Source organism: Lentzea albidocapillata subsp. violacea (assembly GCF_900100275.1).
GTDB classification, from domain to species: Bacteria; Actinomycetota; Actinomycetes; order Mycobacteriales; family Pseudonocardiaceae; genus Lentzea; species Lentzea violacea.
In genome coordinates, this window is the sequence record NZ_FNET01000012.1 from 1 (window position 1) to 55,364 (window position 55,364).

The 55,364-nt window shown below is 69.7% G+C and carries 62 protein-coding genes (1 of these 62 running past the window's edge); 15 read left to right on the forward strand and 47 right to left on the reverse strand.

The window, feature by feature from the left end; all coding sequences use genetic code 11:
- Positions 1–284: transposase (locus tag BLR21_RS25000; RefSeq protein ID WP_143027867.1), on the forward strand; the 284-nt coding region annotated here is incomplete at its 5' end.
- A gap of 149 nt (positions 285–433) precedes the next feature.
- On the opposite strand, the gene BLR21_RS25005 is transcribed toward BLR21_RS25000, so the two are convergent.
- From BLR21_RS25005 to BLR21_RS25085, 17 genes are all read right to left on the reverse strand, one after another.
- Positions 434–991, reverse strand: coding sequence for a TlpA family protein disulfide reductase (locus tag BLR21_RS25005; protein ID WP_090008872.1), 558 nt, complete (start codon positions 989–991; stop codon positions 434–436).
- On the reverse strand, positions 988–1,617 hold the full coding sequence (locus tag BLR21_RS25010) for a histidine phosphatase family protein (RefSeq protein ID WP_090008874.1): 630 nt from the start codon (positions 1,615–1,617) through the stop codon (positions 988–990). Before BLR21_RS25010 ends, BLR21_RS25005 begins: the two co-directional genes overlap by 4 nt.
- Positions 1,614–2,909, reverse strand: a complete 1,296-nt coding sequence (gene hemL, locus BLR21_RS25015) for a glutamate-1-semialdehyde 2,1-aminomutase (RefSeq protein ID WP_090008875.1) — start codon at positions 2,907–2,909, stop codon at positions 1,614–1,616. The genes BLR21_RS25010 and hemL overlap by 4 nt, the downstream gene beginning before the upstream one ends.
- A gap of 11 nt (positions 2,910–2,920) precedes the next feature.
- Positions 2,921–3,277 carry a hypothetical protein gene (locus BLR21_RS25020; RefSeq protein ID WP_143027868.1) on the reverse strand — a complete coding sequence of 119 codons (357 nt, stop codon included), beginning with the start codon at positions 3,275–3,277 and terminating at the stop codon, positions 2,921–2,923.
- Between the two features lie 5 nt (positions 3,278–3,282).
- Positions 3,283–3,702, reverse strand: a complete 420-nt coding sequence (locus BLR21_RS25025) for a DUF3093 family protein (RefSeq protein WP_090008878.1) — start codon at positions 3,700–3,702, stop codon at positions 3,283–3,285.
- Positions 3,702–4,424, reverse strand: a complete 723-nt coding sequence (locus BLR21_RS25030) for a hypothetical protein (protein ID WP_090008880.1) — start codon at positions 4,422–4,424, stop codon at positions 3,702–3,704. The genes BLR21_RS25025 and BLR21_RS25030 overlap by 1 nt, the downstream gene beginning before the upstream one ends.
- Positions 4,421–4,825 carry a hypothetical protein gene (locus tag BLR21_RS25035; RefSeq protein ID WP_090008882.1) on the reverse strand — a complete coding sequence of 135 codons (405 nt, stop codon included), beginning with the start codon at positions 4,823–4,825 and terminating at the stop codon, positions 4,421–4,423. Before BLR21_RS25035 ends, BLR21_RS25030 begins: the two co-directional genes overlap by 4 nt.
- On the reverse strand, positions 4,822–5,265 hold the full coding sequence (locus BLR21_RS25040) for a hypothetical protein (RefSeq protein ID WP_090008884.1): 444 nt from the start codon (positions 5,263–5,265) through the stop codon (positions 4,822–4,824). The genes BLR21_RS25035 and BLR21_RS25040 overlap by 4 nt, the downstream gene beginning before the upstream one ends.
- A gap of 10 nt (positions 5,266–5,275) precedes the next feature.
- The gene (locus BLR21_RS25045) at positions 5,276–5,785 is read right to left on the reverse strand and encodes a hypothetical protein (RefSeq protein WP_090008886.1); all 510 of its coding nucleotides are present in this window, start codon (positions 5,783–5,785) and stop codon (positions 5,276–5,278) included.
- Positions 5,770–6,744, reverse strand: a complete 975-nt coding sequence (gene hemB / locus BLR21_RS25050) for a porphobilinogen synthase (protein ID WP_090008888.1) — start codon at positions 6,742–6,744, stop codon at positions 5,770–5,772. The genes BLR21_RS25045 and hemB overlap by 16 nt, the downstream gene beginning before the upstream one ends.
- Before the next feature lie 75 nt (positions 6,745–6,819).
- The gene (locus BLR21_RS25055; RefSeq protein ID WP_030478178.1) at positions 6,820–8,352 is read right to left on the reverse strand and encodes a bifunctional uroporphyrinogen-III C-methyltransferase/uroporphyrinogen-III synthase; all 1,533 of its coding nucleotides are present in this window, start codon (positions 8,350–8,352) and stop codon (positions 6,820–6,822) included.
- Positions 8,353–8,370: 18 nt separating this feature from the next.
- Complete coding sequence (hemC, locus tag BLR21_RS25060; RefSeq protein WP_090008890.1) at positions 8,371–9,306, reverse strand: hydroxymethylbilane synthase; 936 nt, start codon at positions 9,304–9,306, stop codon at positions 8,371–8,373.
- Positions 9,303–10,619: a glutamyl-tRNA reductase gene (locus BLR21_RS25065; RefSeq protein WP_090008892.1), complete on the reverse strand. Its 1,317-nt coding sequence runs from the start codon at positions 10,617–10,619 to the stop codon at positions 9,303–9,305. The genes hemC and BLR21_RS25065 overlap by 4 nt, the downstream gene beginning before the upstream one ends.
- A gap of 37 nt (positions 10,620–10,656) precedes the next feature.
- Positions 10,657–11,427: a redox-sensing transcriptional repressor Rex gene (locus tag BLR21_RS25070; protein WP_176929779.1), complete on the reverse strand. Its 771-nt coding sequence runs from the start codon at positions 11,425–11,427 to the stop codon at positions 10,657–10,659.
- 166 nt (positions 11,428–11,593) lie between these two features.
- Complete coding sequence (locus BLR21_RS25075; RefSeq protein WP_090008896.1) at positions 11,594–13,063, reverse strand: molybdopterin-dependent oxidoreductase; 1,470 nt, start codon at positions 13,061–13,063, stop codon at positions 11,594–11,596.
- Between the two features lie 61 nt (positions 13,064–13,124).
- Positions 13,125–13,364: a glutaredoxin family protein gene (locus BLR21_RS25080; RefSeq protein ID WP_090008898.1), complete on the reverse strand. Its 240-nt coding sequence runs from the start codon at positions 13,362–13,364 to the stop codon at positions 13,125–13,127.
- A 4-nt stretch (positions 13,365–13,368) separates the two neighbouring features.
- Complete coding sequence (locus BLR21_RS25085) at positions 13,369–14,844, reverse strand: AMP-binding protein (protein ID WP_090008900.1); 1,476 nt, start codon at positions 14,842–14,844, stop codon at positions 13,369–13,371.
- A 208-nt stretch (positions 14,845–15,052) separates the two neighbouring features.
- Between BLR21_RS25085 and BLR21_RS25090 the strand changes: the two genes are divergently transcribed.
- The 3 genes from BLR21_RS25090 (at position 15,053) to BLR21_RS25100 (ending at position 17,791) form a co-directional block, all read left to right on the forward strand.
- Positions 15,053–15,628: a sigma-70 family RNA polymerase sigma factor gene (locus BLR21_RS25090; protein ID WP_245816289.1), complete on the forward strand. Its 576-nt coding sequence runs from the start codon at positions 15,053–15,055 to the stop codon at positions 15,626–15,628.
- Between the two features lie 54 nt (positions 15,629–15,682).
- Positions 15,683–16,759 (forward strand): DUF5667 domain-containing protein, encoded by a 1,077-nt coding sequence (locus BLR21_RS25095; RefSeq protein ID WP_090008902.1) that lies wholly within the window; start codon positions 15,683–15,685, stop codon positions 16,757–16,759.
- A 135-nt stretch (positions 16,760–16,894) separates the two neighbouring features.
- The gene (locus BLR21_RS25100; protein WP_090008904.1) at positions 16,895–17,791 is read left to right on the forward strand and encodes an HAD family hydrolase; all 897 of its coding nucleotides are present in this window, start codon (positions 16,895–16,897) and stop codon (positions 17,789–17,791) included.
- Here the strand turns inward: BLR21_RS25100 and BLR21_RS25105 are convergent.
- Positions 17,720–18,436, reverse strand: coding sequence for an ArsR/SmtB family transcription factor (locus BLR21_RS25105; protein ID WP_090009366.1), 717 nt, complete (start codon positions 18,434–18,436; stop codon positions 17,720–17,722). The genes BLR21_RS25100 and BLR21_RS25105 overlap by 72 nt on opposite strands.
- Before the next feature lie 65 nt (positions 18,437–18,501).
- On the opposite strand from BLR21_RS25105, the gene BLR21_RS25110 reads away from it, so the two are divergent.
- Complete coding sequence (locus BLR21_RS25110) at positions 18,502–19,776, forward strand: isocitrate lyase/PEP mutase family protein (protein ID WP_090008906.1); 1,275 nt, start codon at positions 18,502–18,504, stop codon at positions 19,774–19,776.
- Here BLR21_RS25110 and BLR21_RS25115 read toward each other — a convergent pair.
- The 13 genes from BLR21_RS25115 to BLR21_RS25175 all read right to left on the reverse strand — a co-directional run bounded on the left by BLR21_RS25115 (position 19,745) and on the right by BLR21_RS25175 (position 31,344).
- Positions 19,745–20,704: a lysophospholipid acyltransferase family protein gene (locus BLR21_RS25115; protein WP_090008908.1), complete on the reverse strand. Its 960-nt coding sequence runs from the start codon at positions 20,702–20,704 to the stop codon at positions 19,745–19,747. The genes BLR21_RS25110 and BLR21_RS25115 overlap by 32 nt on opposite strands.
- Before the next feature lie 15 nt (positions 20,705–20,719).
- Positions 20,720–21,757 carry an NAD-dependent epimerase/dehydratase family protein gene (locus BLR21_RS25120; protein ID WP_090008910.1) on the reverse strand — a complete coding sequence of 346 codons (1,038 nt, stop codon included), beginning with the start codon at positions 21,755–21,757 and terminating at the stop codon, positions 20,720–20,722.
- Between the two features lie 285 nt (positions 21,758–22,042).
- A complete protein-coding gene (locus BLR21_RS25125) occupies positions 22,043–22,144 on the reverse strand; it encodes a 30S ribosomal protein bS22 (protein WP_015105422.1) in 102 nt (33 codons plus the stop codon).
- A gap of 120 nt (positions 22,145–22,264) precedes the next feature.
- Positions 22,265–22,477: a helix-turn-helix domain-containing protein gene (locus BLR21_RS25130; protein WP_030477960.1), complete on the reverse strand. Its 213-nt coding sequence runs from the start codon at positions 22,475–22,477 to the stop codon at positions 22,265–22,267.
- Between the two features lie 137 nt (positions 22,478–22,614).
- A complete protein-coding gene (gene proC / locus BLR21_RS25135; RefSeq protein ID WP_090008912.1) occupies positions 22,615–23,424 on the reverse strand; it encodes a pyrroline-5-carboxylate reductase in 810 nt (269 codons plus the stop codon).
- A 10-nt stretch (positions 23,425–23,434) separates the two neighbouring features.
- Positions 23,435–24,217, reverse strand: coding sequence for a thioesterase family protein (locus BLR21_RS25140; protein WP_030477958.1), 783 nt, complete (start codon positions 24,215–24,217; stop codon positions 23,435–23,437).
- Positions 24,214–25,110, reverse strand: coding sequence for a proline dehydrogenase family protein (locus BLR21_RS25145; protein ID WP_090008914.1), 897 nt, complete (start codon positions 25,108–25,110; stop codon positions 24,214–24,216). The genes BLR21_RS25140 and BLR21_RS25145 overlap by 4 nt, the downstream gene beginning before the upstream one ends.
- 391 nt (positions 25,111–25,501) lie before the next feature.
- A complete protein-coding gene (locus BLR21_RS25150) occupies positions 25,502–26,347 on the reverse strand; it encodes a sugar phosphate isomerase/epimerase family protein (protein WP_090008916.1) in 846 nt (281 codons plus the stop codon).
- On the reverse strand, positions 26,344–27,564 hold the full coding sequence (locus BLR21_RS43965; RefSeq protein WP_090008918.1) for a hypothetical protein: 1,221 nt from the start codon (positions 27,562–27,564) through the stop codon (positions 26,344–26,346). The genes BLR21_RS25150 and BLR21_RS43965 overlap by 4 nt, the downstream gene beginning before the upstream one ends.
- Entirely contained in the window at positions 27,564–28,544 is a 981-nt protein-coding gene (locus tag BLR21_RS25160; RefSeq protein ID WP_090008920.1) for a Ppx/GppA family phosphatase, read from the reverse strand. Before BLR21_RS25160 ends, BLR21_RS43965 begins: the two co-directional genes overlap by 1 nt.
- A gap of 27 nt (positions 28,545–28,571) precedes the next feature.
- Positions 28,572–29,252: a response regulator transcription factor gene (locus BLR21_RS25165; RefSeq protein WP_030477953.1), complete on the reverse strand. Its 681-nt coding sequence runs from the start codon at positions 29,250–29,252 to the stop codon at positions 28,572–28,574.
- Complete coding sequence (locus tag BLR21_RS25170; RefSeq protein ID WP_090008921.1) at positions 29,249–30,421, reverse strand: sensor histidine kinase; 1,173 nt, start codon at positions 30,419–30,421, stop codon at positions 29,249–29,251. The genes BLR21_RS25165 and BLR21_RS25170 overlap by 4 nt, the downstream gene beginning before the upstream one ends.
- Positions 30,422–30,597: 176 nt before the next feature.
- Complete coding sequence (locus BLR21_RS25175) at positions 30,598–31,344, reverse strand: phosphoglyceromutase (RefSeq protein WP_090008923.1); 747 nt, start codon at positions 31,342–31,344, stop codon at positions 30,598–30,600.
- A 115-nt stretch (positions 31,345–31,459) separates the two neighbouring features.
- On the opposite strand from BLR21_RS25175, the gene BLR21_RS25180 reads away from it, so the two are divergent.
- Positions 31,460–32,017: a dihydrofolate reductase family protein gene (locus BLR21_RS25180; protein WP_090008925.1), complete on the forward strand. Its 558-nt coding sequence runs from the start codon at positions 31,460–31,462 to the stop codon at positions 32,015–32,017.
- Positions 32,018–32,063: 46 nt separating this feature from the next.
- On the opposite strand, the gene BLR21_RS25185 is transcribed toward BLR21_RS25180, so the two are convergent.
- From BLR21_RS25185 to BLR21_RS25210, 6 genes are all read right to left on the reverse strand, one after another.
- Positions 32,064–33,629: a 4-coumarate--CoA ligase family protein gene (locus BLR21_RS25185; RefSeq protein ID WP_090008927.1), complete on the reverse strand. Its 1,566-nt coding sequence runs from the start codon at positions 33,627–33,629 to the stop codon at positions 32,064–32,066.
- Between the two features lie 410 nt (positions 33,630–34,039).
- On the reverse strand, positions 34,040–34,894 hold the full coding sequence (locus BLR21_RS25190) for a DUF4349 domain-containing protein (RefSeq protein WP_090008928.1): 855 nt from the start codon (positions 34,892–34,894) through the stop codon (positions 34,040–34,042).
- A 54-nt stretch (positions 34,895–34,948) separates the two neighbouring features.
- Positions 34,949–35,428, reverse strand: coding sequence for a type III secretion system chaperone family protein (locus tag BLR21_RS25195; RefSeq protein WP_030477947.1), 480 nt, complete (start codon positions 35,426–35,428; stop codon positions 34,949–34,951).
- The gene (mshA, locus tag BLR21_RS25200) at positions 35,425–36,672 is read right to left on the reverse strand and encodes a D-inositol-3-phosphate glycosyltransferase (RefSeq protein ID WP_090008930.1); all 1,248 of its coding nucleotides are present in this window, start codon (positions 36,670–36,672) and stop codon (positions 35,425–35,427) included. The genes BLR21_RS25195 and mshA overlap by 4 nt, the downstream gene beginning before the upstream one ends.
- A complete protein-coding gene (locus BLR21_RS25205) occupies positions 36,669–37,433 on the reverse strand; it encodes an alpha/beta fold hydrolase (RefSeq protein WP_256334917.1) in 765 nt (254 codons plus the stop codon). The genes mshA and BLR21_RS25205 overlap by 4 nt, the downstream gene beginning before the upstream one ends.
- A 43-nt stretch (positions 37,434–37,476) precedes the next feature.
- On the reverse strand, positions 37,477–38,616 hold the full coding sequence (locus tag BLR21_RS25210) for a L,D-transpeptidase (RefSeq protein ID WP_090008932.1): 1,140 nt from the start codon (positions 38,614–38,616) through the stop codon (positions 37,477–37,479).
- 93 nt (positions 38,617–38,709) lie between these two features.
- Between BLR21_RS25210 and BLR21_RS25215 the strand changes: the two genes are divergently transcribed.
- On the forward strand, positions 38,710–39,441 hold the full coding sequence (locus tag BLR21_RS25215) for an SDR family NAD(P)-dependent oxidoreductase (protein WP_090008934.1): 732 nt from the start codon (positions 38,710–38,712) through the stop codon (positions 39,439–39,441).
- Here the strand turns inward: BLR21_RS25215 and BLR21_RS25220 are convergent.
- The gene (locus BLR21_RS25220; protein WP_090008936.1) at positions 39,395–40,423 is read right to left on the reverse strand and encodes a chymotrypsin family serine protease; all 1,029 of its coding nucleotides are present in this window, start codon (positions 40,421–40,423) and stop codon (positions 39,395–39,397) included. The genes BLR21_RS25215 and BLR21_RS25220 overlap by 47 nt on opposite strands.
- Positions 40,424–40,665: 242 nt before the next feature.
- Entirely contained in the window at positions 40,666–41,766 is a 1,101-nt protein-coding gene (locus BLR21_RS25225) for a UDP-N-acetylmuramate dehydrogenase (RefSeq protein ID WP_256334918.1), read from the reverse strand.
- Between BLR21_RS25225 and BLR21_RS25230 the strand changes: the two genes are divergently transcribed.
- The 4 genes from BLR21_RS25230 to purU are packed head-to-tail and all read left to right on the forward strand — an operon-like array spanning position 41,765 to position 44,663.
- Positions 41,765–42,253 carry a DUF2505 domain-containing protein gene (locus tag BLR21_RS25230; protein ID WP_176929780.1) on the forward strand — a complete coding sequence of 163 codons (489 nt, stop codon included), beginning with the start codon at positions 41,765–41,767 and terminating at the stop codon, positions 42,251–42,253. The genes BLR21_RS25225 and BLR21_RS25230 overlap by 2 nt on opposite strands.
- Positions 42,232–43,038: an SAM-dependent methyltransferase gene (locus BLR21_RS25235; RefSeq protein ID WP_090008938.1), complete on the forward strand. Its 807-nt coding sequence runs from the start codon at positions 42,232–42,234 to the stop codon at positions 43,036–43,038. Before BLR21_RS25230 ends, BLR21_RS25235 begins: the two co-directional genes overlap by 22 nt.
- Positions 43,039–43,048: 10 nt before the next feature.
- On the forward strand, positions 43,049–43,774 hold the full coding sequence (locus tag BLR21_RS25240; RefSeq protein ID WP_256334919.1) for a maleylpyruvate isomerase N-terminal domain-containing protein: 726 nt from the start codon (positions 43,049–43,051) through the stop codon (positions 43,772–43,774).
- 13 nt (positions 43,775–43,787) lie between these two features.
- Positions 43,788–44,663, forward strand: a complete 876-nt coding sequence (purU, locus tag BLR21_RS25245) for a formyltetrahydrofolate deformylase (protein WP_090008940.1) — start codon at positions 43,788–43,790, stop codon at positions 44,661–44,663.
- Between the two features lie 27 nt (positions 44,664–44,690).
- On the opposite strand, the gene BLR21_RS25250 is transcribed toward purU, so the two are convergent.
- Entirely contained in the window at positions 44,691–45,665 is a 975-nt protein-coding gene (locus BLR21_RS25250; protein WP_090008942.1) for an aminotransferase class III-fold pyridoxal phosphate-dependent enzyme, read from the reverse strand.
- 129 nt (positions 45,666–45,794) lie between these two features.
- Between BLR21_RS25250 and BLR21_RS25255 the strand changes: the two genes are divergently transcribed.
- The gene (locus BLR21_RS25255) at positions 45,795–46,862 is read left to right on the forward strand and encodes an LOG family protein (RefSeq protein ID WP_090008945.1); all 1,068 of its coding nucleotides are present in this window, start codon (positions 45,795–45,797) and stop codon (positions 46,860–46,862) included.
- Here BLR21_RS25255 and BLR21_RS25260 read toward each other — a convergent pair.
- Positions 46,859–47,407 (reverse strand): YbaK/EbsC family protein, encoded by a 549-nt coding sequence (locus BLR21_RS25260; RefSeq protein ID WP_090008947.1) that lies wholly within the window; start codon positions 47,405–47,407, stop codon positions 46,859–46,861. The genes BLR21_RS25255 and BLR21_RS25260 overlap by 4 nt on opposite strands.
- Before the next feature lie 74 nt (positions 47,408–47,481).
- Here BLR21_RS25260 and BLR21_RS25265 point away from each other — a divergent pair, with 74 nt between their 5' ends.
- Positions 47,482–48,237: a MerR family transcriptional regulator gene (locus BLR21_RS25265; RefSeq protein ID WP_090008949.1), complete on the forward strand. Its 756-nt coding sequence runs from the start codon at positions 47,482–47,484 to the stop codon at positions 48,235–48,237.
- Positions 48,238–48,267: 30 nt separating this feature from the next.
- On the opposite strand, the gene BLR21_RS25270 is transcribed toward BLR21_RS25265, so the two are convergent.
- The 5 genes from BLR21_RS25270 to BLR21_RS25290 form a co-directional block, all read right to left on the reverse strand.
- Positions 48,268–48,816, reverse strand: a complete 549-nt coding sequence (locus BLR21_RS25270) for a type 1 glutamine amidotransferase domain-containing protein (RefSeq protein ID WP_090008951.1) — start codon at positions 48,814–48,816, stop codon at positions 48,268–48,270.
- 9 nt (positions 48,817–48,825) lie between these two features.
- Positions 48,826–49,482, reverse strand: coding sequence for an alpha/beta fold hydrolase (locus tag BLR21_RS25275; protein WP_090008952.1), 657 nt, complete (start codon positions 49,480–49,482; stop codon positions 48,826–48,828).
- Positions 49,479–49,772 carry a DUF2516 family protein gene (locus tag BLR21_RS25280; protein ID WP_256334943.1) on the reverse strand — a complete coding sequence of 98 codons (294 nt, stop codon included), beginning with the start codon at positions 49,770–49,772 and terminating at the stop codon, positions 49,479–49,481. Before BLR21_RS25280 ends, BLR21_RS25275 begins: the two co-directional genes overlap by 4 nt.
- A gap of 102 nt (positions 49,773–49,874) precedes the next feature.
- Complete coding sequence (locus BLR21_RS25285) at positions 49,875–50,543, reverse strand: hypothetical protein (RefSeq protein ID WP_090008954.1); 669 nt, start codon at positions 50,541–50,543, stop codon at positions 49,875–49,877.
- Between the two features lie 5 nt (positions 50,544–50,548).
- On the reverse strand, positions 50,549–50,926 hold the full coding sequence (locus BLR21_RS25290) for a helix-turn-helix domain-containing protein (protein ID WP_030477927.1): 378 nt from the start codon (positions 50,924–50,926) through the stop codon (positions 50,549–50,551).
- Positions 50,927–51,044: 118 nt separating this feature from the next.
- Between BLR21_RS25290 and BLR21_RS25295 the strand changes: the two genes are divergently transcribed.
- Both BLR21_RS25295 and BLR21_RS25300 read left to right on the forward strand, forming a co-directional pair.
- Positions 51,045–52,112 carry a methyltransferase domain-containing protein gene (locus tag BLR21_RS25295; protein WP_090008956.1) on the forward strand — a complete coding sequence of 356 codons (1,068 nt, stop codon included), beginning with the start codon at positions 51,045–51,047 and terminating at the stop codon, positions 52,110–52,112.
- Positions 52,113–52,184: 72 nt separating this feature from the next.
- Complete coding sequence (locus BLR21_RS25300) at positions 52,185–54,212, forward strand: NACHT domain-containing protein (RefSeq protein WP_256334920.1); 2,028 nt, start codon at positions 52,185–52,187, stop codon at positions 54,210–54,212.
- Here the strand turns inward: BLR21_RS25300 and BLR21_RS25305 are convergent.
- Positions 54,148–55,364 carry the 3' portion of an FtsX-like permease family protein gene (locus BLR21_RS25305; RefSeq protein WP_090008960.1) on the reverse strand. Its footprint extends 1,021 nt past the window's final position, so the window shows 1,217 of its 2,238 coding nt (coding positions 1,022–2,238); its start codon lies off the right edge, out of view; it ends in the stop codon at positions 54,148–54,150. The two genes, BLR21_RS25300 and BLR21_RS25305, sit on opposite strands and share 65 nt — an antisense overlap.

Below are 55,364 nucleotides of genomic sequence, written 5' to 3' on the forward strand. Positions count from 1 at the left end.
ACAGCGAAGCCTCCTTCGCCAAACTCTGCGGCGTCGCCCCACTACCCGCCTCATCCGGACGAACCGACCGCCACCGCCTCAACAAAGGCGGCGAACGCCAAGCCAACCGCGTCCTGCACATCGTCGCCGTCGTCCGCCTGCGCTACTGCCCACGCACCCAGGCCTACCTGCAACGACGCACCGAACAAGGCCTCACCAAACGCGACATCATCCGCTGCCTCAAGCGCTATATCCTCCGCGAAGCCCACACAGCGATCATGAAAGACCTCGCACTCACTGCTTGACATCTATAGGAGCGTCAGGCGTGCCATCAACCCACGCACGGCGTGGACCCCCTGATCAGATTGCCGGGGGTCTGGGGGCAGCGCCCCCAGGGGACGCACGCAACCGCAAGGCCGCCGCCCGCAAGCCGACCACCTACAAGACTCGCGCCTCACTCCTTGGCAAGCTCATCCAAAACAGGCTGCAAATCCGAAGCCAACACCGGAACCAAAAACGCAGCCGCAACCTTATGATCCTTGTCCACAACAAACGTAGACGGAACGCTATTAGCCGGAACCCCACGAAAAACGTTGATAAAGCTCCGAGCAGAAGCATCATAAATAGAAGGATAAGTCAAAGACCGATCCCTCATAAAATCCCGAGGATGATCCTTGGAAGTCTCCTTGACATCAACCCCAAGAACCTGAGTCCCACCATCAAAAACCTTCTGCATCTCAGGAGCCTCAGTCCGGCAAGGCCCACACCAGGCCCCCCAGATATTGATCACAACAGGCTTCCCAGCATAATCAGAAAGCCGAACAATCTCACCCTCCTCAAGCAGCGACTCCCCCTCAAGCCCAGTCAACTGCTTACGCTCGGAAGGCGCATACCGAATCTCAACCTGCCCCCCAGGAGCAACGAGATAAAAATCCCCAGCCCCAACCGAAGCAGCATCCTTCCCAGTACTACACCCAGCAACCAACAACACCAGAACCAAAAGCCGCTTCATGCCCCAGTCACCCGAGGATCAGTAGCCCCCACAGGCTCAGAATAGGCAATCCGAACCAACTGCTCCCCCTCAAAAACCAACGAGGTGAGCGAAGCAAGTGAACACTCCCGCCGACGGGGATCGTGCCACATCCGCTTCCCCTCCAAAAACCGCCGCAACGTCCAAATAGGCAACTGATGCGAAACACAAACGGCTTCATGCCCCTCAGCAGCAGCCCGAGCCTTCTGCACCGCCCCCATCATCCGATGAGCGATCTCGATGTACGGCTCCCCCCAAGACGGCCGGAAGGGATTCACCAGCTTCGGCCAATGCTGAGGAGACCGCAAAGCCCCGTCCCCCACGGCAACCTTCAACCCCTCGAACTGGTTGTCAGCCTCGATCAACCGCTCATCAGTGGCCAACTCCAACCGATGCGAGTCGGCGATAGGAGCAGCAGTCTGCTGTGCACGGTCCAAAGGGGACGCCACGACGTGCACCAGATCATGGTCAGCCAGGTGCTCGGCCACGGTCAGGGCCTGCTTCTGCCCCCGCTCGGACAGCTTGAAGCCGGGGATGCGGCCATAGAGGATGCCGGTCGGGTTGTGCACCTCGCCGTGGCGGAGCAGGTGGACGACGGTGCGGGTCACTTGCGGGCCTCCTTGGCGGCACGGGCCGCGTGCGGCAGTGCGTCGGCGATCACGGCGAACTCCTCTTCACCCATGGCGGCGTTCACGAACCAGGCTTCGAACGCCGACGGCGGGGCGTAGACGCCTCGCTCCAGCAGGGCGTGGAAGAACGGCGGGAAGCGCCACGTCTCGCATGCCTGCGCGCCCGCGTAGTCCTTCACCTCCGTGGCACCGAAGAACACGCTCACCAGGTTCCCAGCGAACTGCACGCGGTGCTCGACTCCTGCCTCGGTCAGCGAGGCCGTGAAGAGCGCGCCGAGGCGCGTGGCGTTGCGGTTCAGTGCCGTGTAGACCTCGTCGTCGGCCGCGCGCAGCGTCGCGAGACCGGCGGCCACCGCCACGGGGTTACCCGACAGCGTGCCCGCCTGGTAGACGGGACCGGAGGGGGCGAGCCGCTCCATCACGTCGGCGCGGCCACCGAACGCGGCCGCCGGAAGGCCACCGGACATGACCTTGCCGAACGTGTAGAGGTCGCCGCGCACGCGCTCCAGGCCGAACCAGCCGGCGCGCGAGACGCGGAAGCCCGTCATGACCTCGTCCATGACCAGCAACGCTCCGTCGGCGTCGCAGATCTCGCGCAGGCCCGCGTTGAAGTCGGCGCCCGGCGCGACGGCGCCCATGTTGCCCGCCGCGGCCTCGGTGATGACGCAGGCGATCTCGCCGGGGTTCTCCGCGAACGCCGCGCGCACAGCCTCGATGTCGTTGTACGGCAGGACGATCGTGTCCTCGGCCTGCGCGCCCGTGACACCGGGCGACGAAGGTAGGCCGAGGGTCGCGACACCGGAGCCGGCCTGGGCCAGCAGCGCGTCGACGTGACCGTGGTAACAACCGGCGAACTTGATGATCTTGCGGCGCTCGGTGAAGCCGCGCGCGAGGCGGATCGCGCTCATCGTGGCCTCGGTGCCCGAGTTGACCAGGCGGACCTGGCGGACCGGCTCGACGCGGTCGATCAGCTCGGCCGCGAGCTCGATCTCGCCCTCGGTGGGCGTGCCGAACGACAGTCCGGAGGCAGCGGCCTTCTGCACCGCGGAGACCACGGCCGGATGGGCGTGGCCGAGGATCATCGGGCCCCACGAGGCCACCAGGTCGACGTACCGGTTGCCGTCCGCGTCCCACAGGTGCGGACCCTCGCCGCGCACCATGAAGCGCGGGGTGCCGCCGACGGAGTGGAACGCCCGCACCGGAGAGTTGACCCCGCCGGGGGTCAGCGTCGACGCGCGCTCGAACAGGGCCTGGGATCGACTCGCAGTCACGTACCCCAGTCTCACATGTCGGAGTCGGCGGCTTTCTGCGGCCGGGTGCGCACGGCCAGCAGGACCTGCCTCACCGCGTCCAGAGCGAGGACCACGGCCAGCGTGGCGGCGCCGACGGCGGTGCCCAGCCAGTTGCCGTGGTAGCGCGTGGAGATCAACGGCTCGCGTCCCTCGAACGGGTACTCCAGCCGCACGACGCCACGGTTCCAGCACCACACGGCGAAGACCGCCAGCGCGACGATCACGACGGCCTCACCCGCGGCGATGAGCCACCGCCTGGGCTGGTGCAGGCTCGGACCGGCCGGCGGCGCCTGCTCAGGCTCCTCCACCACGGCGTCCGACTCCTGCTCAGTCACGGCCTCTGTCACGTCGCTCACCTTCTCACGACCCGCCGCAGCGCCGCGAGCAAGGCTTCCGGATCGCGCGCCCACGCCAGCACCACCGAGCCGCCGACCAGCCGCAACGGCACCGCGGTCGTCCCCTTGGGCACCGACCAGCCGCCGCCGAGGACCTTCGCCCCGGCCGGCGCGCCCACGTCCTGGCAGGCCTCGATCATCGCGATCGGCAGCTTCTCCCGCCCGAACCGCGCTTCCTCGGCCGTGAGCTCGATGCTGCCGGTCCTGACCCGCCCGTACACCCAGAGCACGGCGCCGAGCGTCAGGCCGAGTCCCGCGACGGCCCACAGCGTCACGGACGCGGGCCCGGTGACGAGCTCGACCAGGTACCCGGCGACGGCGAACGCCGGGCCCCACAGGAGCGGCCACCAGCTGCTGCCGGACTCGCGGTAGAGCACTAGCGGACGAACCTGTTCGACGCCGGCAGGAACTGCAGCACGATGGCCGCGATGGTCAGCCCGATCACGACGATGCAGATCGCCACGCTCGGCTGCCAGACCTGCGAGCCGATCGAGATGAACGTGATCCCGATCATCGACACGATTCCGAGCCCGCCGAGGATCGTGAGCAGGATGCGCGCCCAGTTCTGGCCGTTGCGCAGCACGATCGCGAACGCGACGTACGGCGCGGCCGCGACCAGCATCATGAAGCCGAAGATCACCGCCATGGCCCGCACACCGATCTCGCCCGCCCGGCGCTCTTCCGCCGTGACGACGCTGTCCTGGGTGAGGAGGAAGTCGGCGTTGACGAGCAGCATCACCGGCAGCACGGCGACGGAGAGCAGGGCGCCCGCGATCCAGATCCACATCGCGGCGTTGATCGTGGCCGGTCGCGCCGGCGGCAGCTCGTGGGACTGCACCGGCGTCATCGGGTAGCTCGCCTGCGCGACCTGGTTCACCTGGTAGTGCCCGCCGGGTGCCGCGGGATAGGGGTTCTGCCAGCCGGCCGGGTTCTGCCACTGGCCGTGGTCGAGCGGCGGTGCCAGCTCGGGGGCCTGCGGCATGGGCAACCCCATGTTGTTCACGGCGGTCACCTCGTACGTCCCGGCCGTCGCGCCCGGCTGGGCCTGCGGGATGTCCGGGCTCGGCTGCCAGGGGTTCGGGTCCTGCGGATTGGTCACTGCTCACGCACCTCCGCCAGCCACTGTGCCGTACGCGCCTGCCACGTGAAGACGATTGCGGCACAGATGAGCAGCAACGTGACCAAGCTCGAAGCGCTGATCCCGACGAACAGGATCCAGATCATGTGCACGATCGCGACGAGCGACAGCGCGATCCGCGCCCAGTTCCTCCGCTTCAGGAACAACCGCGTGAGCCACGCGTAGGCCGCGACGAAGATCACCGCGACCGCCGTCAGCGTGCCCAGGAAGCTCGTGACCTGCCCGGACGTCCAGTCGGTCAGCCGCTGCACCTCACCGCGCTGGAACCACAGCCCCGCGGTCGTGAAGAGGACGAAGACGGCGGTCGCGAGCCACAGGCCGACCGCGATGCGAACGGACAGCGGCGTGTCGTCGTGTTTCACGCCAGTCGCTCGCGCTGGGTCAGGTACTCGGTCGACTGCCGGAAGTAGAACAACACCAGGCCCGACATCGCGATCAGCGCCGGCGTGACGGCCAGCCCGTTGCCGATCATCTGGAAGAACAGGTTCAGCAACACCGTGATCATCAAGCCGGTGCGGCTCTTCTTCAGCCCGCCCCTGACCTTGCCCGCGAACCACACCGCGAGCCCTGCCAGCACCACCGAGCCCACCAGCACGGCGACGACGATCGCCGTCGCCGTCGACTCGATCATCTCCGGGGTCAGCTTGTCGTCCGTGGTCGTGGACTTCACTTCGTCGATCAGGAGCTGCTTGTTGGCGAACTGGAACACGGCGGCGAGCACCCAGAGGACGGCGCCGGCCACGACGAGCCAGTAGCCCGCGGTGATCGTGCCGGGGGTGCCCGATTCCTTCGGAGACGTCACGGTCGCGAACTTAGGACGGCCGAACCGCGCTGTCCACCACGACCCGCTTCCTGAAGTGCGCGGACACCCGGTACATCAGCACGATCGCGGACGCCTCCAGCACGGTGGTGACCGCCGTGACGGCCAGGTCGACCGGACGCATCTCGACTCCGAGCGACGCCGCGACCCCGCTGCCCCAGGCGACCAACCGGAACAGTCCGAACGCGACGGACGCGCCGCCCAGCACGGTGAGCACGATCCGGGCCCAGTTGCGGCCACGCGCCATCGCGTTCGCCAAACGCGTGTACGCGACCAGCAACGCCACGGCGATCAGCAGTCCGAAGAGGACACCACCGTTCACGTTCGCGTCGATCTGGTCCTGGCCCAGCGAAGGGTTCTGCCGGCGCACCTCGGCCACGAGCATCTCGCGGTCGAGGAGCTGTTCCAGGAACCGCAGCATGCCGACGCACGCGCTGGCGATCCAGAGCCAGCGCGCGACGTCGACCAGCTTCGGGACGGGGGTGCCTACCGGTCCAGCCACCGGGCGGCTTCCACTGCCCAGTACGTGAGCACGATGTCCGCGCCGGCGCGGCGGATGGACGTGAGCGACTCGAGGATCGAGCGCTCCCGGTCGATCCAGCCGTTCGCGGCAGCGGCCTCGATCATCGCGTACTCGCCGGAGATCTGGTACGCCGCAACGGGAACGTCCGAGATCTCGGCGACCGCACGCAGCACGTCCAGGTACAGCAGCGCGGGCTTGACCATGACCATGTCCGCGCCCTCGGCGAGGTCCAGCTGCACCTCGCGGATCGCCTCGCGGGCGTTCGCCGGGTCCTGCTGGTAGGTCTTGCGGTCGCCCGCGAGCTGCGACTCGACGGCGTCGCGGAACGGGCCGTAGAACGCCGACGCGTACTTGGCGGAGTAGGCGAGGACGCCGGTGTCGGAAAGACCAGCCTGGTCCAGTGCGTTGCGGATGAACGCGATCTGGCCGTCCATCATGCCGCTCGGACCGACGACGTGGGCACCGGCGCGCGCCTGCGCGACGGCCATCTCGCCGTAGACCTCGAGGGTCGCGTCGTTGTCGACCGTGCCGTCGGCGGCGAGCACGCCGCAGTGGCCGTGGTCGGTGAACTCGTCGAGGCAGCAGTCCGACATGAGCACGGTGCTGTCGCCCAGTTCCGAGCGCAGGTCGCCCAGCGCGGCGTTGAGGATGCCGTCCGGGTCGGTGCCGCCGGAACCGACGGCGTCACGCTCGGCCGGGACGCCGAACAGCATGATGCCGCCGACCCCTGCCTGCACGGCCTCGACCGCGGCCTTCCGCAACGAGTCGCGGCTGTGCTGGAGAACGCCCGGCATGCTGCTGATCTCAGCAGGCGCGGCCAGGCCTTCCTTGACGAACATGGGCAGCACGAGCTGCCTCGGGCGTACCTCGGTCTCGGACACGAGGCGGCGCATGGCGGGCGTCGTGCGCAGACGCCTCGGCCGGTGCAGTGGATACATCTGGAGACTCCCTGACGGAAGAGAGTCGAAGGGGCCACCCAAAGGATCTTGAGTGGCCCCGACGGCTTGTTCGGACTAGCTGCGGCGCAGACGCTTGGTCTTGCGCGGAGGAGGCAGCGCTCCCTCGGCGCGCAACCGGGCGGCGTGGGCGGCCAGCGCGTCGACCAGCGCGGGCACGTTCGCCTCCTCGGGCTGCACGTCGACCCGGAGGCCGAACTCCCGCGCCGTCTCGGCGGTCTGCGGGCCGATGCACGCGACGAGCGTGCGGGCGTGCGGCTTGCCCGCGATGCCGACCAGGTTCCGCACGGTCGACGACGAGGTGAAGCACACCGCGTCGAAGCCACCGGACTTGATCATCTCGCGGGTGTCGGCGGGCGGCGGGGCCGCACGCACGGTGCGGTACGCCGTCACGTCGTCGATCTCCCAGCCACGTTCGCGCAGGCCCGCGGCCAGCGTCTCGGTGGCGATGTCGGCCCGCGGCAGCAGCACGCGGTCGACCGGGTCGAGGATGTCGTCGTAGGGCGGGAAGTCGTTCAGCAGGCCCTCGGACGACTGGTCACCCGACGGCACGAGCTCCGGGATGATGCCGAACGAGCGCACCTTCGCGGCCGTGGCCTCGCCGACGCAGGCGATCTTCACGCCGGAGAACGCACGGGCGTCCAGGCCGAACTCGCGGAACTTCTCCCACACCGCGCGGACGGCGTTGGTCGAGGTGAAGACGACCCACTGGTAGCGGCCGTCGACGAGACCCTTGACCGAGCGCTCCATCTGCGCGGGGCTGCGGGGCGGCTCGACGGAGATCGTCGGCACCTCGACGGCGATAGCGCCGTGCGAGTGCAGACGCTCGCTCATCGCGCCGGCCTGCTCCTTGGTCCGCGGGACCAGCACTCGCCAGCCGTAGAGCGCCCGCGACTCCCACCAGGAGAGCTTCGAGCGGTTGGCGGCGGCGGCACCGACCGTGACGACCAGCGGGCCGCCCATCTCACCGGCGTCGGCGGCCACGGCCGCCAGCGTCGTGTCGATGGTGCGCTGCTGGAAGCCGGTGCCTTCGGCGGTGACGGCGACCGGTGTCTGCGGCGCGAGGCCGTTCTCGACCAGGTTCGACGCCGCCTCGGCCAGGTGCGAGCCGGTCGCGTGCAGGACGAGCGTGCCGGGCGCGGCGGCGAGGCCGGCCCAGTCCGTCACCGCGCGGACGTCGACCTCGGTGTGCACGCCACCGAGAGCCACACCCGCGTACGCCGGAACCGCGGTGCCCGCGGGCACACCGGGTACGACGTCGAACGGGATCGTCGACTTCGCGACGGCCTGCGCTTCCTTCACGACCGAGTCGAGCGTCAGCGGGTCACCCGCGACGAGACGGACGACGGTCGCACCGTTACGCGCCTCGGTCACCAGGTCCTTGGCCACGTCGGCGGCCTCGCCGACAGCAGGGCGGACCTCGACTCCCTCGGGCACGGTCGCGAGGACGTCAGCGGGGACGTCCGGGTCGGTGACCACGAGTTCAGCCCTGGTGAGCAAGTCGTGGGCCCGGACCGTGAGCAGCCCGGTGTCGCCTGGGCCGGAGCCCACGAAGGCGATGCGTCCGGGGGTCTTGCGTGCGCGGGTCATCAGGGCACTCCCCATCGATTACGCCTCTGGACCGCTGAGAACGGCGGCCCCGAGGTCGAGCAACTCGGCGGCCAGCGCACGGCCGAGTCCCTCAGCTTCGGTCAAGTCACCGGTGGCGGACGCACGGAGGAGATCGTTCTCCGGCGTCGCTGCGACCCCGCGCAGGGAAAGTCGGTACACGACCTTGCCCTCGTCGTCGAGGTCTTCCACCACATCGGCCAGCGCGCCGACCGGCGCGCTGCAGCCCGCCTCGAGCGCGGCCAGCATGGCGCGCTCAGCGGTCACAGCGGCCCGGCTGGCCGAATCGTCCAAAGTGGACTGGATCAGGTGCTCGGCGTCGACGTCGTCGACCCGGCACTCGACTGCCAACGCACCCTGCGCGGGTGCGGGAAGCATCTGGATGGGCTCCAGGTTCTCGGTGATCTCGCTCGTGCGGCCGAGCCGCGAGATGCCGGCGCGAGCCAGCACCACCGCGTCGAGCTCGCCGTTGCGGACCTTGCCGATGCGCGTGTCCACGTTGCCGCGCAACGGGACGATGTTCAGCCCGAGGCCCAACGCCTCCAGCTGCGCCGCCCGGCGCGGAGATCCGGTGCCCACAGTGGACCCCGTCGGCAGCTCACCGAGCGTGAGACCGTCACGCGCCACGAGGGCGTCGCGCGGGTCTTCACGCTGCGGCACGGCCGCGAGGGTCAGCCGGGGGTCCGGCGCGGTCGGCAGGTCCTTGTAGGAGTGGACGGCCACGTCGATCTCGCCGTTCGCGAGCGCGTCACGAAGAGCCGACGTGAAGACGCCGATGCCGATCTGGGCGATGGGCGCGTCGGAGAGGTCGCCCGGCGTCTTGACGACGACGATCTCGACCTGTGCTCCGGCAGCCTTCAGCGCCTCGGCCACGGTCCCCGTCTGCGCGAGCGCCAGTGCGCTGCCTCGGGTACCGATCCGTAGGGTGCGGGTCACCGCGTTTCACCATCCACAGGAGCTTGCTTGGTCTGACTGACAACCCCAGGCGACTGGGGGTCGAGCCCGAACAGTTCGCGGAGAGCCTCCGCGTAGCCGGTGCCACCAGGGGCGGAGGCGAGCTCCTTCACCCGGACGGTCGGCGTGTGCAGGAGCTTGTCTACAACGCGGCGTACCGTCTTGGCCAATTCACCGCGTGTCGCGGCGTCCAGTTCGGGAAGTCGCGAATCAAGACGGAGCAGTTCGGCGTCGACCACCTCGGCGGCCCGCTTGCGCAGGGCCGTGACGGTCGGCGTGACCTCGGCGGACCGCTGGCCCGCGAGGTAGGCCTTGACCTCGTCGCCGACCAGCTGGACCGCCAGGCGGGTGTCCTGGCCGGCGGGCGCGTCGGAGAGGCGGCGCTGCAACGTTTCCAGGTCCACCACACGAACGTTCGGCAGCTCGGCGGCGGCCGGGTCGACGTCCTTGGGCAGGCCCAGGTCGCACACGACCAACGGCCGTGAGCGCGTGCTGATCATGTCTGCGCGAACGACCGTGTCGACCGACCCGGTGCACGCGAAGACGATGTCCGCGAGGTCGATCTCGACGGCCAGCGCGGCCAGGTCGACGGCCGTCGCGGGGACGCCCTCGGCCTTCAGCGACGTGGCGAGACGCACACCGTTGGCCTGCGTCCGGTTCGCGATGACGACCTCGCCGATGCCCGCCCGGCGCAGGTGGGCGGCGGCCAGGCCGCCCATGGCCCCGGCGCCGACGAGCAGCGCGCGCTTGCCGACGAGGGTGCCCAGCTGGGCCTCGGCGTCACCGAGGGCCTCGGACACGACGGAGGCGCCCGCGTGGTCGATGCCGGTCTCGGTGTGCACCCGCTTGCCGACACGCAGCGCGTTCTGGGTGAGCTCGTGGACGGTCCTGCCGACGGTGCCCGCCTCGTCCGCCGCCGCGTACGCGCCGCGCAGCTGGCCGAGGATCTGGGACTCGCCGACGACCATCGAGTCGAGGCCCGCCGCGACGGAGAACAGGTGCTCGACGGCAGCGGCGGCGTAATGCACGTAGAAGTGCTCGTAGAGCGCCTGAGGCTCGATCTGCGCGTGCTGCGCCAGCACCTCGACGACCTCGGACATGCCGCCGTGGAACGACTCGACGACGGCGTAGACCTCGACCCTGTTGCAGGTCGACAGGACCATCGCCTCGGAGACGCTGGGGGCGGCGAGCAGCTGGCCGAGGACCTTGGGCAGGTTCGGCTCGGCCACGGTGACGCGTTCCAGGACCGGGACTGGGGCGGTGCGGTGCGAAAGCCCGACTACGAGCACGCTCATGCACTCACCACGTCTGCCGGAGCCGTCTGGCTCACGCTCACGGGCGAATCACCATCCCGTCCACACCGAGTCCGTTGTTGCCGACCGAGACCCCGCCGTTGGAGTTGTGCACAGCCTCGTCCGCACGCCGAGCGACGTGGAACGACAGGATCTGCATCTCGACCGCCAAGTCAACCTTGCGCACCTCGACGTTGTCTGGAACCTGAAGGACAACTGGTGCAAAGTTCAGAATGCACTGGACGCCCGCAGATACCAAACGGTCGCAAACCGACTGGGCGGCGGGCGGTGGCGTCGCGATGACGCCGATCGACACCTCGCGCTCCAGGCAGATCGCGGTGATCTCGTCGATGTGGTTGACGGGTATGCCCCCAACAGGGATTCCGACGAGATCGGCGTCCACGTCGAAGAGGGCGGTGACCGGGAACCCACGGCCGGGGAACCCGCCGTAGTTCGCGAGAGCGTGACCAAGGTTACCGATGCCGACGACGGCCACGGAGTGGTTGCGGGTGAGGCCGAGGATGCGCTCGATGTGGCTCACGAGGACCTCGACGTCGTACCCGACGCCCCTCGTGCCGTAGCTGCCGATGTAGCTCAGGTCCTTGCGGAGCTTGGCCGCGTTGACGCCGGCCGCCTGGCTCAGTTCCTCGCTGGAGACGGCCGTCACGCCGCTCTCGGCCATGCCGGACAACACGCGGAGGTACACGGCGAGCCGGGCCACGGCGGCCTCGGGGATCGCGCGGGCGCGCTCCTTGTCGGCAGCCTCCAGAGGGGTGCTGGTCGTCTCACCTTCGCCCCGCTGCGAAACCACGCTCTCCGACCTCCGGGTGTGCTTCACCGCAGGGACCCGCGGCGTTGGTGATGTACACACCGTACCGCTTGTGAACGCATGCACAAAGTCGGTGATCGGGTGTCACAGCACCGGTGACAGGGCGTGACCAGCGCTTCCTCGGTTCATGATCACTACGGGGTGAGCCCTAGTCGACCGTGAAGGTGACCGAGTGCCATCCCGTCGCACCGTCGGGAACCGGATCGAGGCGTGCCTGGTCCTGCGTGAAGCCGGATTTGTCGGTGGCCCGGCACTCGACCGCGTGACTGCCTCTGCCGAGGTCCAGCTCGACCCGCCACATGCGCCACGTGGTGTCGCTGACGTCGGCCCCGAGTTCGGCCTCCTGCCACGGTCCACCGTCCACCCTGACCTCGACCCTGGCCACGCCCTTGGGCTGCGCCCACGCCGTTCCCGCGACGACCACCCTGCCCTGGACCCTGCCCATCCTGGTGGGCCGGTCGATGCGCGAGGACACCTTGATCGGCGCCCGCGTCGCCCAGCCCCGCGGGATCCAGTAGCCCTGGTCCTTCGCGAACGTCGTCACGTTGAGGTCGGTGACCCACTTGGTCGCGGAGACGTAGCCGTAGAGCCCCGGCACCACGAGCCGCGCCGGGAACCCGTGCTCGGCGGGCAGCGGTTCGCCGTTCATGCCGATCGCGATCAGCCCGGTCTCCAGCACGTAGTCGAGCGGGCTGCCGGCCGTGAACCCGTCGTCGCTGGTGCTGAACAGCTGGTCCGCACCTGCCTTCACGCCGGCTTCCCGCAGTACGTCGCCGATCCTGACGCCGACGAAGTTGGCCGTGGAGATGTACGGCCCGCCCACCTCGTTCGAGACGCAGGTCAGTGTGACGGTCTCCTCGACGAGGTCCCTGCTGCGGATCTCCTCGAACGTGAGCACCATCGGCCGCTCGACCATGCCGTGCACCCGCAGCGCCCACTCCTCGGCCCTGAGCCGCGGCACGCTCAGCGCGGTGTCGATCCGGTAGAAGTCCTTGCTGCTGGTGATGAAGCTCGGGGTGCCGTCCTTGACGAAGTCGGCGTTCAGCGGGATCTCCGGCGCCCTGACCTTCGGCGTCAGGTCGCCGACGGCCTGGCGCGAGCCCTCCACGTCCGTCCGGCTGCCGAAGAGCTGGCCCGCCACCCCCGCGAAGACCGCGAGCCCGGCGGTGATCAGGAAGCCGCGCCTGCTCTCGTTCTCCTCGGCCTCGCGGTGCAGGTAGCGGAACGCGTAGACGCCCGCCGCCGTGCTGGCGACGGGCGCGAGGACGGCGAGCTGGCCGACGTCCGGCCTGGTCACGACCGCCGCGACCCCCACGAACCCGAGCAGCACGGCCACCAGCGTCCCCGGCGCGGGACCGTTCCGGCTGGCCAGGCCGGCACCGATGCCGATGCCGACGAGCACGACGCCCATGCAGATCAGCAGCACGAGCTTGTCGGCGGTGCCGAACGTGGTGACGGCGAAGTCCTTCAGCCACGACGGCGTGAGGTCGATCGCGGCGTTGCCCACGGCGAGGTACGGGGAGGCGCTCAGGCCCACGAAGGCCGCCACCAGGTGCCCTGCCGCAAGAGCTGTGACAAGGGCGATCAGTCCGGTGAGTGCGGCCTTGGCGGGCTTCATGCCTCTAATTCGACACCCATCCGCCGTCGGTTCGCCCGAGCCGTAAGGCCCCGGTAATCAACTACTTGGCGAGTGCCGCTCGCAGGCGGTCCTCCTCCACCTTCCAGTACCCGTGCTCCGCCCCGTCCACCAGGAACACCGGCACCCGGTCGCCGTACTCGGCGCGCAGTTCCGGATCGGCGTCCACGTCCTCGACGGACCAGGTCGCGCCGAGGTCCGCGCAGATCCGCTCGATCTCGACGGCGGCCTCCTCGCAGGAGTGGCACGACACCCGGCTCATCAACGTCACGTGGTGGGTCATGCCGTCATGCTCCCAAAGGCCTGCGCAGGACGGCGCGGGCGAGCTTGCCGGTCGGCGAGTGCGGCAGGGCCGGGGCGAACTCCACCGAGGTCGGCACCTTGAACTTGGCGAGCCGCGCGGCGCAGTGGGCCACCACGTCCTGCGAGGTCAGCTGCTGCCCGTCGCGCAGCACGAGCACGACCTTCACCGACTCGCCGGTCTTCTCGTCCGGCACGCCGACGGCCGCGGCCTCGAGCACCTGGTCAAGCTCGCCGACCACCTGCTCGACCTCGTGCGGGTAGACGTTGAAGCCGTTGACGATGATCAGGTCACCGGCTCGGTCGACCAGGTGCAGGTCGCCGTCGGCGTCGATGAACCCGACGTCGCCGGTGCGGAACCAGCCGGAGGCGTCCGGGCCGTGGGCGCCGTCGGGCCAGTAGCCGCTGAAGAGGTTGTCGCCCTTCGCGGACACCAGGCCGGTGCCCGGTTCGTCCTCCTCGATGTCGAGCGCGGAGCCGTCCGTGTCGACCAGGCGGATCTCGACGCCCGGCAGCGCCTGGCCCACCGAACCCGGCTTCGGCACGCCGCCGACCAGGGTGGACGTGAGCACGGGGCCCGTCTCGGTGAGGCCGTAGCCCTCGTAGATCGGGATGCCGATCGCGCCGCGCATCTCCGCGATGACGCCCGCCGGCAGCGGGGCCGCGCCGGAGGTGAAGAGCCGGACCGTGGCGAGCTTCTCGCGCAGCACCTCGGCCGGGTGCGCGAGCAGTGCCCGGTACATGGGCGGCACGCCGACCATCGTGGTGACGCGATGCTCCGCGATGACGTCGAGGACGTTGGACGGCTCGAAGCGCTCCAGCAGGATCGCCGTGGCACCCGCGCCCGCCACCTGCAGCAGGCCGGGGCCGAGGCCGTAGACGTGGAACAACGGCAGCGCGAGCAGCACCCGATCGGCCGCCGTGACCGGAGCGGGGCGCAGCGCGGCGCACTGCGAGACGTTCGCGAGCAACGCCCGGTGCGAGAGCATCGCGCCGCGCGGCACGCCGGACGTGCCCGAGGTGTAGCCGAGAACGGCCAGGTCCTCGCCACCGCGGACGGCCTCGAACGGCTCGGCGGTGGCCGACACGTCCGGAACCTCGATCACCGTCGCGTCGGAGCCCTCACCGTCGCCGACCAGAAGGCCGGCGCCGGAGTCGGCGAGGATGCGCTGGAGCTCGCGCGGCGGGTTGCCGGGGCCCGTGGGCACCACGACGCCGCCCGCGCGGAGGATTCCGAACACGGCGACCACGAACTCGGGGCTCGTGGGCAGCCGTACCGCCACTCGGTCGCCCGGTTCGAGTCCGGAATCGGCCAAACGGCGGGCGAAAGCATCGGTCGCGCCGTCGATGGTTTCCCACGTGAGGCTCTTACCGCTCGCTACGTCGACCAAGGCGGCGTGGCTTGGTCCCCGCTGTGCCGAAGCACGGACCAGATCTGACACATTGCGAGCGGAAGTCAACATGGCCTCCTCATGAACACTGGGCGCTTCGAGCAGTCTTCCACGCGTGACGAGCGTCATGAAGCCGCGGTTCCGTCGTCTTACCATCGCAACCGTCCGCTACCTACTACGGAGTAACAAGACGTATGCTGCCGCCACGGCGACTCTGTGGAGGTGCCGCGAGCCGATGACCGCGCGGGCACGACCGAACACGATCAGGACCACCCGAACCATGACGGGGGGTCAGCACGACAACGCCATCGACGAGCCGTGGCAGCTCGTCAAGGCCGCCCAAGAGGGTGACACCGGGGCGTTCGGAGTGCTGTACGACAAGTACGTCGACATGGTCTTCCGCTATGTCCTCTTCCGGGTGGGCGGCGATCGCGCGTTCGCCGAGGACGTGACGAGCGAGACGTTCCTCCGCGCGCTGCGGAGCATCGGTTCGGTCAGCTACCAGGGCCGTGACGTGGGCGCATGGTTCGTCACGATCGCGCGCAACATCGTGTTCGACCACGTGAAGTCGAGCCGCTACCGGCTCGAGGTCACGACCGCCGAGCTCCAGGACAACCGCGAGGAGACGAGCGGCCCCGAGCAGGAGGTCATGACCGAGGCGACCAACGCGGAACTGCTCCGGTGCGTCTCACAGTTGGGGGACGATCAGCGCGAGTGCATCACGCTGAGGTTCATCGAAGGCAAGACGGTGTCCGAGGTCGCGCAGCTCATGGACCGCAACGAGGGCGCCGTGAAGGCACTGCAACACCGGGCCGTGAGGCGGCTCGCACAGATCCTCCCGTCCTGGTTGCGGTGATCGTGATCGCAGGGGCGTAACCCAAAGCAGATCAACTTCGTTACTCGGGCTGAGATGGACGGCAAGGGAAGAACACCGCGGTGGCGGCAGACGGAGCACGAGCGATTCGCCCGTGCCGTTGAAGGCGGCCCACAGCCCGTAGGCAACGACGACCTCGCTGAGGACCTCGCGATCGTCGAACTCCTCCGGCGGATGGACGTAGGCCCGGACGCCGAGACGCGCGAACGGATGAAACAACGCGTCCTCACCGCGCCCCCACCGGAGAAGCCACTGGTGCTCCCGTCGGTAAGACGAGTGGGAGCGCGCGCACGATTAGCGGTCGCCGCGGCCGCGGTCCTCTGCCTGCTGATGTCGCTCGCCGGCATGAGTGTGCTGCTCAGCCGTGACGCGCTCCCGGGAGACCCGCTCTACGGCATCAAGCGCACCACCGAAAGCGCCTCGCTCGGCCTGACGTTCGACGACCAGGACCGCGCCCTCAAGCACCTCGAGTTCGCCGCGTCCAGGGTCACCGAGATGGAAACGCTGGCCGAACGCTCCTCGGACTCGTCCTCCCAGCTCACGGCACTGAACGACCTGGACGCCGATGCGGTCGAGGGTGCCCGCCAGCTCATCACCTACGCCACGTCGTCCGACGAGAAGGCGCTGCCCGACCTCCGCGACTGGGCGCTGGCCCAGTACATGAAGGTCGGCACCCTGCGTCCGCGCCTGCCCGCCGACGCGGGCGCCCACGCCGACACGACGATGTGGTTGCTGGCGAGCATCGCCCAGCGGGCCCACGACCTGGCCGCCCGCGCGGGCTGCGACGCCGTGACCAGCGGTTCTTCGGACTCCCTCGGCCCGCTGCCGGCCAAGGACGAGTGCGCCGCGGTCGTCACCGACCCGAGCTCGTCACCGGGGAGCAAGCCGTCCTCGGTGGGGCCGGCCCCGTCGGGTCTGCCTGCGCCGTCCGGATCGGCGAACCCGTCCGTGCAGCCCACGCAGTCGGTGGCACCGGGCACGTCGACCGCGCCGTCGGCGAACCCGGGAACCTCGACCCCGCCGTCGTCGGGCAAGCCAGGGATCACGATCCCGCTGCCACTCCCGCTGCCGAGCATCTCGCTTCCGCTGCTGCCCGGGATCAGCTTCGGCTGAGCCGCGCCGAATGGCGTACGACATCTCGTGTTCGCCCGGACACAAGGCGTGATCAGGACCGCGGTCTGAAACTCGCACCACGTGTTCTCGACCAGGTCTGAGCGGGTGCGGCGGCCTGATCGCTACGCTTGGGACATGGCAGGCAAGCGTGACGTGGAGAGCGACCGGCTGGCCGCACTAGCCGGCGAGGCATCGGCAGACGCGGCGATCCAGGCTGCCGCGATGGCGCCAGAGCTCGAACAGTCGCTGAACGTCCCGCCGGACCTGACCGCGGCGGCCTTCTTCGACGTGGACAACACGATGATGATGGGCGCGTCGATCTTCCACTTCGCCCGTGGCCTGGCCGCGCGCAAGTACTTCTCGTCCTCCGACCTGGCGGGCTTCGTCTGGCAGCAGCTGAAGTTCCGGGTGGGCGGCCGCGAGGACCCGGAGTCCGTCAAGGCCTCCCGCGAGCAGGCCCTCTCCTTCGTCTCGGGCCGCAGCGTCGCCGAACTGGTCTCGCTCGGCGAGGAGATCTACGACGAGCTGATGGCCGACCGCATCTGGAAGGGCACCCAGGCCCTCGCCCAGATGCACCTCGACGCGGGTCAGCGCGTCTGGCTGGTCACCGCCACGCCCGTCGAGCTCGCCCAGATCATCGCCCGCCGACTCGGCCTGACCGGCGCCCTGGGCACCGTCTCGGAGTCCGAGAACGGCATCTACACCGGCCGCCTGGTCGGCGACCTCCTGCATGGCAAGGCCAAGGCCCAGGCCGTCCGCTCGCTGGCCGCCAAGGAGGGCCTCGACCTGCGCCGCTGCACCGCGTACTCGGACTCGTCCAACGACGTCCCGATGCTGTCCGTGGTGGGCACCGCGGTGGCCGTGAACCCGGACTCGCAGCTGCGCGAGGTCTCCCGTCGCAAGGGCTGGGAGATCCGCGACTTCCGCACGGGCCGCAAGGCGGCCAAGATCGGCGTCCCGTCAGTGCTGGGCGCCGGTGCCCTGGCCGGAGCCGTGGCCGCCACGCTGGCCTACCGGCGCCGGGTCAGGTAGCAGCCCGAGCTCCCGCCACCCCTGCTCACCGGCGGGGGTGAGCACGACCGCGCGGCTGGTCCCGATCCGCCGCACCCAGCCGCGTTCGAAGAACACCCCGCACAGGAACGCCCCGGCCGCGCCGGCCAGGTGGGGCACCCGCTCGGTCCAGTCCAGGCAGGCCCGGCTGACCACGCGCTTCGACGGCTCGAACCCGAGCTCCTTCAGCCAGACCATCCCGGTCCCGGTGACCGCGAGCCCGTCGCCGACCACACCGAGCTCCACCAGCCCCGACCTCAGCGAGATGCCGAGCCAGCCCGCGAGGTGGTCGTAGCAGGTGCGCCCGCGGGCCATGGCCTCGGAGACGGCCGCCGACCGGAGGGACCGGGGCCGCGGACCGGGCCCGGCGAAGGCGGCCATCGCCTCCAGCAGCTCGGCGACGTGCGGCCCGGCCAGCGCCACGTACCGATGCCGTCCCTGCCGGTGCTCGACCAGGACCCCGCCCTCGACCAGCCGGGTCAGGTGCTCGCTCGCGGTGGACGCGGCCACCCCGGCGTGGGCGGCCAGCTCGCGGGCGGTCCACGCCCGTCCGTCGAGCAGGGCTCCGCAGATCGCGGCACGGGTCTTGTCCGCGAGCAGTCCGGCGACCTGGGCGAGTGCTTCCACGACCCCATTCTGCGGCCGGAACGCTTCGGCCGGCACCGAACCGTCCAGCCCCTAACGTCGTCCGCATGAGCGAAGAGCTGCTGCGTCTCCCGGTCCCCGAGGTCCCGCCAGGCGAAGCGGGCGTGGCCTGGCTCAGGGCGTCCGTGGTCAGGTTCAGCAACGGCCCTGACCACACCCGCAGGCGCGCGCTGACGGCCGCGCTCGTCGAGGACCTGGACGTCACCACCCTCGACGAACTGGCCACGGCCCTGGGGCTTCCGGGCTCGCTGGACGCCATCGCCGAGATCGCCCCGTGCTACCAGCCGCACGAGCCCGTGACCGCGGCAGCCGACGCCGCCGTGGAACGCCTGGCCACCACGCACGACGAGGTGACGGCTGCCAGGATCGGCCTGCTCGTCCAGGCCTGGGCAGCCACGAACGCCCTCGCTGACCACCTCGTCACCGGTGACCAGAGCCCTCCGGTCCCGATCACCCGCAGGCAGACGCGGCAGGGCGTCGTCGAGGTCAGCCTGGAGCACCACCCGTTCGGCCACGGCCCGCACGCCTGCCCCGGCCGGCGCCTCGCCACCCGGATCGCCAAGAACATGGCATTCCGTGCCCTGCACCACCGCGACGAGCCGCTGATCCTCCCCAACGCCTGGGACTACGCCTCGGCCGCGGCCCTGCACGCGGCGGGCTTCACCGCGATCGGCACGACGAGCCTCGGGGTGGCCGCCGCCCACGGCATCCCGGACGGCATGGGCCTGGCCGGTGACCAGGCCGTCGCGCTGGCGAAGCTCCTGAGCACCCTGCCCTGCCCGGTCACGGCGGACCTGGAGTCGGGCTTCGGCAAGTCACCAGTGGAGGTCGCCGAGCTCGTCGCGGGCCTGGGCGTGGCGGGGGTCAACCTGGAGGACGGCCGCCCGCACGGCCTGGCCACGCCCGAAGAGCAGGCGGCACTCATCACGGCCGTCAAGGAACGCACTCCAGGGGTGTTCCTCAACGCCCGGATCGACACCCACTGGCTGGGCATGGCCATCGGGGAGACCGAGGAACGGGCACGCCGCTATGTCGACGCCGGCGCGGACGGGATCTTCGTCGCAGGCCTGACGGAGCCGCGCGAGATCGAGAGGCTCGCACAACTGGCGCCGCTCAACGTGCTGGCCCAGCGGCGCACGCCGGAGGAACTCGGAAACCTCGGGGTGAAGCGGATCAGCACCGGCTCACTGCTGTTCCGGGCGGCCCTGCACCACACCGTCACGACCGCGCAGGCGGTGCGCGACGGCGGCACCAGCGCCGCGTTCGGGTACGACGAGGTCCAGGCGCTGGTCAGCCGAGGAACACGTTCCGGCGCTGAGTAAGCAGCCGGTACAGGGTCTGCTGGATCGTCTCCCGCACCTGGTCGGTCAGGTTGAAGACGAGCATCGGGTCGTCGGCCGCGTTCTCACCGAACACGTCGGTGCGGATCGGCTCGCCGAACTCGATGTACCACTTCGACGGCAGCGGAATGGCGCCCAGCGGCCCCAGCAACGGGAAGAACGGCGTCACCGGGAAGTACGGGAAACCCAGCAACCGGGCCAGCGCCTTGATGTCGCCGATCATCGGGTAGATCTCCTCGGCCCCGACGATGGAGCACGGGATGATCGGCGCGCCCGTCTTCAGCGCCGCCGACACGAAGCCGCCGCGGCCGAAGCGCTGCAGCTTGTAGCGGTCCTTGAACGGCTTGCCGACGCCCTTGAAGCCCTCCGGCCACACGCCCACGAGCTCGCCGGACGACAGCAGCCGCTCGGCGTCGGGGTTGCACGCCAGGGTCTGGCCGGACTTGCGGGCCAGCGCGCCGAGCACCGGCGTGCGGAACACCAGGTCCGCGCCCAGCATGCGCATGTGGCGGTGCGCCGGGTGCTCCGACGCGATGCCGAACGACGTCATCAGGGCGTCGAGCGGCACGGTGCCGGAGTGGTTCGCCACGATCAGCGCGCCACCGGCCTGCGGGATGTTGTTCAGGCCGCTCGTCTCGACGCGGAACCACTTCTCGTACAACGGCTTCAGCGGCGGCATCAGCACGTTCTCGGTGAGGTCGCGGTCGAAGCCGAACTCGTCGACCTGGTAGTCGCCGGCGATCCGCCTGCGCGCGAACGACAGCAGATCGGTCAGCCTGCGTTCCCAGTCCGGCGTCGCGGACTGCTGCTGCTCCGGCTCGGGAACCACCTCGACGTGGCGCGATCTCCGCGCGGCGTCGCGTTCCGGGTCGTGCAGCGGGATAACGCGTGCTCCTGCCACTGCGTTCATCTCCTCAAGACGAGATCAGCGGAAACGAGCGGCCGCGTCGAGGATTCCCCGCTCGGCGGCATCGATCGTCTCCGGGTCGATGAGCGGCTTCAGACCCCGGCCGCTCACGTAGTCGTCGAACGCCTGCTGGGTGGTCCACCGCGGCGTGAACCCGAATTCCTTCTTCAGCAGGGTGGTGTCGATCACGCGCCCCCAGTTGAGGAACCTCATCTGGTCGGGCGAGAAGTCGACGAGCCGGGCGCTCCGGAAGAAGCCACCGACCGTGGGCACGGCCGCGCTGGGTACAGGCAGGTTCAGCCTGCCCGCCCGGCGGATCGCCTGCGACAGCAGCAGCACGCCGTCGCCTCCCACGTTAAAGACTCCGGGCAGGTCGTGCAGCGTCGCGCGTTCCAGGACCGCCAATGCGTCCTCGGAGTGCAGCAGCTGCACACGGGCGTCGTAGCCCAGGACGGTGGGCACGACCGGAAGGGCGAAGTAGCGCGTCAGCACCGTGTCGATGCGCGGGCCGATGAAGTTCGTGAAGCGCAGCGTGGTGACGTTCACGTCCGGCCTGCGGCGGCCGAACCCGCGCACGTACCCCTCGACCTCGACCGCGTCCTTGGCGTAGCCGGACGACGGCAGGTCCTTGGGGCCCATGTCCTCGGTGAACACCGCCGGGTCGCGGCTGCTGGACCCGTAGACGGCGCTGGTGGACTTCACGACGAGCTTCTGCACCCTGGGCGACTTCTGGCACGCGGCCAGCAGCTGCATGGTGCCGATGACGTTCATCTCCTTCATCACCGTGCGGCCGGTGGGCCCGGCCGGGCTCGCGGTGACGGAGGCGTGCACGACCGTGTCGACGTTCGCGGTGGAGATGACCTTGCTGATCAGCGGGTTGCGGATGTCGGCCCGCACGAACTCGGCGCGGCCCATGCGGCGCAGCAGATCGCGTGGCGGCGGCTCGGTGTCCACACCGAGCACCCGCTCGATGTCCGGGTTCGCGGCGAAGCGCGCGGCGAGGTGGCCGCCGAGGAAGCGGCTGACTCCGGTGACGAGGACGACCTTGGGCGTCATGCGACTCCAAGCACGAAGGGCGTTGCGATTGGTCGATGCTACAGACCAGATCGGGAACCGCACGGGGCCGGAACGCCGTCTTGACGCAGGTCACGCAGGCTTTACTGGCTAATCACCCGAACGGCGGCCCCCGTTCCCGTGGAAATGCGGCGCCGTCTCACGAAGTGATATCCCGTGCCCGCGCAAGCACCCGAACAGGTCCACGGTTTTGACGGGTCCCGGAGAAACGCAACCGCCGCCGGCCTCCTGCGAGAGGAGACCGGCGGCGGCAGAGCGCATGCGGGCTTACTTGCCGCGCTTCCTGCGCTGGACCCTGGTCTTGCGCAGCAGCTTGCGGTGCTTCTTCTTCGACATGCGCTTGCGGCGCTTCTTGATGACCGAGCCCATGCGGGTTCCTTAGCTCTAGACGTTGCTTTGACTGGCGCGCCCCAGCCTTGGCCGTGTCAAGCACGGCGCGCCGGTAAGCACGATCGGCCTACCAGTCTACCCGGCGAGGTTCACCAGCCTTCAGCCAGCGTCGAAGTACGCGTTCTCCAGGTAGGCGTGGACCGCTTTCTCGGGCACCCGGAACGACTTGCCGACCCGCACCGCGGGCAGCTCACCGGAGTGCACCAGGCGGTACACGGTCATCTTGGAGACCCGCATCATCGAGGCCACCTCGGCCACGGTCAGGAACTGCACCTGAGCGAGGCCTGTTCGTTCGTTCTCCTTCGCAGGCATACATCACCGCATCCTTAGACACGTGTCGTGCCGTCGGTCTTCCCCACCAACGGTTCGACACGCACGTGCTGCCCTGAGAGTAGCGGGACTGGTGTGACTCCTGCGACGTCCAAGTGGGGTTCGGCCCTCACTTCGGCTCAGTCCTCGTGCTGGCGGCCCAGCTCGGCGGAGCGGTCACGTGCGCTTTCGATGGCCGCGAGCATGGCCGCGCGGACGCCGTGCTTCTCCAGCTCGCGGATCGCCATGATGGTCGTGCCGGCGGGGGACGTGACCGCCTCACGCAGGATCACCGGGTGCGAGGTGCCCTCGGCCAGCATCGTCGCGGCACCCACGGCGGACTGGATGATCAGCTGCGAGGCCAGGTCGCGCGGGATGCCGAGCAGGATGCCCGCGTCGATCATCGCCTCGACCAGGTAGAAGAAGTACGCGGGACCGGAGCCCGACAGCGCCGTCACCGCGTCCTGCTGCGACTCCGGCACCACCGCGACCTTGCCCACGGTCGACAGCAGCTCCTCGACGACCTTGAGGTGCTCCGGGGTGGCGTTGGAGCCGCCGGAGACGGCGCTCATGGCCTCACCGACGACCATCGGCGTGTTCGGCATGACCCGCACCACCGGGGTGCCCGCGGGCAGCCTGCGCTCGTACAGGGCCGTCGGCAGGCCCGCGCACAACGACACGATCAGCGTGCCGGGCCGCAGCACCGGCGCGAGTTCGACCAGCAACGGCTCGATGTCCTGCGGCTTGACCGCCACGACCAGCACGTCGGCCTGCGCCGCCGCACCCGAGACCGTGACGGCCTCGAATCCGTACTGTTCGGTGAGAGCACGAGCCCGTGACTCGTGCTTCTCCGTGAACATCAGATCCGAGGCCGCGCGACCACCCTGCAAGAGCCCGGACAGCAGCGCCTCACCGATCTTGCCCGCGCCGAGCACCGCGATCTTCGTCATCGGTCAAGTCTCACACAGCAGGCGTCAACGCCAACTGCCGTGCCTGGCACACCAGCCGGCCGGCCGAGTCGATCACCGTGGCGTCCTCGTCGAACCACTGGCCGTGCACCGCCTGGCAGGTGACGTGGATGCGCAGCCAGCCGGGAGCGGGCCGCGCCCGCAGCAACGCCGTCAGCTGCACCGTCGGCGACCAGCCGAAACGGCCGAGGTTGAACGTCACGGGCATCGACAGGTCACCCGCGAGCAACGCGAAGTACGGGTCGGGCTGCTCGTCGGTCGGCCGCGCCCAGAGCTTCAGCGTCAACGGCCCGTCCGTACGCCGGTCGAGGAACGTCGCCGACTCGCGGTCCACCCGCAGATCGCACAGCGCGCCCACCCGGTAGACCCCGCCGGTCGGGAACGTCGCCATCTCCACCGAACCCGGTGGCGGCGCGGCGGGCATCGACGGCAGGTTCACGTAGTCGGCCCGGTGCTCGGGTATCCGCCCGGTGGTCACCGAGGCCTCGACGCACACCTGCCCACGCTGCTCCAGCGTCACCCCGATGACCGTCGCCGTCCGCCCCGCCTTGCGCACGTCGGTACGGACCAGCACGGGCCCGACCTCCGGCGCACGGAGGAACTGCGCGGACACGGCCAAAGGATCACCGTCGGCGATCTGAGCGGCCGCACGGGTCATCACAGCAAGAAGAAAACCGCCGTGGGGCTTGGGGCCCACGGTCCACTCGGCGGGCAGGGACGCGGTGAAAGTTCCGTCACCGAGCGACCGCACCGCACTGGACTTCGAGAAGGTCATGAGCGGCTGGCCAGCGACCGCAGGAAAAAGGTCACGTTGGCAGGCCGTTCTGCAAGTCGCCGCATGAGATATCCGTACCACTGCTCGCCGTAGGGGACATAAACACGAGTGCCGAGACGCCTCTGCTCCTCGGTCCTGATGCCGTACAGCATCTGGTACTCGAAGTCAGTTTTGTCATACCAGCGGGCTCGTTCGCCAATGATTTCGATCAACCTCGGGTCGTGGGTGGCGAACATCGGGTAGCCCTCTCCAGCGAGGAGAACGTTCAGGCACCGCACGTAGTTCAGATCAACCTCGGATGGATCCTGAATCGCAACCTCGGGAGGCTCCGCATAGGCCCCCTTGACCAGCCTGACCCTGCTCCCGGGCCCGGAAAGCTGCTTGCAGTCGTCCAACGTCCGATACAGGTAGCTCTGCAACACCGCCCCCACCCAGGGCCAACTGCGGCGCAGTTCGTGCAGGACCCGCAGCGTCGAGTCGGTGGTGGTGTGGTCCTCCATGTCGAGCGTGACCGTCGTCCCGCACTGCTCGGCGGCGGCACAGATGCGGGAGGCATTCGTCAGGGCGAGCGCCTCGTCGAGCGACTGTCCGACCGCGGACAACTTGACGCTCACTTCTGCGTTCTCGGCCAGCCCCGCCGCATGCAGCGCGTCGAGCAGCTCCAGGTACGCCTGAACGGTCTTCTCGGCCTGGGCCTTGTCCGTCGTGTGCTCGCCGAGGTAGTCCAGCGTCACCGGCAGCCCAAGCCCCCGCACGACCTCGACGGCATCCTTCGTGCTTTCGCCGGCGACGAACCGCTTCACGACATCACGGCTGATAGGCGCGTTGGCGACGAGATGGCGGACCGTCTCGTTGCGAGACGCGGCCATGATCAACGCTCGCAGCGGGTTCACACCGGGAACCCTAACCCGGACTAGCCACGACAGTGCCGAACGACTCTTGCCAGAACTCGCCTGCGGTCTTCGCCGGAACCGGCGCCCGCCACCACAAACGGACCCGCGCGGTGCCAACCGGCACCCGCCCTCGCAAGGCAACCACCTACGAGTCCTGGCGTGGCGCAGCGAGCCGTGAGTACCTCGCGGGCTGGGTGGCGGTGCACCCCGCTCACGGCGATTGGGGCTTTACCTTGAGTGGGCGGGATGCTCCTCTCACGGGCACGGCCGGGCGCTTTTCAGCCCGGCCCTTTCCCGCCCGCCAAGCATCCCGCCAGAGGCTCAAGGTCAAGCCCCAATCGCAACCCCGCACTTCGTCACGACCTGCGCGCCCACCCTCGCAAGCCTTGCTTCAGCGAGACAGCCCCGGCCGAGCCTTCCCCGCGCCACCCTCGGCAGCCCAGTCCAGGTGCAAACGCGCGAACAACAACGACTCGGCCAGCATCTCCCGCCGAGCAGCCGGACTCCCGGCCCGCCGGGTGTTGACCTCCAGCACGACCTGCCCGTCGAACCCACCCCGAGCCAGCAGCTCGCACAGCTCCGCACAGGGCTGAGTCCCGCGCCCGGGCACCATGTGCTCGTCCTTGGGCGCCCCGGACCCGTCAGCCAGGTGGATGTGCCGAAGCCCGTCCCCCATCCGCTTGGCCAACTCCAAAGCATCCATATGCGCAGCGGCCGAGTGCGACAGGTCCAGCGTGTAGTTCCGGTGCCCGACATCGGTCGGGTCGACGGACGGCTTGAACGCGTTCATCTCCACCGAGCGCCCACGTCCGAGAGGCCGCCGCACGGGGAACATGTTCTCGACCGCGATGGCGATCCCGCTCGAGTCCTCCAGCGACGAGACCAGCTCGGCGAAGCCGTCCGCGTACTTGCGCTGCCACCGGAACGGCGGGTGCAGCACCACGGTCGGCGCGCCCAGGTCCTGAGCTGCCTGGACGGAGCGGCGCAGGCGTTCCGACGGGTCCGGCGACCACACCCGCTGTGAGATCAGCAGGCAGGGGGCGTGCACGGCCAGGACCGGCAGGCCCGTCCGGGTCGACAGCCGGTCGACCGCCCGGATGTCCTGCGACACCGGGTCGGCCCACACCATCAGCTCGACGCCGTCGTAGCCCAGTTCGGACGCGATCTCGAACGCCGCTCCGGCGGGCTGCGGGTAGACCGAGGCCGTGGAAAGCCCGACCGGGATGCGCGGGGTCAACTCTTCACCAGCAGCATCGCCGCTGGTGAGACGGTCACGATGAGGCCGACGAGCACGGCCAGGACGGTGGTCTGCAGATCGTCCGCGCGGCGGATCTTCCGAACCAGCAACACCAGACCCACGGTAACGGCAAGCGCCACCACGAGCGCGGCGGCGGGGAGCGAGCGCCACAGGTAGTTGAACGCGAGCCACAGGCCCGCGCCGCCGAGCACGCCGACGGCGAGCTGGCCGATCATGATCAGCCATTCCTTGCCCGCCGAGCGGGGTTCGGCGTCCGCCTCGTCCTCGGCCTCGCCCGCGTCGTCGAGGCCGGCGGGACCCTCGTCCTCGTCGCCTTCCTCGTCGTCCGCGAGGTAGTCGTCCTCGGCGCGGTAGGCGGCGTACTCCTGCGAGTCGTCGTCCACGTACGGGCCGGGGTGCGCCGCGGTCGACTCCATCGGAGCCATCGGCGCCATCGACAGGTCGGTCTTGGCGTCCGCGTCGTCGTCGCTGAACCAGGCGTCGGGCACGTTGCCCGGCAGCGGCTCCGGCAGCTTCGGCGGTGCGGGCGGCACGATCAGCACGGACTCGGTCTCGAGCGCGGCGATCTGGTCCACCGGCGCCTTCGCCGGGATGCGCGGGAGCTGCTCCGTCATCGCCTCGCGCGGCGGACCGGGGACCGGCTTCGGGGGCCGGGTGATGTTCGTGCGCGACGGCGTCGACGTCAGCTGGTCGAGGCGCGCCTCCAGGCGGCCGGGCACGTCCGGGCGCGGCATGCCGGAGTTCGACGGCTGGTCGCGGACCTGCGGCACCTGCCGGGTCTGCTCGGCGGCCGCGGGAGGCGGCGCCGCGGGCTTGGCAGGAGGCGGCGCCGGTCTGCGGACCTGCGGCGGCTGCGCGGGCGGCACCGGCATCTGCTGCGACGGCTGTGGCGCCTTCGGGGGCGGCGGTTTCGGCTGGTACGCCGTGCGCTCGGCGGCCGGGGGGGCCTGCGGTTCCGGGGCCGCGCGGCGACCGGGCTGCGGTGCGTCGTCGTCGCGGATCGCCATCAGGCGGCCGCTGTCGGACAGGACCCGCTCGATGATCGACTGGGGCGCGGTCTCCGGCTGCTGGACGGCTTCCTCGTCGTCAGCGCGGCGGCGTCGCCGACGTGGCGCACTCTCTGCGCTGCCCCCGTACTGGGCGAGCAGCTCAGCGACTGTGCGCTGCGTCTGGTCCGATCCGCTCTCTCGACTCATCAACTCCACCGTGCCCCGGTCTGGCCAGTCCGTCCAGTATCGCTCTGGTCCGTCCCGTCAGTGTGGTCCAGCCGTCGGAGGATGACACCCTCCCGGAGGGCCCAGGGGCAAATCTCCAGCTGCGTGAGTGACAGGGCTCGCATTGTTGCCTCCGCGACCAATGCCCCCGCGACGAGCTGGTGGGCGCGCGACGTGCTCACGCCTTCCAGCTCAGCGAGGTCAGAGGCCGACATCCGGGAAATGAACGCGATCAGCTGCCGCAGGCCCGCGTCGGTGAGCACGCGTCGTGCCCTGGGCCCGGCAGACGATGGCGCGGCCCCGGTGAGCCGCGCCAGCGTTCGGAAAGTTTTTGAGGTCGCAACCACTCGATCGGGTTCACCCGCGCGTTTCAGCTTCCGCGCCACGGGCGCGAGCTGTTCGGCGAGCCAGTCGGTGGTCTCGCGGACCTCCGAGCGCCGGGGCGGGTCCTTCTTGAACCGGGTCCTGGTGAGCCTTCCCGCGCCGAGCGGCACGGAGAAGGCCAGGTCCGGGTTCTCGTCACGGCCGATGGCGAGCTCCAGGGAGCCGCCACCGATGTCGAGGCTCAGCAACTTGCCCGCGGACCAGCCGTACCAGCGGCGGACCGCGAGAAACGTGTACTTCGCCTCGTCCTCGCCGGAGAGGACCTTCAGCTCGACCCCGGTCTCGATGCGCACCCGGTCGAGCACCTCGCCTGAGTTGCCCGCCTCGCGCACCGCCGAGGTCGCGAACGCCATCAGGTCCTCGCAGCCGGACCGCTTGGCCGACGCCTTGGCGGCGGCAACGGCACGAACGAGCTGGTCAGCCCCCGATTTGCGGAGCTGACCCTGGTCGTCGAGCTGCTCGGCGAGACGAAGGATCGACTTCTCGGACGTCATCGGGATCGGGTGGGCACCACGATGCGCGTCCACCACAAGTAGGTGGACGGTGTTGGACCCCACGTCGAGAACGCCCAGGCGCACGCCGGAAACGGTACCTGGTCGTGTCCGTCAGGACTCGAACTTGTAACCCAGACCCCTCACCGTGACGAGGTGCCGCGGGGCCGACGGGTCAGGTTCGATCTTCGACCGCAGCCGCTTGACGTGCACGTCCAGCGTCTTCGTGTCGCCTACGTAGTCCGCTCCCCACACGCGGTCGATCAGCTGGCCTCGGGTGAGGACGCGGCCGACGTTGCGCAGCAGGTACTCCAGGAGGTCGAACTCCTTGAGCGGCAGGCTGATGTCCTGGCCCGCGACGGTCACGACGTGGCGTTCCACGTCCATCCGCACCGGACCGGCCTCCAGGATCTGCGGGAGCAGGTCCTCGGACTCGCCGCCGCGGCGCAGCACCGCGCGGATGCGGGCGATGAGCTCGCGTGCCGAGTACGGCTTGGTGACGTAGTCGTCAGCGCCGAGTTCGAGCCCGACGACCTTGTCGATCTCGCTGTCGCGGGCCGTCACCATGATCACGGGGACGGCCGAGCGCTGACGGAGCTGCTTGCACACGTCCGTACCGCTCATGCCCGGCAGCATCAGGTCGAGCAGCACGATGTCCGCACCGTTGCGGTCGAACTCCTCGAGCGCCTCCTGGCCGGTGGCCGCGAGCGCGGCGGTGAACCCTTCCTTGCGCAGCAGGAAGGCGAGCGGATCGGCGAAGGACTCCTCGTCCTCCACGATGAGCACCCTGGTCACAGCTCTCCTCCTGAGTCACCCGTGCCAGTAGGCACGGGAGTCGGGTTCTGTTCGGCCGCCGCGGCGGGGATCCGCAGCGTGAAGGTGGACCCCGTTCCCGGCAGGCTCCACAGCTTCACCTCACCGCCGTGGTTGGCGGCGACGTGCTTGACGATCGCGAGCCCGAGCCCGGTGCCCCCGGTCGCGCGCGATCGGGCCTTGTCGACGCGGTAGAACCGCTCGAAGACCCGGATCTGCTGGTCCTCGGCGATGCCGATGCCGCGGTCGGTCACCGCGATCTCGACGTGCCCGTCGACCAGCCTGCGGCTCACGCTGACCGGACTGCCGGGCGGCGAGTACGCGACAGCGTTGTCCAGAAGGTTCGTCAACGCCGTGACCAGCAACGACCGGTCGCCCGGCACGACGAACCCGCTGGGCTCGTCGACGTTGATCGAGATGTTGACCGACTCGGCGGCGAGCTTGGAGCGCGACAGCGCCTCGTTGATCACGACGTCGATCTCGGTGTCGCTGAGCTCCGGCAGCTTCTCCGCGCCCTGCAGGCGGGACAACGCGATGAGCTCGGTGACGAGCGTGCCGAGGCGGGTGGCCTCCTGCATGATCTTCGCGCTGAACCGGCGGACCTCGTCCTGGTCGTCACTCGCGTCCAGGACGGCCTCGGCGAGCAGCGCCAGCGCGCCGACGGGGGTCTTGAGCTCGTGGCTGACGTTCGCCACGAAGTCGCGCCGGGTCTTCTCCAGCCGCACGGCCTCGGACTCGTCGGTCGCGTCGACGACGATGAAGTTCTCGACCAGCAGCCGGACCTCGGCGTGCACGGCCTCGGGCTGCCGGCCCGTCCGGTAGCCGTCCAGCGGCGAGAGGTCGACGTACACGACCTCGTTGCTGCTACGGACGCCCTCGGCGGCCTTGCGGGCCCGGTCGTCCACGCGGTTGTTGCGGACGATCCCGAGCTCTTCGGCCCGGGGGTTGTGCAGCACGACGTCGCCGAAGTGGTTCAGCACCACGATGCCGTCGTGCGAGTCGTGCACGATCTGCTGGATCAGCTCGGCGACCGTCAGGCCTTCCGGCTTCTTGGGATGCTTCGGAGCGGTGAACCGGCCGATGAAGAAAGCGGCGATCACGCCGATGAGCGCGAGGCCGATCGACACAGCGAGGTAACCCGTTGTGGTCACGAGGCGAATGGTAAGCAGCTCAGAGGTGTCTTGGCCTAGTGCGGAAGCGTGAACCGTGATACCCGCGACACCTCAGTGGACGGTTGTTCCGGCGCTGGTCAGCCTGAGTTCACCCAACCGTGTCCTAAGACGGGAAAGGCGCACCCGCCAGCGGGTGCGCCCTTCCCGGAATGCGGTCAGCGACCCTGGTTCGCGACCGCCGCGATGGCGTCCTTCGCGGCGTCCGGGTCGAGGTACTCGCCGCCCGGCTTGATCGGCTTCAGGTCCTCGTCGAGGTCGTAGCGCAGCGGGATGCCGGTCGGGATGTTCAGCCCGGCGATGGCCTCGTCCGAGATGCCGTCGAGGTGCTTCACGAGCGCGCGCAGCGAGTTGCCGTGCGCGGCCACCAGGACCGTCTTGCCGGTGCGCAGGTCCGGGACGATCTGCTGGTCCCAGTACGGGAGCATGCGCTTCACGACGTCGAGCAGGCACTCGGTCAGCGGCAGGTCGGGGCCGAGGTCCGCGTAGCGCGGGTCGGTGTCCTGGCTGAACTCGCTGCCGGGCTCGATGGGCGGCGGCGGGGTGTCGTACGAGCGGCGCCAGAGCATGAACTGCTCCTCGCCGAACTCCTCCAGCGTCTGCTTCTTGTTCTTGCCCTGCAACGCGCCGTAGTGGCGCTCGTTGAGGCGCCAGTCGCGCTTGACCGGGATCCAGTGCCGGTCGGCGGCGTCGAGCGCCAGGTTCGCGGTCATGATCGCCCGGCGCATCAGGCTCGTGTGCAGGATCTCCGGCAGGACACCGGCCTCGCGCAGCAGATGGCCGCCGCGACGGGCCTCCTTCTCACCCTTCTCCGACAGGGGAACGTCCACCCAGCCGGTGAACAGGTTCTCCGCGTTCCACGTGCTCTCGCCGTGGCGGAGCAGGACCAAGGTTCCGACAGACATGGCGACCAGCCTGCCATGCCGACCCACCTGCCGTACCCCGGCCGGGCACCGTGGTCCACGCCATGAGATTCGCCGGCGCCGATGAGTTCGCGGCCCGCGCCTAGTCTGCACCGGCATGAGTGAGTCGAACGCCGATCTCGGCAAGGTCGTGGTGAACAGGGCGATGTCCCTGGACGGCTTCATCGCAGGTCCCGACCACGCGATGGACTGGGTCTTCGAGCACTTCCAGGACAACCCGTTCCCCGAGGTCGAGCAGGCCACCGGCGCCATGCTCGTCGGCAGGGGCACCCACGAGGTCGCCAGGAAGATGCGCCAAGAGGACACCACCTACGACGGGGGACCGCAGTTCGTCCTGACGCACCGGCCGCCGGACGAGCCGGAGCCCGGCGTCACGTTCCTCACGTGCGACCTCGCGGAGGCCGTCGCCACGGCGCGCGCGGCGGCGGGCGGGAAGAACCTGGAGATCCTCGGTGCCGACCTGGCCAGCCAGTGCCTGCGGCTGGGGCTCGTCGACGAGGTCCTGGTGTACGTCCTGCCGGTGCTGCTCGGCGACGGCGTGCGGTTCTCGACCTCGGGTCTCGGGAGGATCGATCTGGAACCGTTCGCCAACACGCAGTCGGGTTCGGTGACGATGCTCCGCTTCCGCGTGCGGAAGCCCGCGGCCGAGCGCTGACGGCGAACGCCCTGGCAACGATCGTTGCCAGGGCGTGTTCCGCAGGTCAGGCCTGTTCGCGCGCCCGCAGGTCCTTGCGCAGGATCTTGCCGGCGGCCGACTTCGGGATCGCCTCGATGAACTCGACCACGCGCACCTTCTTGTGCGGCGCCACGTGCGAGGCCACGAACGCCATCACGGCGTCGCCCTCGATCGACGAACCCTGCTGGCGGACCACGAAGGCCTTCGGGACCTCCTCGCCGTCCGCGTCGCGCACGCCGATGACCGCCGCGTCGGCGATCTCCTCGTGGGTGAGCAGCACGGCTTCGAGCTCGGCCGGCGGGACCTGGTAGCCCTTGTACTTGATCAGTTCCTTGACGCGGTCGACGATCGAGACGATGCCGTCGGCGTCGATCACGGCCACGTCGCCGGTGTGCAGCCAGCCGTCGTCGTCGATGGTGGCGGCGGTGGCCTCGGCGTTGTTCAGGTAGCCCTTCATGACGTTCGGGCCCTTGCACCACAGCTCGCCGCGCTCGCCGGCACCCACGTCCTCGCCGGTGGCCGGGTCGACCAGGCGGCACTCGAGGTTAGGGATGATCACGCCGACGGTGCCGACCGAGATGTCGTCGCGGCTGTCCGGGATGGCGTGGCTGACGGGCGACATCTCCGTCATGCCGTAGCCCTGGACGACGCGGCAGCCGATGCGCTTGCGCACCGCGGCGGCGAGGTCCTCGTCCAGCGGAGCGGCGCCCGAGAACAGCGTGCGCAGCGGGGACAGGTCGTAGTTGTCGACGATCGGGTGCTTCGCCAGGGCCACGGCCACCGGCGGCGCGATGTAGACGCGGTCGGTCTTGTGCTCGGCGATCACGCGGAGGAACTCGGGCAGTTCGAACTTCGGCAGCGTCACGACGACACCGCCGATGTACAGGCCGTTGTTCATCAGGACCTGCATGCCGTAGATGTGGAAGAACGGCAGCACGGCGAGGATCCGGGTGTTCGCGCCGACGTCCGACAGGATCGGCCGGCACTGCACGAGGTTCGCGACCAGGTTGCGGTGCGTCAGCATCACGCCCTTGGGCAACGCGGTCGTGCCGGAGGAGTACGGCAGCACCGCGAGGTCCTCGGACGGGTTGATCTCCACCTCGGGCACCGGATGCGAGTTCGCCAGGAGCTCGGGCAGCGACGGGTAGCCCTCGGCGCCGTCGAGCACGACCACGTCGGTCACGCCGGCCTTGGCGGCGCCGGGAGCGGCGTTCGGCAGCAGCACGGACACTGTGAACAGCATCTTCGCGCCCGCGTCGTGCAGCTGGTGCGCGACCTCGTCGGGCGTGTAGAGCGCGTTGATCGTGGTCGCCGTGGCGCCCGCACGCAGGATGCCGTGGAACACGACGGCGTAGTAAGGCGTGTTCGGGCTGAGGATGCCGACGACATCACCTTTGCCGATACCGCGCGCGGCCAGCGCGGCGGCCATGCGGTCGATGGCCCCGGCGAGCTGGCCGTAGGTCATCGTCGCGCCGGACATGCCGTCGATCAGCGCAACCCGGTCCGCCCGGTCGGCTATGTCGCCGAACAACAGCTGGTGCAGCGACACATCAGGGATCTCGACATCGGGGTACGGACTGCGAAAGACCATGCGGCGACCTCATTCATTCGCTGTACAGCGCTGTACACCCAGCCTGTGGGCACATCGTGAGCCAGCCCACTGGGCAGGTCAAGGACTGCTCAATCGCTACAGATACGTTACTTAGCAGGTCTAAATACACTCGAATGGAGTAATACAAGCACTTGTGATCGCAAGGACGTATCTGAGAAGTTGATACCGCCTCCGCGAGTCGGCTCCCACGCTTGTTCGACGAGCGCGAGGCACCGAGCGCGGTTCGTCATCCCCCGTCGAATCGCGTGGCCCGCTTGGGATCCGGAGGCTCCCCCCGTCCACGGATCCACAGCAGCGGGGACCTTTGACGCGGAACGGCTCGATGCGACTCCCCCTCTCTCCCGAGCCGTTCCGCGCATCAACAAAGGCACACTCTCAGTAGAACCTGATCACCCTGCTTCGTTCATCCGGGTGACGCGCCGGCGCTTGCGCAGCAGATAGACCACCAGTGCGGCGGGCACGCCCAGCGCCACCAGGAACGGCAGCATCGCGCCGACGCCGACCAGGATCACGCTCACGACCGTGACCAGCGCGTCCCAGCCACCCGCCAGTGCGCCGAAGAACCCGACCTTCTCGGGCTCGGGCGCCGCGATCGGCACCGTCGCGACCCGGACGGTCAGCGTCGCCAGGGAGACCTGGCCCTTCAACGACGCGCTGCGCCGCTGCATCGACTCCAGATCGGCCTGCCGCTTGGTCAGCTCCTGCTCGACCTGCGCGACCTCGGACGTCGACCCGGCCCGCTCGAACAGCACCCGCAGCCGATCGACGCTGGCCCTCTGCGTCGCGATCCGAGCCTCGACGTCCACCAGCTGATCGGTGACGTCCTGACTGCGCACCTCGCTGCGGGTGACCTCACCGACGCTCGCGAGATCCCGGACGACCTTGTCCAGCTCGGCCGACGGCACCCGCACCGTCACGGACCCGGAGCTCTTGGTCGACTCCTCCTCGCCCGCGAACCCGCCTACGGCCGCCGCCCGGTCCTTGATCTGCCCGATCGCCTTCAGCACGTCGTCACTGCGCAGATCCACGTTCGCCGTGCGCACCAACTGACGTTCCTGCTGCTGCACCGACTGCACGGCCTGCCCGGCGTTGTTCTCCTGCTGCGGCGCCTTCTGCTGGGCCGCCTGCGGTGGCGCGGCGTCCCTGGCGCCCGTCCCACCACCACTGAAGCCGCTGCCGCACCCGGTTGTTGCAAGGGCCAGCAACGCGATTCCCACCCACACCCCTGGTCTGCGCATGCTCATCGGACGGTCCGGGGTGGACCATGGGTTGCCGCCTAGGCCGAAACGAGTCGCCGGCTACTCCGAAACGAGATGTTGGAACGCCTGCAGGTTGGCCAGCGACTCGCCGCGCGACACCCGCCACGCCCACTCCCGCCGGATCGCGTCGGCGAACCCGATCTCGAGCAACGGGTTGAAGTCGCCGTCCGCCGCCTCCAGCACCTGCCCGAGCACGCGGTCCAGCTCATCAGGCGTCACAGCGTGCTTGCCGACCCGTCCGACCAGGTAGATGTCACCCTCGGCGTCGATCGTGTAGTGCACGCCGTACAGCCGTGCGTTGCGTCGCAGCAGGAACCGGTACACGTCCTCGAACGACTGGTCCGGCCGCCGGCAGACGAAGGCCTCGACCACCAGCGCGTGCGTCGTCTCGACCAGCCACACGTTGGTCTGCAGCTTCTTGGTGCCCGGCAGCGTCACGAAGAACTTGCCCGGCTCGCGCCGGTCGTACTTCAGCTCCCGTTCGTCCAGGAACTCCTTGATCACAGCGTCGACGCTCAAGCGAAAACCTCCCGGCGGAACACTTCTCCCGCCTCTTGATACCCCTCGAGCAGGGCATCAGTCGTGCGGTCCCACGAGAAGCGTCGCGCATGGCCCACGGCGTTGCTCGCCAGGTGCTCCCGCTGCGGCAACGCCAGACCGCTGATCGCCGAGGCCCACTCACCGGGCTCGTGCCCGTGCACGAGCACCCCGGACACGCCGTCGTTGACCGCCACCGGCAGCCCGCCGACGGCCGCCGCGACCACGGGCGTCCCGCACGCCTGGGCCTCCAGCGCCACCAGCCCGAACGACTCGTTGTAGCTCGGCACCGCGACCAGGTCCGCGGCCCGGTAGACCTTGGCCAGCGTCGGCCCCGGCTGCGGCGGCAGGAAGCGCACCACGTCCGTGATCCCCAGCTGCCAGGCAAGCTCTTCCAGGGCCTTCGGCCGCTCGGTGCCGGAGCCCGAAGGCCCGCCGACGATCAGCACGACCAGCTTCGACCGCAGTCCGGGATCGCGCACGAGCATCTCGGCGGCGGCCCGGAGCAGCACGTCGGGAGCCTTCAACGGCTGGATCCGGCCGACGAACGCCAGCACGACCGCGTCCTGCGGGATGCCGAACCAGTGCCGCGCCCGTGCCTGGTCGCCAGGCGTGAAGCGGTCGAGGTCCACCCCAGGAGCCACGACCGCGACCTTGGACGGCTCCGCGTCGTAGAGCTTGATCAGTTCGCCGGCCTCGATGTCGGTGTTCGCGACGAGCCGGTCCGACTCGTTGACGACCTGTTCCTCGCCGATCACCCGCATCCGGGGCTCCGGTGCGTCGCCCTCGGCCAGCGCCAGGTTCTTCACCTTGGCCAGCGTGTGCGCGGTGTGCACCAACGGCACGCCCCAGCGTTCGCGGGCCAGCCAGCCGACCTGCCCGGACAGCCAGTAGTGCGAGTGGATCGCGTCGTAGTAGCCCGGCTCGTGGCGAGCTTCGGCACGCAGGACACCCGCCGTGAACGCGCAGAGCTGGCCAGGCAGCTCTTCCTTGCCCAGGCCCTCGAACGGCCCCGAGGCGACGTGCCGGACGCGCACACCGGGCGCGAGCTCGGCGACCGGCGGCAGCTCCGACGACGTGGCACGGGTGAAGATCTCCACCTCGACCCCGCGCTGGGCCATCCGGGTGGCCGTCTGCACGATGTAGACGTTCATCCCGCCCGCGTCACCCGTCCCCGGCTGTTCGAGCGGCGACGTGTGCACTGAGAGCACCGCGACGCGCTTCATCGGGCGACTCGCAGGAGATCGGCGGTGAACCGCTCCGGCCGCTCCAGGAAGGGCGCGTGCGCGGTGTCGGGATACAGGCTCAACTCGGCTCCGGGGATCAGGGCGGCGGAGTACTCGGCGGCTGCGGGGGCGACCACCTCGTCTTGAGTTCCGTGCACGACCAGGGTCGGCACGTCTACGGCCTTCAGCACGTCGGCGCTGCCCACGTCCCTGCGGAACAGCTCACCTCGCACTTTATGGCTGACCGAGGTCGCGGCGGCAGTGAGCTTGGTGACCGTCACAGCGGGCAGGGCGGGTGCCATCGCCGCGCAGAACGCCGCCATCACGGCGTCGTCGGTGATCGCGCCGGGCAGGGCGTTCCGCATCACCGGCCCGGTCTCGCCTCCGGGGCGACCGCGGCCGATCTCGGTGATGGCGCTCACGAACACCAGCGCGGTGATGCCGGCGGTGCCGTGGCAGCGGAGGTGGTCGGCGATGACGAGCCCGCCGTAGGACCACCCGACGACGGTCGCGGGCCCGGTGTGGTCGAGCACGGCTTTGAGGTCCGCGGCCCACCGGGAGGAGTCGCGGTAGTCGCCGAAGTCGTCTGATTCGCCGTGTCCTCGCAGGTCGACGGCGTAGGTGTGGAAGTCGGGCAGATCCCAGACGGCACCCGTCTGCGCCCAGCCATGTAGGAGAACCACCGGCGGCGCGCCCGCCGGACCTGCCTCACGGACGGCCAGTCGTCCCCCGCCGGCCGCCGCCACGTGTGTCAGCTGCACACCCGTACGAACGACCTGGCCGGGGGACGCATTCCCGCCTGTCCTACTTGATGGCGGACTTGCCCTTCCACTGGTCCCACGAGAGCTGCCAGTCGTACCAGTCGAACTGGGCCGGCAGCGTGGTGATCGAGCCGGTCACCTCGACCGGGTCACCCACCAGGGCCGAGTCGAAGTACGCCTTCGCGTCGGCTTCCAGCAGGTTCGCGCAGCCGTGCGAGGTGTTGTTCGTGCCGATGTTGCCCGCGTTGTCGTTGTTCTCGTGGATGAACTCGCCGTGGTTCGAGAACCGGACGGCCCACTTCTTCACGACGTTGGTGTAGCCGTAGCGCGGGTTGTCGAACGACCACGTGTCGTGCTTCGACATGACCACGAACGTGCCGTTCGGCGTCGTGAGCTCCGGGTCCGCGTCCTTGCCGAACGAGGCCGGGTAGTCCGCGACCTGCGCGCCGTCCCGGAACACCTTGAGCCGGTGCGTCGGGTTGTCGATCTTGACGACCTGGTTGCGGCCGATGGTGAAGTCGCTGGTCACGTCGGCCTTGCCGAACGCGCCGCCGCCGTAGTTGACGCCGTAGAGCTTGGCCTCGACCTTGATCGTGGTGTTGGCGGGCCAGTACTTCTCCGGCCGGTAGTGCACTTCCTGGGCGGTGAGCCAGGCCCACGAGCCCTGGACGTTCGCCGAGTTGGTGACCTTGAGGGCCTTCTCGACGGTCGCCTTGTCCTGGACCGGCGCCTCGAACTTGACCATGATCGGCGCCGCGACGCCGACGGTCTGGTTGTCGCCGGGCCAGAGGGTCGCGCGGGTCTGCGAACCGGGCGCGACGGTGGTGAACGACCCCTTGAGCTCGACGGGCTTGCCGTCGGTGCCGACGACCTTGCCGGCGAAGCTGTACGTCTTGCCGTAGCCCAGCGGCTCGGCCGTGGTCCAGCCCGACCTGTCTTCGGTGAGGGTGCCCTTGACGTCGGCACCCTCGGGTGACTTCAGTGCGACGGACTCGATCTTTCCGTCCACCACGGTGACCTGGACCGGGGTCGTGACCTGCACGTCCTTGGTTCCGTCGACCGGGGACAGGGTCACCTTCGCGGACGGCAGCGAACTGTCCGCCTTCGGCGTGCCCGTCTCGACACTCGAGCAGCCGGTCAGCAGCGTCAGTCCGGCGACCAGCGCGACAAGTGTTCTCTTCACGGTTTCGACCTCCCACCATGGTGGACGTCCAGCACCCCGTCGCGGTGTGAGTGACGTCGGTCACACCGGGCTCGACAGCCTACGATCGAAGTCGTGAATCGACCTGTCGCAGTTGTGACCGGAGCCAGCGCGGGCATCGGCGAGGCCATCGCGCGGCGGCTCGCCGCCGAGGGCTTTCACGTCGTGCTCGGCGCACGTCGTCTGGACCTTCTCCACGTTATCGCGAAGGAGATCGACGGGACGGCCATCGAGCTGGACGTCACGGACGAGACCTCCGTCGCCGCCTTCGCGGACCGGGTACCCGAAGCGAACGTGCTCGTGAACAACGCGGGCGGTGCGCGTGGGCTCTCGACCGTGGCCGAGGGGGTCGCGGACGAGTGGCGCTGGATGTGGGAGGCGAACGTCCTCGGCACCCTGCTGGTGACCAAGGCGTTCATCCCGAAGCTGATCGCGTCCGGGGACGGGCACATCGTGTCCGTGACGTCCATCGCGGCGTACGAGGCCTACGACAACGGATCGGGCTACACGAGCGCCAAGCACGCCCAGTCAGCGCTGCACCGCACGTTGCGCGGCGAGCTGCTCGGTCAGCCGGTGCGGATCACCGAGATCCAGCCGGGCATGGTCGAGACGGACTTCTCGGCGAACCGGTTCGGTGGCGACACCGAGCGCGCGGCCAAGGTCTACCAGGGCATCACGCCGCTGGTCGCGGACGACGTGGCGGACGTGGTCGCGTTCGCCGTCACCCGGCCCTCGCACGTGAACCTCGACACCATCGTGCTCAAGCCGAGGGCCCAGGCCTCCGCGACTCGGGCACACCGGGAGTGAGCAACTCGACGTCGAGCTGACGCAGGACGGGCTCGATGGGGTTCGCGAACCCTGCCCAGAAGGATCCCTCAGAGCCCGATCCGGCGACGTAAAGGCCCACGACGAAGTTGCCGGCGTCGACCAGCACGGCGCCGGAGTCACCGTGGTCGCCGAAGCGTTCGGACGAGTGCACGCGGATCTGGTCGCGCAACGTCCGCACGCCGATCCCGTCGCCGAAGTCGAGCCGCAGCGTCGAGTCCGTGGACTCGATCACGCCGTACGTGAGTCCGGTGGTGCGGCCGCGTTTGCGCACGGTCGAGCCGATCTTCGCCCTGGCACTGCCCACGACCGCGCCGATGTCGAGCACCTCCGCGCGGAACGGCCTCACGCCCATCCGCAGCCCTGCCGCCGACACCGCGCCCGCGAGCGCCGCCCGGTCCAGCACGGCGATCCGGTCGGCGCCGGGCACCCCACCGTCCACTCTGGACGGATGCAGGAACTCGTCGCCCACCGCCCACGCGTCGTCGACGCAGCCGACGTGGAACGCGGTAAGCCCCAGCACCTTCCCCGGCTCGTCGCGCGTGACGACGAACGCGCCGAGCGTGCCCGCGATCACGTACTCGCCGGCACGCTCGACCTGTGGCGGCACGACCCTGAACGACCTGGCCGGGCCGATGCCGATGCCACCCCGCAGCACCTGATGCCGTTCCGCCGCAACGGGTTGCTCGTCCTCGGTGCGGCTGATCCTGGCCCGGTGCAGCACGATCGACTCCGCGACCACGTCGGTCGGCACGCCGCCGACCTCCGCCGGGATCTGCCGCGGATGCTCAGGTCCCTTGGCGCACACGTAGACCACGATCGCGGCCCTGCCCGTCGGACGGCCGCGGGTGACCTTCTCACCGATGTCGACGCCGATCACACCCGGCCGGGACAGGAACTCGTCTTCGACCATGCGCTTGACCGGCCTGACGACCTCACGCGCGTTCTCGTCGAGGTAGCTCATGGCGACCCCCGTTTAGCGGTCCTACCTCAATGAAACACGCCAGGTAGCGATTCGTCACACGGAGTCACCCGGACGGCCTCAGGGCCTGTATCGGGTTCTGGTTCGATGAGAGCTGCGCTTGAGGTGGTTCCTGGTGGTGCGGCCGGATGGCCCGCATACCGGTGTTGTATGTGGGTCGTCCGGCCGTGCCGCCAGGGGCCGCCTCGGGCCCGGCTATCGCGGACCAGAACCCGATACAGGCCCTAAAGCTGAACGCCCACGAAGACCGGTTCCGGGTGCAGTTCCACACCGAACGCGGCCCGTACGCCGTCGCGCACCTCACGCGCCAGGTCGAGCAGGTCCTCGGTCGACGCGCCGCCGCGGTTCGTCAGCGCCAGCGTGTGCTTGCCGGACAACGACACCCGGCCGCCGGGACCCTGGTGGCCCTTGCGGAACCCCGCGCGTTCGATCAGCCACGCGGCGGAGAGCTTCTTCTGGCCGTGGCCCGCCGGGTAGCTCGGCACGTCGACGTCCGCGCCCAGGCGTTCGGCGATGCGGATCAGCACGCCGTTGAACGTCGAGTCGTCGATGATCGGGTTGGTGAAGAACGAGCCCGCGCTCCACGTGTCGTGGTCGGTGGCGTCGAGCACCATGCCCTTGCCGCGCCGCAGTTCCAGCACGGCCTTGCGGGCCTCGTCCGCCGGTACGCGATCACCTTGCGCCACACCGAGAACACGCGCCAGCTCGCCGTAGCGGATCGGCACGGACATGCCGCCGGCGGTCAGCGAGAACCTGGTGCGCAGCACGACCGCGTTGTCCGTGCCCTTGAGCACACTGGTGCGGTAGTCGAGGCCCAGCTTGGCGGCGGGCACCTGGTGCACCTTGCCGCTGCGGCGGTCGAGAAGATCCACCGACTGCAGCACCTGGGAGATCTCGACGCCGTACGCGCCGACGTTCTGCACGGGCGTGGCGCCGTTGAGGCCGGGGATGCCGGACAGGCACTCGAGCCCGCCCAGGCCCTGCGCGACCGCCTCGGCGACGACCGCGTCCCACTCCTCGCCCGCCTCGACGGTGAACTGGACGATGCCGCCGCCCAGCGGGTCGAGCCGGAAACCCTTGGTGGCGACGTGCACGACCGTGCCGTCGAAACCGCCGTCGGAGATCACGAGGTTGGAGCCGCCACCGAGCACGAGGACCTTCTCGTCGGCGGCGGCGTCGGCTGTTCGCACGGCTTCGACCAGATCGGCGGCGGTCGTGGCGTGGACGAACCGCGCGGCCGGGCCACCGAGTCGGAGCGTGGTGCGCTCGGCCAGAGGTACGGACTGCGTGGTGGTCACAGACGTCAACGGTAGCCTCCGCGACATGGCACGCCGCATCGAGCACCACACCACGTCACCCCATTCGGCGGAGAAGGTCTACGGCGCGATGGTCGACGAGACCTATCTGCGGGACCGGCTGGCCGCGATCGGCGGCAAGGACGCCCAGCTCGTGACGTACTCCAGCACCGGCGAGAAGACGTCGTACCAGCTCAAGCAGGGCGTGCCCGCGGAGCACGTGCCGTCGGCGGTCAAGGCTGCGCTCGGTGGCGACCTGGTGATCCAGCGCACGGAGACGTGGGCGGCGGGCGCCGGCACGGTCGAGGTGGCGGTCAACGGCGTGCCCGGCCGCCTGGAGGGCTCGTTCACCGTCCTGGACAACGGATCCGGCTCGAAGCTCACCCTCTCGGGGGAGGTCAAGGTCAGCATCCCGTTCCTCGGCGGCAAGATCGAGAAGCTGATCGCCGAGCAGGTCGCGGTGCTGCTCGACAAGGAGAACGAGTTCACCTCCCAATGGCTCGCAAACCGCGGCTAGCCGCCGGCCGGGCCCGCGCGCTCGGCGTTCCGACCCGCGGCACGACCAACCCGAACCGCCTGCGCCGGGTCGACCGGTGGATGACCGGGACGCTGTCCGGCTTCCTGCTGGACGCGGCCGATCCGCTCGTCGTCGACCTCGGGTACGGGGCCACACCGATCACCACCGTCGAGATGGCCGCGCGGCTGCGGACCGTCCGTCCCGACGTGCGCGTGCTCGGGCTGGAGATCGACCAGGACCGGGTGGACGCGGGCAAGGCCGTCTCGGATCCGCCCCTCCTGGACTTCCGGCGCGGCGGCTTCGAACTGGCCGGCGCGCGACCGGTGTTGTTGCGCGCCTTCAACGTGCTGCGCCAGTACACCGAAGAGCAGTCGTTCGAGGCGTGGGACACGATGCTGTCGCGGATGGCTCCCGGCGGGTTGATCGTCGAGGGCACCTGCGACGAGATCGGGCGCCGGTGCACCTGGGTGACGCTGTCCGCCGACGGGCCCCTGCGGTTCACGCTGGCGTGCAAGCCGTCCGGCATCGACGTGCCGTCCGACCTCGCCGAGCGGCTGCCGAAGGCGTTGATCCACAAGAACGTGCCGGGAGAGCGCGTGCACGCGTTGCTGACCGACCTGGACGCCTGCTGGGCCACCGCGGCGCCGTTCGCGCCGTTCGGGCCTCGGGCGCGGTGGGTGGAGTCGGCGCGGCTGCTGCGCGAACGCGGCTGGCCGGTGCTGGACGACCGGCGCCGGTGGCGGCTCGGCGAAATCACGCTCGAATGGGCGGCCGTCGCGCCCTAGTGTGTGGTTCGTGGACTTCGTCGCGCAGATCGAGAACCAGGCTTCGTTGATGCGTTCGGCCGCCGTGAAAGCCGGTCCGGACGCCGACGTCCCTTCGTGTCCTGAATGGACGGTGCTCGACCTGGTCCGGCATATGGCGGAGGTGCACACGTGGGCCGCGCGGGCCGTCGTGACCGCACCGGAAGAGGGCCGGCCGAAGTGGCCGAAGTCACCGGAGGGCTTCGACGAGACGCTCTCCTGGTGGGAGGCAGGGCTTTCCACGCTGCTGGACCGGCTGCGCGAGGTGCCGGCCGACCGTGCCGCGTGGACGTTCCACGGCCCGCAGCTCGCCGGTTTCTGGGCACGCAGGCAGGCGCACGAGACGTCGATCCACCGACTGGATGCCGAGCTCGCGACCGGGCACGAACTGCCGGCTCTGGTGTTCGACCCGGAGTTCGCCGCGGACGGCGTCGACGAGTACCTCACCGTCCTGGTGGCCCGCCGGATCGAGCTGGGCTACCCGGTCACCGCCACCGGCCGGCTCCTGGTGCACGCCGCCGACGCAGGCCGCACCTGGGAGGTCAGGCTGACCGAGGGCGAGCCGCTGGTGGTCACCGCACCGCAGGACTCGGCCTTCGACGAGGACGCCACCCTCGCGGGCACCGCGGACGCGATCTACCGAGCCGTCTACGCCCGGCCGGGTCACGCGATTGTGACGGGAGACGAGTCGCTGTTGGCGGCGCTGCCCAGGCCGTGAATACTTCTGCGGCGTGTCATCGCCTGAACGTCGCTATGTGATCACCTTCGGCTGCCCGGACCGCACCGGCATCATCGCGAGGATCTCGTCGTTCCTCGCGGAGAACGGCGGCTGGATCGTCGAGGCCGCCTACCACACCGACCCGGAGACGGGCTGGTTCTTCACGCGCCAGGAGGTCCGCGCGGACTCCCTGCCGTTCGGCGTGGACGAGCTGCGCTCCCAGTTCGCCGACGTCGCCGCCTCGCTGGGCGCGCAGTCGACCTGGACGGTGACCGACACGGGCGCACGCAAGCGCGTGGTCATCCTGGTGTCGAAGGAAGGCCACTGCCTGTACGACCTGCTGGCCCGCGTCGCGACCGGCGAACTGGACGTCGAGGTGTCCGCCGTCATCGGCAACCACCCGGAGCTAGGCGACATCACGCGCGCGCACGGCATCCCGTTCCACCACATACCGTTCCCGGCCAACGACCCCATGGGCAAGCAGGCGGCGTTCGCCCAGCTCCGTCAGCTGGTGGAGAAGCACGACCCGCACGCCGTGGTGCTGGCCCGCTTCATGCAGATCCTGCCGCCGGAGATCTGCGCCGCCTGGACCGGCCGCACGATCAACATCCACCACAGCTTCCTGCCGTCGTTCATCGGCGCGCGCCCGTACCACCAGGCGCACCGCCGCGGCGTGAAGCTGGTGGGTGCGACGTGCCACTACGTCACGGCCGACCTGGACGCCGGTCCGATCATCGAGCAGGACGTGATGCGCGTGGACCACGGCGACTCGGTGGCGGACATGGTGCGCAAGGGGCGTGACATCGAGAAGGTGGTGCTGGCGCGCGGGTTGCGGTGGCACCTGGAGGATCGGGTGCTGGTGCATGGCAACCAGACGGTGGTTTTCTAGGAAAGACCACCGCAACCGGCGCGGACGTCAGATCTTGTTCGCGGCTCTGCCCACCGCCTCCACCAGCCACCCCGCGTCCTCCGCCGACATCACGGCGGGCGGGGTGAAGCAGACCGTCCGCCCCCGGAAGTCCGCGAGCACCCGCGACCGCAGCAACTCACCGGTGAACACGTCGGCGGCCCGCTGATCCGGCAGCTCCACGCCGAGCAACAGCCCCCGCCCAGTCGCGTGCGCCTTGCCGGCGACGACAGCGCGCAGCCCGAACAACAGCTCGTCCCCGAGCAGCTTGGCGCGTTCGACCAGGCCCTCGGCGGCCGTGACGCGCAGGCAGGCGTTCACGGCGGCGGAGGCCAGCGGTGACACGGTTTCGGAGCCGCGCAGCAACGGCACCTCGACCTCGGCCGAGGCGACCACGGCGGCGATCGGGAGCACGCCGCCGGACAGGCCCTCGCCGACCAGCATGATGTCCGGCGTCACGCCGTCCAGGTCCACGCCCCACCACACGCCGAGGCGGCCCAGGCCGGAGCGCGTCTCGTCCACGACGAGCAGGGCGCCGGACTCGCGGCACACCTCGGCCACGGAGCTCAGGTAGCCCGTCGGGGGGAGTGTGGCGCCGCGGACCGGTTCGACGAGCACGCACGCTGGTGGTCCGGAGGCCAGGGTGGCGCGCAACGAGTCGATGCCGCCGTACGGGACGTCGCCGGTGGTCAACACACGTGGGCGGCCGTTCGCCTGTGCGAGGGCCACGGCGAACTGGGCTGCCTCGGAGGCCGAGGCGAAGGTGTGGACGTGGTCGAGCCCGTTGGGGGTGACCAGGTCGAGCATCAGGCGGTCCAGCAGCGACGGCCGGCGCACCTGGCCGACGACGGCCTGCACGACGGCCGGGTGGGCGTGGCCGAGCAGGGGGACTCCGTACCCACCGCAGTCCAGGTACTCGACGCGGTGGGGATCTACGACTCGGGCGCCTCTGGCGGCGCATCCGCTCAGCAGTTCGGTGGCCATGGCGGGGAACCTTTCCTGGGCAGCGCGGCCCGCGGCCGCTCGTCTCGGGACGGCGAGCGGACCTCAGTTCCCACAAACTCATTCGGATTCCACGGCGCGTTGGTTCGCCTGGGGCATAGGCTTTTTCCCGTGCGGATCGAAATCACCGACCTCGACCAGCTGCGGGCAGCCCCTGACCTGCGCAGAGCCGTCATCATCGGACTGGACCTCACTCGCGAGGACGTGCGGGTGCCGTTCGACGGGGCGCTGCTGCTCGGCTGCACCCTCAGCGAGACGATGCAGCGCAGGGCGGAGGCCGCGGGAGCGCTGGTCTTCCCGGTCATCCCGGACCTGCCCTACGACGTCTACCGGTCGAAGCTGTACACGCCGGCGGAGCTGTTCGCGGGCTTCGACCCGGCCGACCCCAAGTCGTACGCCGACACCCCGGACGCGGTGATCTACCAGCACAGCAGGCAGCAGGGCCACCACCCGGACCCGTTGCACGCGCTGGCCGAACGCCTGCACGACCACTCGATCACCGAGGCCCTCGACGAGACGCTGACGGGCTCGCCGGTCGCGGTCATGGGCGGCCACGCGCTCGCCCGCGGCTCCGACGGCTACCGCAACGCGGTCGCGCTGGGCGCCGCACTGGGCAACGCGGGCTTCACCGTGCTGACCGGCGGCGGACCGGGCGCGATGGAGGCCGTGCCGCTCGGCGTCCGGCTCGGCGAGGTCAACACCGACGTCCTCGGCACCATCGCGCAGGCCCCGACGTTCGGCAACGACGACGAGTCGATCGGCAGGTGGCTCGCGACGTTCCCGGAGGTCCGCAGCTTCGACACCCCACGCACGATCGGCATCCCGACGTGGTTCTACGGCCACGAGCCGCCCAACCCGGCCTGCGAGCTGCACGCGAAGTACTTCGCGAACTCGGTGCGCGAGGAGGGCCTGCTGACGGTCGCGACCGGCGGCATCGTCTACACGCCGGGCAAGGCCGGGACGGTCCAGGAGGTCTTCCAGGACTTCACGCAGAACTACTACGGCAGCGTCGGCCCGGCCGCGCCCATGATCTTCCTGGGCAAGGCCTTCTGGACCGACGAGATCCCGGCCGCGCCGCTGGTGATGAAGCTCGCGGAGGGCCGGGAGGCCGAGCAGTGGATCCTCGTCACGGACGACGTGGACGAGGCGATCGAGCTTCTGTCGAAGTACCAGTCCTAGCGCGCCAGATCAGGCAGGACCTCGGCCCCGGTGAGCTTCATCAGCACGTCACCGGGGATGAGGATCTTGCTGCCGCGAATGCCGCTGCCCACGATCAGTTCGGGGGCGGCGGCCACCTCGGGCGAGACGAGGATCGGCCAGTCCGCGGGCACACCGATGGGCGTGATGCCGCCGTACTCCATCCCGGTCAACGCCACGGCCTCGTCCATCGGCGCGAACGACGCCTTGCGCGCGTCGAGCCGCTTGCGGATGACACCGTTCACGTCCGCACGCATGGTCGCGAGCACCATGCAGGCCGCATAACGGACCTGGTCACCGCGCTTGCCCGCGACGACCACGCAGTTCGCCGACGCTTCGAGCGGCGAACCGTAGTGCGCGCAGAACTCCGCGGTGTCGGCGAGAGAAGCGTCGATCGGAGCGACGGCGACACGGTCAACGCCGTCCAACATCTTCAGCGCCGTCGCGACCGGTTCGGGCACGAGGTCGAGACGAGACAACACGGGTACGGGTTCCAGCGACCCAGCGATGGTCCACACCTCGACCATCCTGCCAAACTCCCTTTGACTTTGACGCAACGTCAACCCTTACCTTCATTTCAGAGCGCGAAGGGGGAACCGAAATGGCCTGGTCGATCGCCCAGGTGGCCCGGATGTCGAAGGTGACGTCCAGGACGCTGCGGCACTACGACTCGATCGGGCTGCTGCCGCCGGCCTGGATCGGCGACAACGGTTACCGCTACTACGAGAAGGAACAGGTGCACCGCCTGCAGCAGATCCTGCTGCTGCGCGACCTGGGCCTGGGCCTCGACGTGGTGGCGAAGATGCTCGACGGCACGGACCAGCTGACCGTCCTGCGCAACCACCACCGGTGGCTGCAGGGTGAACGACAGCGGCTGGACCGGCTCGCGAGCACCGTCGCGCGGACTATCGCAGAACTGGAAGGAGGGGACGAAGTGAAGATGGAAGAGCTGTTCGACGGCTTCGACGCCAAGAAGCAGGAACGGCACGAGGCCGAGCTCGTCGAGCGCTACGGCGAGGGGGTCAAGGAGCACCTCGCCGAGAGCAGGGCAAAGCTGAAGACCTGGACGCGCGCCGACGCGGACCAGTTCATGGCCCAGTGGCGGGAGATCGCCGAGGAACTCGGTGCGCTGTTCACCGCGGGCACGGCGATCGACGCTCCGCAGACGCAGGAGCTGGTCGACCGCCACTACCGCTGGATCTGCCTGAGCTGGACGCCCAACCGGGAGTCCTACCAGGGTCTCGGTGACCTCTACGTCGACTCGGACGAGTTCCGGGGCAACTTCGAGGTCGGTGGCGACAACATGGCCGAGTGGCTGCGTGACGCCATGAAGCACTACGCCGTGACGCGCCTCTAGAAGATCACCGGGAGCTGCAGATCCCGGTGATCACCCCAGTTCGAAAGCCTTCAGCGTCTCCCGGTTGAACGCCGGCAGGTCGCCGGGGTTGCGGGACGTCACGAGCGTCCACCCGTTCATGTCGCACACCCGGACCTCCTCGTCGGCCCAGTCACCGCCCGCGTTGCGGATGTCGGTCTGCAGGCTCGGGAACGAGGTCAGCATCTTGCCTCGCACCACGCCCGCCTCGACCAGGAGCCACGGCCCGTGGCAGATCGACGCGATCGGCTTGCCGGCGGCGGCGAGGGCCTTGACCAACTCCACCGCGTCGTTGTCCATGCGCAGGAAGTCCGCGTTCGCGACGCCGCCGGGAATCACGGCGCCGTCGTAGTCGTCCGCGAGCGCGTCGGCGAAGGTCGTGTCGACGGGGAACGCGTCGGCGGGCGTGAGGTGGTTGAAGCCACGTACTTCACCGAGCTTCGGCGCGAGCAGGCGCGGGACTCCGCCTGCCTTCTCGACGTGCGCCCACGGATCGGTGAGCTCGACCTGCTCGATGCCCTCTTCGGCCACCAGGAACGCGATCTTCTTCTGTTCAGCCATGCACTTCGGCTACCCGGCGAAGAAGGAGACCAATCGATGCCGGACCTCGGTCCGGTGCGTGATCATCGGTGCGGGTGAGTCGATCAGCCACAGCTCCCCGTTCGGGAACGCCGCGGCGGTCGCCTTGGCCACGTCCTCGGGGTGCAGCGGGTCGCCGACAGCGCCGATCACCAGCACGGGGGCGGACACCGCGGCCAGCACGGAGGCGTCGGGAACGGCGACCTGGCCGGGCAACTGCCCGGCGGCGGCCGCCAGCCTCGCCAGCGCCGCCCTGCGCTCGGCCACGTAGATCGGTGGCCCGACGGTCAGGTCGGACAGCTGCTGCAGCGTGAACGACCCGTGGCGCTGGTCCAGCACCGCGGGCAGCAGCAGGGCCACGCGGGCGAAACGATCGGGTTCGACGGACAGCAGCCGCACCAACGCGCCGGCACCCAACGACACGCCGACGGCCTGATCAGCGAGAACGGTGCCCAGATCGGCCGCGATCCGGCCGTAGTCCCAGTAACCCTCCGGCGCGTCCGGGGCGTCGCCGTGCGAGGGCAGGGTCACCACGACGCGGGTGCCGGGCAGCCCGGAGGCGGGGATTCTCGCCTCACCGGGCGTGGCACCGAGACCGTGGGCGACCAGGGTGACCGGTGAGCCGGAGCCGTACGAGCGGGTGATCACCAACGCGGGCCGCGCTGCACCTCGATCAGCTTCGGGCGCACGTCCACCATGTACACGAGCACCGCGATGAGGCCGGCCAGCCAGAAGATCGACCCGACCCCGCCGGGGCCGAACAGCAGCAACGCCGCCGTGCCGCCACCCGTGATGCCGAGCCAGGCGGGCTTGGTCATACGTTCGATCGCGGTGTACGCGTCGACGCGCTGGGTCAGCGCATGGAAGAACGCGAACAGCCCCATGATGCTGAACCCGAGGTCGAACACGAAGTACACGACGGTGTCGAGGTACCAGATGCTGAAGACCGGGATTTGGAACACGGAACCAGACTACGTGCACGTACGCCGGGAGGGGAGCAGCCCTCTCGGACTGCTCCCCTCCCGGTTGACTTCAGCGACTCACTTGGTGGTGTTCGGCGAGGCCGGCTTCTTGACCGCGGCGGTCGTGCCCGTGGTGCGGGTCGTCGTCGCCGGCTTGCGCGGCGCCGTGCGGTTCGCGGTCTTGCGGGTCGTGCTGCGCACCTCGTGCGCGGCGTCGCCACCGACCTCGACGATCTCCTCCGCCAGCTTCTCGGCGGCGTCCTCGACCTCGTGGGCGACCTTCTCGCCGACCGAGCGGGTGCGGCGGGTCACCTTGCCGAGGACGTCGTCCGCGAGCACGCGGGCGTCGGCGGCAGCGGATCCGGCGCGCTTCTGCGCGGCCTCGACGGCCTGCTCGACCTGCTCCACGGCCTGCTTGACCTGCGGCTGGGCCTTGATCTGCTCCAGCGTCTGCTCGCCCTGGTCGGCGAGGTAGGTGTACAGGTTCACCGCGGAGGCGGTGTAGGCGTCGACGAGCTTCTTGAGCTCGGCCGGCTGCAGCTTGTCGCGCAGGTCGTTCAGCTCGGTCGGGAGGTCCTTGGCCTGGGTGCGGGCCTCGTCGGCGCGCTCCTTGGCCTTGGTCAGGGCCTCGACGACCGCCTTGGCGGCGAGGTCACCGGCACCGAGCGCGGCGAGCAGCGCCTGGCGTGCGGCGTGGGCGCCCTGCTCGGCGGCCTTGCGAACGTCGTCCTGGGTGAGCTTCGGCATGGAGATCAGTCCTCCTTGTTGGTGGCGGTGTTCTCCCGCCTGAAAGATTCGTAGACGTCGAGCAGCACCTGCTTCTGCCGCTCGGTCAGATCGGTCGCGGCGACGATGGCGTCCGCCAACGCACCGCCTTCGCGCTGCTGGAGGATCCCGGCCTCGACGTAGAGCACTTCGGCCGAGATGCGCAGCCCCTTGGCGATCTGTTGAAGGATCTCCGCGCTGGGCTTGCGCAGTCCTCGCTCGATCTGGCTGAGGTATGGGTTGGAGACACCCGCCTGCTTCGCCAACTCCCGCAAGGAGATCTTGGCGGTGTTGCGCTGCTCGCGGATGTACTCACCGATGTTGCGGCCGAGGTCCGCGACTGCCTTGTCGATGGACTTGTCCACTGTTCCTGCTCCCGTTCCTCGTGCCACCAACCACGTTAGCGACGAGTGCTAGCAGTTGCAAGCACCCTGCTAGCAATCGCTGCGTGTGCTCCGCCACAGGGATACCGTGGGAGGTGACATGGACGACGCCGGGGCCTTGCGCACCGAGCTGGCGAACCACCTGCTCGGCACTGGAGCGCTGCGCGATTCCCAGTGGCACAAGGCTTTCCAGGCCGTCCCGCGGCACGAGTTCCTGCCGCGCTTCTACCGCCAGCTGCACAGCGGCGACTGGGAACCGCTCACCGCGAGCAACCCCGGCTGGCTGGAGCTCGTCTACGCCGACCGGGTGTGGGTTACCCAGTTCGACGGCGATGACACGGCGACCGGCGGCACACCGACCTGCTCGTCCAGCATGCCCACGATCATGGCGATCATGCTGGAGGCACTGGACGTCCACACCGGACAGTCGGTGCTCGAGGTCGGCACGGGCACGGGGTACAACGCGGCCCTTCTGTGCCACGCCTTGGGGTCGGGCAACGTGACCACGATCGACGTCGACCCGGAAATCTCGCGACGAGCACGCGAACGCCTGCACGGCAACGGTTTCCACCCCACCTGCGTGACGGGCGACGGCGCGCTCGGTCACCCGGGCCGCGCACCGTACGACCGCGTGCTGGCCACCTGCTCCGTCGCGACGATCCCGCTCGCCTGGCTGGAGCAGACGAGGCCGGGCGGCCTGGTGGTCACGACGCTGCACCGCCCGATCGGCGCCGGCCTCGTCCGCATCGTCTCCCACGGCGACGGCACCGGCGAGGGGAGTGTGCTCCCCGAGGACGGGCGCTTCATGCCGTTGCGCGCCCACGCCCGCAGACCGGCGCCGGCCGGAGCAGGCGCGTTCGAGCGGCGCACCACCACGCTGCCGTTCGACACCGTGCTCGACCCGGCCAGTCCGTTCGAGTTCTTCGCGGGCATCTCACTGCCGGACGTCGTCGCGGGGCCCAGCTGGTTGGCCCATTCGGACGGGTCCTGGGTGCACCACCACGGTTCCCACGTCGACCAGGGCGGCCCGCGCCGGCTGTGGGACGTCGCGGAGGACGCGCTCGTCGCCTGGCGTGACCTGGGAAAACCCCGCCGCAGCCAGTTCGGGATCACCATCGGGCCCGACGGCCAGCACCTGACGCTGGGTGATCTCCGGTGGCAGCTGTGATCAACAACCAAACGTCACGACACGGGTCACTGAATCGACCCCGAGCGAATGCGGTGCGTCATGATGCGACGCATGTCCAGATTCCGTCAGCAGGCGTTGCTGACCGGTTGCGTGCTGACCGCGGTCCTCACCGCGGCCGGGCTGTTCGTAACCGACCACGGCATCAACCCGCACCTGTGGCTGATCGTGCTCGCGCTGGCGTTCCTGGGCTTCCTGGCTTTACTCGATCCGTGGGTGCGGCGCAGGCACAACGCCGAGCTGAGCACCGACGAGCACCTCGACGCGGCGTGCCGCGCGCTTGCCGTCGGCCTGCAGTCGCAGTGGAACGAGGAGGTCCGTTCGCGCGGCCTCACCGATCCCGACCTGCTCGACCTGCACTGGATCGCGCCCGAACTGGACGTGAGCGACGAGCCGGACGCGCCGCCGGGACGCAGCGACGCGGTGGTGGGCGCGTTCGAACGGCAGATCAACCGGCGCATGGTGATCATCGGCGAGGCCGGCACCGGCAAGTCGACCGTCGCGATGCTGCTGACGTGCGGCCTGCTGGACCGCTACGACGGCGGCATGGTGCCGGTGCTGCTGCCCCTGTCGACGTGGAACCCGGCGGTCGAGGACATCCGCACGTGGCTCACGCGCAGGCTCTACGAGGACCATCCGGCGTTGCGCAACACCGAGCTGTACGGCAGCTACGCCGGTGACCTGCTGATCGAGCAGCACCTGGTCCTGCCCGTGCTCGACGGTCTCGACGACATCCCCGCGCACCAGCGCGCGGACGCTCTGGAGCGGATCGCCAAGGCGTTTCCGGCCAAGCGCCCGCTGGTGCTGACCTGCCGCACGCACGAGTTCGCGCAGGCCGTCGACCTCGCCGGACCGCTGCCCGGCGCGGACGTCGTCGAACTGGCCCCGCTCGACTTGGACGAGGTCGCCGCCTACCTGCGGGCGAGCGCCGACAGCTGGGGCGCGGCGCGCTGGGAACCGGTGTTCATCCAGCTGCGTGAGGAACCGGACGGCAGGCTCGCGGACGCGTTGTCGACGCCGCTCACGATGTGGCTCGCCAGCATGGTCTACGCGGACAGCGAGGCCGAGCCGACCGAACTGCTCGACCGCGGCCGCTTCCCGGACCCGCGGGCGATCTCCGACCACCTCTGCGACGAACTGGTGTCGCGGGCGTTCGGCAACAGGGCGTTCGCGCACCACGCCAAGGCCACGCAGGTCTGGCCGCGGGACCGGGCGCGCAAGTGGCTCGAGTTCCTGGCCCACGAGATGCGTGATCGCGGCATCCGCGAACTGGCCTGGTGGGAGCTGCGCCGGTCGGTCGGCAGCACGTGGCTCGCCGTGCTCGGCGCGCTGGTGCTGGGCGCGATCGGCGGGTTCGGCGTCGGCTGGCTGATGGCGTACTCGATCACGCCGTCGCTCGCCCCGATCACCGGACTGGTCGCGGGCATCGGCGTCGGCGCCGCCGCGCTGACCGCGTCCCACGAACGCAAAGCCAAGCCCCGGCTGGGGATCTGGCGCAGTCTGCTGCTCGTGCCCGGTGTTCTCGGACTCGCCGCCGGGCTCGTTTTCGGCGCCCTGTACGGACTTTCCGCCGGACTCGTGGTCGGGCTCGGTCTCGCCGTCGCGACCGCGCTGCGGTTCGCGTTGTCGAGCGCCGCCGAGCTGTCGCAGGCTTCCAGTCCTCAGTGGACGATGGCGCGCGACCGGATCGCCGTCTGGACCGGATCTCTCGTGCTGGCCGTGGTGTTCGGGTCGGCGGCGGCGCTGGTGTTCGGCCCCGCCCAGACCGGCATGGTCGGGCTGGGGCTCGCGTCCGGGCTGATGCTCGGGTTCGCGCTGGCCGTGCTGCACCTGCGCTGGTGGTGGTTCACCGTCGCGCGGATCTGGCTGGCACTGCGTGGAAAGCTGCCCTGGGAGCTGATGGTGTTCCTGGAGGACGCGCGCAAGCTCGGCGTGCTCTGCCGGGCGGGAGCCTGCTACCAGTTCCGGCACGGACTGGTGCAGGACCGCCTGGCAGAGCACGAGATGACGTCCAGGACTACTCGGTCCGCAGGCCCAGTGCTCCGGTCGCCCTTCTCAGCGAAGGCAACGTCAGAGCAGTGACCAGCACGACCAGCCCCACCGAGATGCCGGTGACGAAGCCGATGCCCTCCCAGTCGTAGTGGACCTCGGCGTCGAACGTCCTCGTGACCAGCACTCCGAGCAGGATGCCGGTGCCCACCGACACCGCCGTGGAGATCACCAGCGGGATGGCGTTCTGCCACACCAGAGACCGGGCGAGTGTGCCGCGCGGCACGCCGCTGGCCGCCATCGCCGCGAGCGGACGGCGACGTTCCCGCACCTGCTCCAGCCCCACGACCAGCAGTGACGCCCCCGCGAGCAGCAACGTGATCAGCGCGGCCCCGTAGAGCGCCCTGCGCACCGCCAGGAAGACCTGCTCGACCTCGGACGAGTTGTCCTGACCGAAGAAGACGGTGTGCAGCCGCCACGAGTAGGGCGCGAGCGCGTTGCGCACGTGCTCCGCGACGTCCGGCCGCGTCAGGTCCATCTCGGCCTGGATCTCGGCGTACGCGTGGGTCAGGTCGAGGTTCGCGGCTGCGGCCGGGGTGGCGAAGATCCCGAGGCGGGTACCGGTCCTGCGCTCCAACGCCGGCACCGTCCAGGTGCCGCCGGTCTCCTCGAACCGGAGAACGTCACCGGTCTTGGGATCGCCGAGACCGTTGCCGGTCGGCACTAGGTAGGTCTTGCCGTCCGTGCAGTCCGCGAGGTCCACCACCGTCTTGAGCGCGGCGCACGTTCCGACCGCGATGGTGGTGTAGTCGTTGTCGGGTGTCGTCGCGTAGGTGCGCAGCAGGCTCTGCACTCCGACCACGCCCGGTGTCCTGGCCAGCACGTCCGGCAGGTCCGGAAGCGGGGTGGTCTCGTTCACCGTGATGCTGAGGGAGTTCGTGTTCGCCGACCGCGTGTCCTCGGCCTTCACGTCGTTCTCGACGCCCGCGAGGATCACCTGCAGCGTCACGGTGCCCGCGAGCACGACCGCCACCCCGCCGACGACCCGTGCCGCCGTACCCGCGTCGAGCTGCAACCGGCGCACGGCCAGCTGCAACGCGGGCGTGGCACCGCTCATCCGGTGCACGGCCCGTTCGACCAGCCAGGGCAGCAACGCCGGGACGGCGAACATCAGCAGGACGACGCCGGCGATGATCGGCCACTCCTCCGGCTTCGCCTGCCCGCCGAACTTGCCGAACTGGCTCG

Excerpts from the sequence above, each read along its gene's own strand:
- BLR21_RS25005 (WP_090008872.1), bottom strand. The coding sequence starts at position 991 with ATGAAGCGGCTTTTGGTTCTGGTGTTGTTGGTTGCTGGGTGTAGTACT.
- hemB (WP_090008888.1), bottom strand. The coding sequence starts at position 6,744 with ATGTATCCACTGCACCGGCCGAGGCGTCTGCGCACGACGCCCGCCATG.
- BLR21_RS25055 (WP_030478178.1), bottom strand. The coding sequence starts at position 8,352 with ATGACCCGCGCACGCAAGACCCCCGGACGCATCGCCTTCGTGGGCTCC.
- BLR21_RS25065 (WP_090008892.1), bottom strand. The coding sequence starts at position 10,619 with ATGAGCGTGCTCGTAGTCGGGCTTTCGCACCGCACCGCCCCAGTCCCG.
- BLR21_RS25075 (WP_090008896.1), bottom strand. The coding sequence starts at position 13,063 with ATGAAGCCCGCCAAGGCCGCACTCACCGGACTGATCGCCCTTGTCACA.
- BLR21_RS25080 (WP_090008898.1), bottom strand. The coding sequence starts at position 13,364 with ATGACCCACCACGTGACGTTGATGAGCCGGGTGTCGTGCCACTCCTGC.
- BLR21_RS25085 (WP_090008900.1), bottom strand. The coding sequence starts at position 14,844 with ATGTTGACTTCCGCTCGCAATGTGTCAGATCTGGTCCGTGCTTCGGCA.
- BLR21_RS25090 (WP_245816289.1), top strand. The coding sequence starts at position 15,053 with ATGACGGGGGGTCAGCACGACAACGCCATCGACGAGCCGTGGCAGCTC.
- BLR21_RS25095 (WP_090008902.1), top strand. The coding sequence starts at position 15,683 with ATGGACGGCAAGGGAAGAACACCGCGGTGGCGGCAGACGGAGCACGAG.
- BLR21_RS25100 (WP_090008904.1), top strand. The coding sequence starts at position 16,895 with ATGGCAGGCAAGCGTGACGTGGAGAGCGACCGGCTGGCCGCACTAGCC.
- BLR21_RS25110 (WP_090008906.1), top strand. The coding sequence starts at position 18,502 with ATGAGCGAAGAGCTGCTGCGTCTCCCGGTCCCCGAGGTCCCGCCAGGC.
- BLR21_RS25115 (WP_090008908.1), bottom strand. The coding sequence starts at position 20,704 with ATGAACGCAGTGGCAGGAGCACGCGTTATCCCGCTGCACGACCCGGAA.
- BLR21_RS25120 (WP_090008910.1), bottom strand. The coding sequence starts at position 21,757 with ATGACGCCCAAGGTCGTCCTCGTCACCGGAGTCAGCCGCTTCCTCGGC.
- BLR21_RS25125 (WP_015105422.1), bottom strand. The coding sequence starts at position 22,144 with ATGGGCTCGGTCATCAAGAAGCGCCGCAAGCGCATGTCGAAGAAGAAG.
- BLR21_RS25130 (WP_030477960.1), bottom strand. The coding sequence starts at position 22,477 with ATGCCTGCGAAGGAGAACGAACGAACAGGCCTCGCTCAGGTGCAGTTC.
- proC (WP_090008912.1), bottom strand. The coding sequence starts at position 23,424 with ATGACGAAGATCGCGGTGCTCGGCGCGGGCAAGATCGGTGAGGCGCTG.
- BLR21_RS25140 (WP_030477958.1), bottom strand. The coding sequence starts at position 24,217 with ATGACCTTCTCGAAGTCCAGTGCGGTGCGGTCGCTCGGTGACGGAACT.
- BLR21_RS43965 (WP_090008918.1), bottom strand. The coding sequence starts at position 27,564 with ATGAGTCGAGAGAGCGGATCGGACCAGACGCAGCGCACAGTCGCTGAG.
- BLR21_RS25175 (WP_090008923.1), bottom strand. The coding sequence starts at position 31,344 with ATGTCTGTCGGAACCTTGGTCCTGCTCCGCCACGGCGAGAGCACGTGG.
- BLR21_RS25180 (WP_090008925.1), top strand. The coding sequence starts at position 31,460 with ATGAGTGAGTCGAACGCCGATCTCGGCAAGGTCGTGGTGAACAGGGCG.
- BLR21_RS25185 (WP_090008927.1), bottom strand. The coding sequence starts at position 33,629 with ATGGTCTTTCGCAGTCCGTACCCCGATGTCGAGATCCCTGATGTGTCG.
- BLR21_RS25190 (WP_090008928.1), bottom strand. The coding sequence starts at position 34,894 with ATGAGCATGCGCAGACCAGGGGTGTGGGTGGGAATCGCGTTGCTGGCC.
- mshA (WP_090008930.1), bottom strand. The coding sequence starts at position 36,672 with ATGAAGCGCGTCGCGGTGCTCTCAGTGCACACGTCGCCGCTCGAACAG.
- BLR21_RS25220 (WP_090008936.1), bottom strand. The coding sequence starts at position 40,423 with ATGAGCTACCTCGACGAGAACGCGCGTGAGGTCGTCAGGCCGGTCAAG.
- BLR21_RS25230 (WP_176929780.1), top strand. The coding sequence starts at position 41,765 with ATGGCACGCCGCATCGAGCACCACACCACGTCACCCCATTCGGCGGAG.
- BLR21_RS25225 (WP_256334918.1), bottom strand. The coding sequence starts at position 41,766 with ATGTCGCGGAGGCTACCGTTGACGTCTGTGACCACCACGCAGTCCGTA.
- BLR21_RS25235 (WP_090008938.1), top strand. The coding sequence starts at position 42,232 with ATGGCTCGCAAACCGCGGCTAGCCGCCGGCCGGGCCCGCGCGCTCGGC.
- BLR21_RS25250 (WP_090008942.1), bottom strand. The coding sequence starts at position 45,665 with ATGGCCACCGAACTGCTGAGCGGATGCGCCGCCAGAGGCGCCCGAGTC.
- BLR21_RS25260 (WP_090008947.1), bottom strand. The coding sequence starts at position 47,407 with ATGGTCGAGGTGTGGACCATCGCTGGGTCGCTGGAACCCGTACCCGTG.
- BLR21_RS25265 (WP_090008949.1), top strand. The coding sequence starts at position 47,482 with ATGGCCTGGTCGATCGCCCAGGTGGCCCGGATGTCGAAGGTGACGTCC.
- BLR21_RS25270 (WP_090008951.1), bottom strand. The coding sequence starts at position 48,816 with ATGGCTGAACAGAAGAAGATCGCGTTCCTGGTGGCCGAAGAGGGCATC.
- BLR21_RS25285 (WP_090008954.1), bottom strand. The coding sequence starts at position 50,543 with ATGCCGAAGCTCACCCAGGACGACGTTCGCAAGGCCGCCGAGCAGGGC.
- BLR21_RS25295 (WP_090008956.1), top strand. The coding sequence starts at position 51,045 with ATGGACGACGCCGGGGCCTTGCGCACCGAGCTGGCGAACCACCTGCTC.
- BLR21_RS25300 (WP_256334920.1), top strand. The coding sequence starts at position 52,185 with ATGTCCAGATTCCGTCAGCAGGCGTTGCTGACCGGTTGCGTGCTGACC.